General features: G+C 65.9%; 54 protein-coding genes and 1 pseudogene (2 of these 55 running past the window's edge). 29 read left to right on the forward strand and 26 right to left on the reverse strand.

Annotated features, from left to right (window positions below):
• The 9 genes from NS6_RS11035 to NS6_RS11075 form a co-directional block, all read right to left on the reverse strand.
• Nucleotides 1–879, reverse strand: partial view of an NADPH:quinone oxidoreductase family protein gene (locus tag NS6_RS11035; protein WP_068040240.1) — the 5' portion only. It extends 96 nt beyond the left edge of the window; the window shows 879 of its 975 coding nt (coding positions 1–879); it begins with the start codon at nt 877–879; its stop codon lies beyond the left edge, outside the window.
• Nucleotides 876–1,283, reverse strand: a complete 408-nt coding sequence (locus tag NS6_RS11040; protein ID WP_068040242.1) for a MaoC/PaaZ C-terminal domain-containing protein — start codon at nt 1,281–1,283, stop codon at nt 876–878. Before NS6_RS11040 ends, NS6_RS11035 begins: the two co-directional genes overlap by 4 nt.
• The gene (locus tag NS6_RS11045) at nt 1,280–1,729 is read right to left on the reverse strand and encodes an FAS1-like dehydratase domain-containing protein (RefSeq protein ID WP_068040244.1); all 450 of its coding nucleotides are present in this window, start codon (nt 1,727–1,729) and stop codon (nt 1,280–1,282) included. The genes NS6_RS11040 and NS6_RS11045 overlap by 4 nt, the downstream gene beginning before the upstream one ends.
• A gap of 37 nt (nt 1,730–1,766) precedes the next feature.
• On the reverse strand, nt 1,767–2,552 hold the full coding sequence (locus tag NS6_RS11050) for an SDR family oxidoreductase (protein ID WP_068040245.1): 786 nt from the start codon (nt 2,550–2,552) through the stop codon (nt 1,767–1,769).
• Nucleotides 2,545–3,420, reverse strand: coding sequence for an SDR family oxidoreductase (locus NS6_RS11055; protein WP_068040247.1), 876 nt, complete (start codon nt 3,418–3,420; stop codon nt 2,545–2,547). Before NS6_RS11055 ends, NS6_RS11050 begins: the two co-directional genes overlap by 8 nt.
• Nucleotides 3,421–3,464: 44 nt before the next feature.
• A complete protein-coding gene (locus NS6_RS11060; RefSeq protein WP_068040249.1) occupies nt 3,465–4,538 on the reverse strand; it encodes an NAD(P)H-dependent flavin oxidoreductase in 1,074 nt (357 codons plus the stop codon).
• Complete coding sequence (locus tag NS6_RS11065) at nt 4,535–5,293, reverse strand: CoA-transferase subunit beta (RefSeq protein ID WP_068040251.1); 759 nt, start codon at nt 5,291–5,293, stop codon at nt 4,535–4,537. The genes NS6_RS11060 and NS6_RS11065 overlap by 4 nt, the downstream gene beginning before the upstream one ends.
• Entirely contained in the window at nt 5,290–6,153 is an 864-nt protein-coding gene (locus NS6_RS11070; protein WP_068040253.1) for a CoA transferase subunit A, read from the reverse strand. The genes NS6_RS11065 and NS6_RS11070 overlap by 4 nt, the downstream gene beginning before the upstream one ends.
• 85 nt (nt 6,154–6,238) lie before the next feature.
• A complete protein-coding gene (locus NS6_RS11075; RefSeq protein ID WP_245669248.1) occupies nt 6,239–7,057 on the reverse strand; it encodes a sugar phosphate isomerase/epimerase family protein in 819 nt (272 codons plus the stop codon).
• Nucleotides 7,058–7,224: 167 nt separating this feature from the next.
• Here NS6_RS11075 and NS6_RS11080 point away from each other — a divergent pair, with 167 nt between their 5' ends.
• Both NS6_RS11080 and NS6_RS11085 read left to right on the forward strand, forming a co-directional pair.
• Nucleotides 7,225–7,809 carry a TetR/AcrR family transcriptional regulator gene (locus NS6_RS11080; RefSeq protein ID WP_068040255.1) on the forward strand — a complete coding sequence of 195 codons (585 nt, stop codon included), beginning with the start codon at nt 7,225–7,227 and terminating at the stop codon, nt 7,807–7,809.
• Nucleotides 7,810–7,879: 70 nt separating this feature from the next.
• A complete protein-coding gene (locus NS6_RS11085; RefSeq protein ID WP_084470931.1) occupies nt 7,880–8,383 on the forward strand; it encodes a nuclear transport factor 2 family protein in 504 nt (167 codons plus the stop codon).
• Between the two features lie 42 nt (nt 8,384–8,425).
• Here the strand turns inward: NS6_RS11085 and NS6_RS11090 are convergent, their stop codons facing one another.
• On the reverse strand, nt 8,426–9,388 hold the full coding sequence (locus NS6_RS11090) for a formylglycine-generating enzyme family protein (protein WP_068040256.1): 963 nt from the start codon (nt 9,386–9,388) through the stop codon (nt 8,426–8,428).
• A gap of 244 nt (nt 9,389–9,632) precedes the next feature.
• On the opposite strand from NS6_RS11090, the gene NS6_RS11095 reads away from it, so the two are divergent.
• The 3 genes from NS6_RS11095 (at nt 9,633) to NS6_RS11105 (ending at nt 13,510) form a co-directional block, all read left to right on the forward strand.
• Nucleotides 9,633–10,802 carry an acyl-CoA dehydrogenase family protein gene (locus NS6_RS11095; protein ID WP_068040258.1) on the forward strand — a complete coding sequence of 390 codons (1,170 nt, stop codon included), beginning with the start codon at nt 9,633–9,635 and terminating at the stop codon, nt 10,800–10,802.
• A 156-nt stretch (nt 10,803–10,958) separates the two neighbouring features.
• A complete protein-coding gene (locus tag NS6_RS11100) occupies nt 10,959–11,768 on the forward strand; it encodes an IclR family transcriptional regulator (RefSeq protein ID WP_168443413.1) in 810 nt (269 codons plus the stop codon).
• Between the two features lie 242 nt (nt 11,769–12,010).
• Nucleotides 12,011–13,510: an MFS transporter gene (locus NS6_RS11105; RefSeq protein ID WP_068040262.1), complete on the forward strand. Its 1,500-nt coding sequence runs from the start codon at nt 12,011–12,013 to the stop codon at nt 13,508–13,510.
• 44 nt (nt 13,511–13,554) lie between these two features.
• On the opposite strand, the gene NS6_RS35430 is transcribed toward NS6_RS11105, so the two are convergent.
• Nucleotides 13,555–14,166 (reverse strand): TetR/AcrR family transcriptional regulator, encoded by a 612-nt coding sequence (locus tag NS6_RS35430; RefSeq protein WP_068040264.1) that lies wholly within the window; start codon nt 14,164–14,166, stop codon nt 13,555–13,557.
• 113 nt (nt 14,167–14,279) lie between these two features.
• On the opposite strand from NS6_RS35430, the gene NS6_RS11115 reads away from it, so the two are divergent.
• From NS6_RS11115 to NS6_RS11130, 4 genes are all read left to right on the forward strand, one after another.
• Nucleotides 14,280–15,095, forward strand: a complete 816-nt coding sequence (locus NS6_RS11115; protein WP_068040265.1) for a TauD/TfdA dioxygenase family protein — start codon at nt 14,280–14,282, stop codon at nt 15,093–15,095.
• 111 nt (nt 15,096–15,206) lie between these two features.
• The gene (locus NS6_RS11120) at nt 15,207–17,441 is read left to right on the forward strand and encodes an arylsulfatase (RefSeq protein ID WP_084470934.1); all 2,235 of its coding nucleotides are present in this window, start codon (nt 15,207–15,209) and stop codon (nt 17,439–17,441) included.
• 49 nt (nt 17,442–17,490) lie between these two features.
• Nucleotides 17,491–17,856 (forward strand): YidH family protein, encoded by a 366-nt coding sequence (locus NS6_RS11125; protein ID WP_068040270.1) that lies wholly within the window; start codon nt 17,491–17,493, stop codon nt 17,854–17,856.
• The gene (locus tag NS6_RS11130) at nt 17,853–18,182 is read left to right on the forward strand and encodes a DUF202 domain-containing protein (RefSeq protein ID WP_068040272.1); all 330 of its coding nucleotides are present in this window, start codon (nt 17,853–17,855) and stop codon (nt 18,180–18,182) included. The genes NS6_RS11125 and NS6_RS11130 overlap by 4 nt, the downstream gene beginning before the upstream one ends.
• Nucleotides 18,183–18,248: 66 nt before the next feature.
• On the opposite strand, the gene NS6_RS11135 is transcribed toward NS6_RS11130, so the two are convergent.
• Entirely contained in the window at nt 18,249–20,501 is a 2,253-nt protein-coding gene (locus NS6_RS11135; RefSeq protein WP_068040275.1) for an arylsulfatase, read from the reverse strand.
• Between the two features lie 491 nt (nt 20,502–20,992).
• Here NS6_RS11135 and NS6_RS36215 point away from each other — a divergent pair, with 491 nt between their 5' ends.
• From NS6_RS36215 to NS6_RS11155, 4 genes are all read left to right on the forward strand, one after another.
• A complete protein-coding gene (locus NS6_RS36215) occupies nt 20,993–21,127 on the forward strand; it encodes a hypothetical protein (RefSeq protein ID WP_281211408.1) in 135 nt (44 codons plus the stop codon).
• Complete coding sequence (locus NS6_RS11145) at nt 21,124–21,552, forward strand: GlcG/HbpS family heme-binding protein (protein WP_068040279.1); 429 nt, start codon at nt 21,124–21,126, stop codon at nt 21,550–21,552. Before NS6_RS36215 ends, NS6_RS11145 begins: the two co-directional genes overlap by 4 nt.
• 64 nt (nt 21,553–21,616) lie before the next feature.
• Nucleotides 21,617–23,368, forward strand: a complete 1,752-nt coding sequence (locus NS6_RS11150; RefSeq protein WP_084470936.1) for a thiamine pyrophosphate-requiring protein — start codon at nt 21,617–21,619, stop codon at nt 23,366–23,368.
• A gap of 23 nt (nt 23,369–23,391) precedes the next feature.
• Nucleotides 23,392–24,981: an ABC transporter substrate-binding protein gene (locus tag NS6_RS11155; protein ID WP_068040282.1), complete on the forward strand. Its 1,590-nt coding sequence runs from the start codon at nt 23,392–23,394 to the stop codon at nt 24,979–24,981.
• Between the two features lie 341 nt (nt 24,982–25,322).
• Here NS6_RS11155 and NS6_RS11160 read toward each other — a convergent pair whose 3' ends face one another.
• From NS6_RS11160 to NS6_RS11170, 3 genes are all read right to left on the reverse strand, one after another.
• Entirely contained in the window at nt 25,323–26,546 is a 1,224-nt protein-coding gene (locus tag NS6_RS11160) for a DegT/DnrJ/EryC1/StrS family aminotransferase (RefSeq protein ID WP_068040284.1), read from the reverse strand.
• Between the two features lie 34 nt (nt 26,547–26,580).
• Nucleotides 26,581–27,381 (reverse strand): mycofactocin-coupled SDR family oxidoreductase, encoded by an 801-nt coding sequence (locus tag NS6_RS11165; protein WP_068040286.1) that lies wholly within the window; start codon nt 27,379–27,381, stop codon nt 26,581–26,583.
• Nucleotides 27,382–27,501: 120 nt separating this feature from the next.
• The gene (locus tag NS6_RS11170; RefSeq protein WP_245669250.1) at nt 27,502–28,008 is read right to left on the reverse strand and encodes a VOC family protein; all 507 of its coding nucleotides are present in this window, start codon (nt 28,006–28,008) and stop codon (nt 27,502–27,504) included.
• A 110-nt stretch (nt 28,009–28,118) separates the two neighbouring features.
• Here NS6_RS11170 and NS6_RS11175 point away from each other — a divergent pair, with 110 nt between their 5' ends.
• Nucleotides 28,119–28,757 (forward strand): TetR/AcrR family transcriptional regulator, encoded by a 639-nt coding sequence (locus tag NS6_RS11175; protein WP_068040289.1) that lies wholly within the window; start codon nt 28,119–28,121, stop codon nt 28,755–28,757.
• A 47-nt stretch (nt 28,758–28,804) separates the two neighbouring features.
• Here the strand turns inward: NS6_RS11175 and NS6_RS11180 are convergent, their stop codons facing one another.
• The 5 genes from NS6_RS11180 to NS6_RS11200 are packed head-to-tail and all read right to left on the reverse strand — an operon-like array spanning nt 28,805 to nt 33,322.
• A complete protein-coding gene (locus NS6_RS11180; protein ID WP_068040290.1) occupies nt 28,805–29,407 on the reverse strand; it encodes a nuclear transport factor 2 family protein in 603 nt (200 codons plus the stop codon).
• The gene (locus NS6_RS11185) at nt 29,404–30,900 is read right to left on the reverse strand and encodes an FAD-dependent oxidoreductase (RefSeq protein ID WP_068040292.1); all 1,497 of its coding nucleotides are present in this window, start codon (nt 30,898–30,900) and stop codon (nt 29,404–29,406) included. Before NS6_RS11185 ends, NS6_RS11180 begins: the two co-directional genes overlap by 4 nt.
• Nucleotides 30,897–31,274: an EthD domain-containing protein gene (locus NS6_RS11190; RefSeq protein WP_068040294.1), complete on the reverse strand. Its 378-nt coding sequence runs from the start codon at nt 31,272–31,274 to the stop codon at nt 30,897–30,899. Before NS6_RS11190 ends, NS6_RS11185 begins: the two co-directional genes overlap by 4 nt.
• Before the next feature lie 6 nt (nt 31,275–31,280).
• Nucleotides 31,281–32,582 (reverse strand): alkyl sulfatase dimerization domain-containing protein, encoded by a 1,302-nt coding sequence (locus tag NS6_RS11195; protein WP_157112691.1) that lies wholly within the window; start codon nt 32,580–32,582, stop codon nt 31,281–31,283.
• 5 nt (nt 32,583–32,587) lie between these two features.
• The gene (locus NS6_RS11200; protein ID WP_068040295.1) at nt 32,588–33,322 is read right to left on the reverse strand and encodes an SDR family NAD(P)-dependent oxidoreductase; all 735 of its coding nucleotides are present in this window, start codon (nt 33,320–33,322) and stop codon (nt 32,588–32,590) included.
• A 105-nt stretch (nt 33,323–33,427) separates the two neighbouring features.
• Between NS6_RS11200 and NS6_RS11205 the strand changes: the two genes are divergently transcribed.
• From NS6_RS11205 to NS6_RS11220, 4 genes are all read left to right on the forward strand, one after another.
• The gene (locus tag NS6_RS11205; RefSeq protein WP_168443412.1) at nt 33,428–34,054 is read left to right on the forward strand and encodes a TetR/AcrR family transcriptional regulator; all 627 of its coding nucleotides are present in this window, start codon (nt 33,428–33,430) and stop codon (nt 34,052–34,054) included.
• Entirely contained in the window at nt 34,041–34,445 is a 405-nt protein-coding gene (locus tag NS6_RS11210) for a nuclear transport factor 2 family protein (protein ID WP_068040299.1), read from the forward strand. The genes NS6_RS11205 and NS6_RS11210 overlap by 14 nt, the downstream gene beginning before the upstream one ends.
• The gene (locus tag NS6_RS11215) at nt 34,442–35,692 is read left to right on the forward strand and encodes a sulfotransferase family protein (protein WP_068040301.1); all 1,251 of its coding nucleotides are present in this window, start codon (nt 34,442–34,444) and stop codon (nt 35,690–35,692) included. The genes NS6_RS11210 and NS6_RS11215 overlap by 4 nt, the downstream gene beginning before the upstream one ends.
• 110 nt (nt 35,693–35,802) lie before the next feature.
• Nucleotides 35,803–37,368 (forward strand): ABC transporter substrate-binding protein, encoded by a 1,566-nt coding sequence (locus tag NS6_RS11220; RefSeq protein WP_068040303.1) that lies wholly within the window; start codon nt 35,803–35,805, stop codon nt 37,366–37,368.
• Here NS6_RS11220 and NS6_RS11225 read toward each other — a convergent pair.
• Genes NS6_RS11225 through NS6_RS11235 form a run of 3 tightly spaced genes read right to left on the reverse strand, consistent with a single transcriptional unit; the run spans nt 37,352 to nt 40,087 of the window.
• The gene (locus NS6_RS11225; protein WP_068040305.1) at nt 37,352–38,239 is read right to left on the reverse strand and encodes a sugar phosphate isomerase/epimerase family protein; all 888 of its coding nucleotides are present in this window, start codon (nt 38,237–38,239) and stop codon (nt 37,352–37,354) included. The genes NS6_RS11220 and NS6_RS11225 overlap by 17 nt on opposite strands.
• Before the next feature lie 4 nt (nt 38,240–38,243).
• Nucleotides 38,244–38,993: an SDR family NAD(P)-dependent oxidoreductase gene (locus NS6_RS11230; protein WP_210746801.1), complete on the reverse strand. Its 750-nt coding sequence runs from the start codon at nt 38,991–38,993 to the stop codon at nt 38,244–38,246.
• Nucleotides 38,990–40,087: an LLM class flavin-dependent oxidoreductase gene (locus NS6_RS11235; protein ID WP_068040309.1), complete on the reverse strand. Its 1,098-nt coding sequence runs from the start codon at nt 40,085–40,087 to the stop codon at nt 38,990–38,992. The genes NS6_RS11230 and NS6_RS11235 overlap by 4 nt, the downstream gene beginning before the upstream one ends.
• A gap of 201 nt (nt 40,088–40,288) precedes the next feature.
• Here NS6_RS11235 and NS6_RS11240 point away from each other — a divergent pair, with 201 nt between their 5' ends.
• Nucleotides 40,289–40,696: a nuclear transport factor 2 family protein gene (locus tag NS6_RS11240; protein ID WP_084470941.1), complete on the forward strand. Its 408-nt coding sequence runs from the start codon at nt 40,289–40,291 to the stop codon at nt 40,694–40,696.
• Nucleotides 40,697–40,713: 17 nt separating this feature from the next.
• On the opposite strand, the gene NS6_RS11245 is transcribed toward NS6_RS11240, so the two are convergent.
• Nucleotides 40,714–41,682, reverse strand: a complete 969-nt coding sequence (locus NS6_RS11245) for an alpha/beta fold hydrolase (RefSeq protein ID WP_068040312.1) — start codon at nt 41,680–41,682, stop codon at nt 40,714–40,716.
• Nucleotides 41,683–41,862: 180 nt separating this feature from the next.
• Between NS6_RS11245 and NS6_RS11250 the strand changes: the two genes are divergently transcribed.
• From NS6_RS11250 to NS6_RS11285, 8 genes are all read left to right on the forward strand, one after another.
• A complete protein-coding gene (locus NS6_RS11250; RefSeq protein WP_068040314.1) occupies nt 41,863–44,217 on the forward strand; it encodes an arylsulfatase in 2,355 nt (784 codons plus the stop codon).
• Entirely contained in the window at nt 44,214–45,770 is a 1,557-nt protein-coding gene (locus tag NS6_RS11255) for an FAD-binding protein (RefSeq protein WP_068040315.1), read from the forward strand. The genes NS6_RS11250 and NS6_RS11255 overlap by 4 nt, the downstream gene beginning before the upstream one ends.
• Before the next feature lie 62 nt (nt 45,771–45,832).
• The gene (locus NS6_RS11260) at nt 45,833–48,175 is read left to right on the forward strand and encodes an arylsulfatase (RefSeq protein WP_068040317.1); all 2,343 of its coding nucleotides are present in this window, start codon (nt 45,833–45,835) and stop codon (nt 48,173–48,175) included.
• 167 nt (nt 48,176–48,342) lie between these two features.
• Nucleotides 48,343–49,878, forward strand: a complete 1,536-nt coding sequence (locus NS6_RS11265) for an ABC transporter substrate-binding protein (protein WP_168443411.1) — start codon at nt 48,343–48,345, stop codon at nt 49,876–49,878.
• 237 nt (nt 49,879–50,115) lie between these two features.
• Nucleotides 50,116–51,366: a sulfotransferase family protein gene (locus NS6_RS11270; protein ID WP_068040321.1), complete on the forward strand. Its 1,251-nt coding sequence runs from the start codon at nt 50,116–50,118 to the stop codon at nt 51,364–51,366.
• Nucleotides 51,363–52,163 carry an SDR family oxidoreductase gene (locus tag NS6_RS11275; RefSeq protein ID WP_068040323.1) on the forward strand — a complete coding sequence of 267 codons (801 nt, stop codon included), beginning with the start codon at nt 51,363–51,365 and terminating at the stop codon, nt 52,161–52,163. Before NS6_RS11270 ends, NS6_RS11275 begins: the two co-directional genes overlap by 4 nt.
• A 35-nt stretch (nt 52,164–52,198) precedes the next feature.
• Nucleotides 52,199–53,365 (forward strand): sulfotransferase family protein, encoded by a 1,167-nt coding sequence (locus tag NS6_RS11280; RefSeq protein WP_068040325.1) that lies wholly within the window; start codon nt 52,199–52,201, stop codon nt 53,363–53,365.
• A 21-nt stretch (nt 53,366–53,386) separates the two neighbouring features.
• Nucleotides 53,387–53,917, forward strand: coding sequence for a nuclear transport factor 2 family protein (locus NS6_RS11285; RefSeq protein ID WP_068040327.1), 531 nt, complete (start codon nt 53,387–53,389; stop codon nt 53,915–53,917).
• Between the two features lie 15 nt (nt 53,918–53,932).
• Here the strand turns inward: NS6_RS11285 and NS6_RS11290 are convergent, their stop codons facing one another.
• On the reverse strand, nt 53,933–54,640 hold the full coding sequence (locus tag NS6_RS11290; protein ID WP_084470943.1) for an EthD domain-containing protein: 708 nt from the start codon (nt 54,638–54,640) through the stop codon (nt 53,933–53,935).
• 38 nt (nt 54,641–54,678) lie between these two features.
• Nucleotides 54,679–55,443, reverse strand: a complete 765-nt coding sequence (locus NS6_RS11295) for an SDR family NAD(P)-dependent oxidoreductase (protein WP_068040328.1) — start codon at nt 55,441–55,443, stop codon at nt 54,679–54,681.
• A 223-nt stretch (nt 55,444–55,666) separates the two neighbouring features.
• Here NS6_RS11295 and cysD point away from each other — a divergent pair, with 223 nt between their 5' ends.
• Nucleotides 55,667–56,581 carry a sulfate adenylyltransferase subunit CysD gene (gene cysD, locus NS6_RS11300; RefSeq protein WP_068040330.1) on the forward strand — a complete coding sequence of 305 codons (915 nt, stop codon included), beginning with the start codon at nt 55,667–55,669 and terminating at the stop codon, nt 56,579–56,581.
• Nucleotides 56,581–57,220: pseudogene (locus NS6_RS11305) on the forward strand (sulfate adenylyltransferase subunit 1); its annotated part runs 638 nt beyond the window's last position; the annotation flags it as partial. The gene cysD and the pseudogene NS6_RS11305, both read left to right, overlap by 1 nt.

Genomic DNA, 57,220 nt, shown 5'->3' on the forward strand with positions numbered 1-57,220 from the left:
GTGCGGGCGTAGTCGACCCTGGTCGTACCAGTCGAAAAGGCGCCGCATGTTCTCCGCGTTGCGATCCGGGTTGCGTTTGGCCCACGCGCCCCACAGCACGCCGTGCAGGGCGCCGCTGCTCACGAGCAGTCGGTTCATTCCCACTTTCGGGATGTCGCCCGATGCGTACCCGACGGTGAGATATTGCCCGCCCCACGCCAATGCCCGGATGGCGGTCTGCGCGTGTTCACCGCCGACCGGGTCGTACACCACGTCGACACCGCCCGGGGCCAGCGCCGCGAGCCGGCTCTTCAGATCGTCGGCCGTGTAGTCGATCAGCTCATCGGCGCCGTGATCTCGGCACACCTCGAGCTTGCCCGGACTCGATGCTGCCGCGATCACCCTCGCGCCCAGTGCCTTTCCGATCTCGACGGCAGTGAGTCCGACTCCGCCCGACGCGCCGAGTACGAGCAGGGTCGACCCCGGAGCAAGGTCCGCCTTGTCGACCAGGCCGTGGTAGGACGTTCCATAGGTGACCACGAAGCCGGCGGCGTCGACATAAGACATGGAGTCCGGGATCGGGAACACCATCGTCGCGGGCACCGCCACCCGCTCTGCATAGCCGCCCATGCCGCAGAATACGAGCACCCGCGAACCGATATCGATTCCGATGAGGTTCGCACCGCCCGCCCGGACCACTCCGGCCGCCTCCGACCCCGGAACGAACGGCAGCGCCGGTTTCGTCTGGTAGTTGCCGGATACGATCAGGCCGTCGGGAAAGTTGACGCCCGCGGCGTGGACTTCGACGAGAATCTCGTCGGGTCCCGGCACCGGATCGTCGATATCGCTGTAGCGCAACACATCCGGAGCGCCGAGGGTCGTGCACAGCTGGGCCTTCACACCGTGTTCCCATCCGTCACGAACGTGGCCCACGCCTTGACGGCCAGGCCACCGGTCTGCCGGGCGCAATCGAGTTCGAGGTCGACTCTGCCGGCACCGTCCTGCTCGTACTCCCGCAGGATCTGCGCTGTGCAGGTGAGCACATCGCCGGGCCACACCTGTTCGAGGAACCGTGCCCGGAAGGAGCGCACATTCTCGGCGCCGAGCCAGCCGGTGGCGTAGGTGGCGAGTAGTCCGGCCTGGAACATCCCCACCGAGAACGGCGTCGGATATCCGGCGGCCTCCGCGAATACCTGGTCGTGGTGGATGGGATTCATATCGCCCGAGGCGCCCTGGTACCGGACGAAATCCGTCCGGGTCACCGGACCGACGGTCCAGGGTGCGGGGACTGCCGGCGTGCTCATGATGCCTCCGTTGCGGGACGTGCGGTTTCGACGCCGGTCAAGGTGGCACGGGCCACCAGGGTGCCCGATTCGTCGACGAAATCGGTGACCATGACCGCGAACGTCATCTCGCCGCCGCGCCGGCCTTGTTTGGTATAGATATCGGAGATCCGGGACGTACAACGCAGCCGCGTCCCGGCCCTCGGCGGCGGACCGAAGAATTCGTACTGCTGTTCGGCGTGCAGTCCACGCTTGCCGTCCAGCTCCACTGCCGTCCAAGGGTTTCCGTCTTCCGGCTGCCAGAACAGCGTCGTGGTGAGAAACGTCGGCGGGGATACCGGATCCTCACGGTCGAGATAGTCGGGATCGGTCGAGCAGGTGGCGACCGCGAACTCGCGGATCTTGCCCCGCTCCACGTCGAGGTCGAAGGGCACGCCTTCGGTGCCGACGGCATCTGTATTGGCCATTTCTCTCCTCGGGGGGGTACGGCTGCGCGAATACGGATCAGGCGTGCTGGCTGCTGACCGATACGACCTCACCGGTCATGTACGACGAATACTCACTGGCCAGGAACACCATGACGTTGGCGATCTCCCACGGCTGCGCCGCGCGGCCGAAAGCTTCACGGGCGCTGAGCTGTCCGAGTAGTTCGTCACTGGTCACCTTGGCGAGATGGGCGTGCATCGCGATGCTGGGCGATACCGCGTTGACGCGGATGCCGTGTTCGGCCACGTCCAGTGCCGAGCATCGTGTCAGTGCCATCACTCCGGCCTTCGCGGCGGCATAGTGGGCCTGCCCGGCCTGCGCCCGCCACCCGACCACCGATGCGTTGTTGATGATGACGCCGCTGCGGCGCGGAACCATATGCCGCAGCACCGATCTGGTGGCGCGGAACGTACTGGTGAGGGTGACATCCAGGACCGAGCTCCACTCGCCGTCGGTCATCTCCAGCACGCTTGCCGTGCCACCGAGACCGGCGTTGTTGACCAGCACGTCGATGGCACCGTATTCGGCTACCGTGCTGTCCATCAGGGTGTCGATCTGCTGCTGGTCGGTGACGTCGCAGACGACAGCGAGCGGACGGGTTCCGAACTCGGCTTCGAGCCGATCCGCGGCCTCCGCGAGGCGGCGCTCGTGCCGGTCGCTGATCGTCAGCCGGGCACCTTCGGCGGCGAACCGCTGTGCTGCCGCGAATCCGATCCCGGTTCCCGCCGCGGCCGTGACGACTACGGATCGACCGTCGACCAGACCGTGCGCGGGTCCAGGGGGCGAGGTGGCCGGCTCAGGCAAGGCTACTCATCTCCTGCACCAGTTCATCGACGGTCCAGCGGGCGCCCTTGTCGATGACCTTCCCGTACTGCCAGCCCAGGAACTGGCGGATCTCGCCACCCTTGGCATAGAAGACGGAGCCGTTGGCGGTGCACTGCTCGGTGAGCAGATAGGCGACGACGGGGGAGACGTTGCCGGGGTGGTAGACGTCGAACGCGTCCGGGTCGGCAGGTTTCGCGACCATATCCTTGATACCCGCTACGTTCTCGGTCATGCGGGTGCGAGCAACGGGGGTGATGGCATTGACCCGAATCCCGTAGCGCTCGAGTTCCTGTGCCAGGATCACCGTCAACGACGCAATTCCGGCCTTGGCGGCGCCGTAGTTGCTCTGGCCCACCGCGCCGAGCAGGCCCGATGTGCTGGAGACGTTCACGATCGACGCCTCGACTTCGTCACCGGCTTTGGAGCGGTCGCGCCAATAGGCCCCGAATACGCGACACGGCGCGAACGTTGCGCGGAGCTGGCCTCGGATGACATCGTCCCACTCGTCCTCGCTCATATTGACGAACATGCGGTCCCGCAGGATGCCGGCGTTGTTCACCAATCCGTGCACGGCGCCGAATTTCTCGACCGCCGCGTCGAGCAGTTCCTCCGCGCCCGCGACGGTGGTCACGTCGGCGCTGCGGGCGATGGCGGTTCCGCCCGCAGCGGTGATCTCGTCGGCTACCTCGGCGGCCCGCGACGGGTCCGATCCCTTGCCGTCGGGGCCGGTGCCGGAGTCGTTGACGACGACCTTGGCTCCCTCTGCGGCGGCAAGCAGGGCGTGCTCACGGCCGATGCCGCGACCCGAGCCGGTCACCACGATCACGCGATCCTTCAATTGGTTCATGGTTCGTCTCCTCGTGCGAAGTGGAATTGCGCGGTGTACTGGCCTTACTCGGCAGTGCCGAGTCGGGTGAGTACCTTCTCTGCCTCACGCATGATGCGGTCGATCAGCTCCGCGCAGCTGGGGATGTCCTCGATCAGCCCGACCACCTGACCGGTGGCCATCACGCCGATATCTGCGTTGCCGTCGAGCAGGGCAGAGCGGTACAGCATCGGCGCGTTGGCGGCCATCACGACCTGACGCCAGCCGAGCTCGTGGCTCTTCTTCATTTCCAGGCCCTCGCGGATCATTTCTCTCCAGGGAGTGCCGGAGAGACGCTGGAACGCCACAGCATTGCGTACAGCGCGCATCATCCGCTGTGGGCCGCGAGTGGATTCGAGCCGGTCGATGGTGCCGGCGCGGAGTACCCGCTGCGGAACACCGTCGATCTCCAGGGTGACGACGGTGTCGTTTACCGACTTCGACAGGTACACGTCCTTGACTGCCTGTGCGACGGGCGAATCGCTGGTCAGCATGAACCGCGTGCCCATGGCGATACCCTCGGCACCGTAGGCGAGCGCCGAGACCAGTCCGCGGCCGTCGAAGTAGCCGCCGGCCGCGATAACCGGGATGTCGACGGCGTCGACGACCTGCGGCAGCAGCAGGCTCGTGGGGACGGCGCCGGTGTGGCCGCCCCCCTCACCGCCCTGCACTACGACAGCGTCGACACCCCATTCGGCCACCTTCTCCGCGTGCCGGCGCGCACCGATCGACGGCACCACGACCAGTCCCGCGTCTTTGAGCTTGGTGATCAGATCCCGTTTGGGCGCCAGCGCGAACGAGGCCACCTTCACGCCGGAGCGGATCAGCAGGTCGAGGCGTTGGCCGATATCTTCCTGGTTGGCCCGTAGGTTCACCCCGAACGGCGCGTCCGTCCGGTCCTTGACGTAGTTGATCGCCTGCTCGAGGTCGTCGTAGCCGAGCATGCCACCGGCGATGATGCCCAGACCTCCGGCCTCGGCGGTCGCCGCCGTCAGCTTCGCATCGGAAACGTAACCCATACCCGTCTGTACGATCGGGTACCGCACCCCGAACAGCTCGCAGAGTCGGGTCCGCAGGACCGGGTGGTCCGCGGGGGTCATGCCTGAACCTCTTTGTCCCGCAGGTTATGCGGGTCGATCACGGTACGGATGAGCTCGAGCTCCGCCGGTGTGGGCACACGCGTCTGCGGAACCTCGGACGGGATCACCAGCTCGAACCCGGTGGCCGTGACGACGTCGTCGACGGTGACCCCGGGATGGACCGATACCAGTCGTAGTCGGCCGGTATCGGTCGTGAAGTCGAGCACCGCGAGATCGGTGACGACCTTGCGCAGTTCGTGGTATCGAGTGGCCGACGGGCCCGCCTTGCGGGCGTTGTCGTAGCCGACGCCGGAGACCATGTCGACCTTCGGGACGAACACCCGCGTGCTGTGCTTGGGCACCCAATAGCTCGTGGGGTGGTACACGGTGTTGCCCGGTGCGCCGCGGACACCCAGCAGCTGCACCTTCGGCCGGGCATGGTCCCCGATCGCCGAGATATTGCAGTTGCCGTGGGTGTCGAGCTGTGTCGGGATCATCATGATGTGGCGTTTGCCGTTCCAGACCAGGTCGAAGATCTGGTTGAACGGCAGCCATGCCTCGGCATCGCCGCTTGTGGGGCCGCCCAGCGCCCACGTACCCCGGACCGCGGTGGCCTCGCCGTCCGAGACGACCAGGTCCGGCGAGAACGTGTGCCGGGCCAGGCGCACGCCGACGGCCGGGATCGTGCCGAAGGCACTGGCGATGACCTCGCCGCTGTCGCGGTACGCTTCCGCGCACGCGACGGCGCAGACCTCTGCCCTGGTAACGGTACTCACGCAAGCACTCCTTCGCGCTCGGTCAGTGCTGCACGCTGGTAATCGGCTTCGGAACCGGACAGATAGCGATCGACGAACTGTTTCCATTGCCGCGGATCCTTTGCGGCCGCTACGTATTCGCGCTGGAAGGCCTCGTCCCGGTCGTAGTCGGGAACGCAGGAGGTGAAGTGCGCCCCGCGTGGCGCCCCGACCACACCGCTGACGAGCAGACGCGGGATACGCACAGTGGTCACGGGTGCCCGTGCCGTCAGTTCGGCCGTGGGGACGATCCGTTCGCAGGAGACGAATGCCTGTTCGGCTGCCATGCAGAAGAGATCGTCGAAATAGAGGTCCGGCCCGAGGTACTGGGCATTGCCTTGCGCATCCGCGCGATTCATATGCACCAGCGCGGCGTCCAGGTGGATCGCCGGCATGGCAACCAGAGTTTCCGCACCGTACGGATCGGTGACCGTGCGAAGTCCGGGGTTGACCGTCATGACGTCCGAGCCGAGACCGGCCCGGGTCGGCAGGTACGGCAGGCGGATACCGGCCGCGTACAGTCCCCACTGGAGCATGCCCTCGTCGTATTCTTCGACCTCGATGTTTCCGGATTGCCGTGCTGCCCGGAAATGCGGGTCGAGGGGGATCGAGTCCAGCGAGACGAACCCGAAGACCACCTTTTTCACCTTGCCCGCCGCGCACAGCAGGCCCACGTCGGGCCCGCCGTACGAGACGACGGTCAGGTCCTTCAGATCCGATTTCAGGATCGCGCGGATCAGGGACATCGGTTTGCGGCGCGAGCCCCAGCCGCCGATACCGATCGTCATCCCGGATCCGAGCCGGCCGATAACGTCCGACTCCGACATGGTCTTGTCCGACATGTCGTTTCACTCCTTTCGTTGCATTGAGCCCCAGCGCCGCAGAATCACGGCCGGTGTGTATCAAATATTTGCTACATGCCGCCTGCTACGGCACGTGCGTACGCATCCATTCCCAGCCTCGTTCGAGTGCCCGCTCCGGGCCCTCGTCGTCGATTGCGGGACCGAGCAGTTCCAGGTCGATCACCCCGCGGTACCCGAGCTCACGCACTTCGCGGACCATTCGTTCGAGTGGCATCTCGCCGTCGCCAGGTACCCAGCGGTTCGGCACCGATGTTGCCGACGTGCGATGGTCGCCGATCTGGACGATTCGAACGGCCTCCAGGTTGTCGGTGATGGTCTGCATCAGGCCGCGTTCCTGCCATGCCGAGTAGAGATCGACCATCAGCCCCACGCCCAGTCTGTGGGCGAGTTCGGCGATGTCGGCGACGCTGTGGGTAAAGCTGATTCCGGAACGGATCGACATCGTGTTCTCCAGCGCCAGCGCGACACCTTTGTCCCGGGCGTGCGCGACCAGCGGTGCGAAACGGGTGACCGCGCGCTGCGCTGCGTCCTCCCAGGTCAGTGCGCCCGAACCGCCGGAAGTGAAGGACACCGCCGTGGCGCCGACCTCGACGGCGCCGTCGATTGCGCGGCGGAGCGTGGTGAGCGCCGCGTCCCATCCGGAGTCGTCGTCCTGACTTGCGCGGACGCCGCTCATGATGAATTCGGCAGACATTCCGCTCGCGGTGATCGCCGCGAGCGGAATGTCCCACCCCTGACTTTCCAGCGTGGCGGCCGGCACGCCGAACCGGTGTGCGCCGATTCGCCGCAGCATGGCCAGCGAATCGGCGATCGGCCAGCCGGCCGTGGGGGCGAGGCACACGCTCAGTGGGTTGCCGGCCCGATCGACATCTTGCTGATGCACGAATCCTCCTGGCGTATCGAGGTTGCCGGTATCCACACGGCGTCATGCGACCGTAGCAAACGTTTGATTGGCGCGCCAGCAAGTAGCAAACGTTTGATCAACGCGGTAGGGTCCAGCGTGTCCGCGCAGCCGCGGAAGCATTACGCAGTTCGTTCCAGGAGGGATGCATGGAGTGGTCCGACCGCCACACCCTGATCGTCGAGCAGGCAGCAGAACTGTTCGCCACCAAAGGCATCGCCGGCACCAAGGTTCGTGATATCGCCGATGCCGTCGGGGTGTTGTCGGGAAGCCTGTACCACTACTTCCCGTCCAAGGACGCGATTGCCGAGGTCATCGTCACCCGCTACCTCGATGACCTCACCAGCGAGTACGAGTCGCTGCTCGGGACTCCGACAGATCCGCGCAAGCAGCTGACCGGGCTGGTGGAGGCATCGTTCCGAGTCAGCCGGGCCCACCCCCATGCGTCCGAGATCTACCAGAACAACACCACATACCTTCGCAAACTCGCGGCGTACCGAAAGATCCGCGCGGCCGCCCGCACCACCAAGAATGCGTGGATCTCGGTGATCGAGGGCGGGATCGCGGCAGGCGAGTTCCGCTCGGACCTTCCCGCCGAAGTCCTCTACGGCCTGATCCGCGATGCGGTATGGCTCTCGCTGCGCTGGTTCACCCCGACACCCGAATTCGGCATCGACCAGCTCGCCGCCGCCGTCGTCACCGTGTTCCTGGAAGGTATCGAGTCCCGGCGCTGACTCATAGGTCTCGCTGTTCGAGAAGACGGCGGCCGGTGGCTGTGCTCGGACGGATAGTAGACGGCAGGATATGCCACTGCGAGAGGAACCCGCCACCATGCCGACAGCAGAACCCGCCACCACGTTCCGCTCGACCGTGCTGCGCGATCTGGAACAGGTCGCCGATCACCACACGATCGTCGACGGCCTCTATGCGTTCCAAACCATGCTGGACGGAAAGAAGTGGAACGAGATTCGAACGGCGATGCAGGAGGGCGTCCACGCCTACGGCGCCCGCGGAATCGACGATGCAGTGGCTGTGATGCGTGCTCACCTGGATGTGTGCGGCCCGACCCAACATCTCATGGGCAATGTACAGGTGCGACTCGAAGGTGATTTCGCCACCACCAGGTCCTCCTTTCGGGCCTTTCATACCGGTGCCGGCGCGTACACGGGAAGCGTTTACGAATGCCTCGGGTATTACGACGATTCGTGGATTCGTGCCGGTGAGCGCTGGAAACTGGTTCGTCGCGTGATCAGTGTGCGCGCCGAATCCGGTGATCGAGCGGTTATCGGGATCTCTGCCGAGCCCTGAAGCAAGGCGCACAGGGAAACCCCGGGCACCGGGGCGAGGTAGTCAACGCCGTGATTCCGAGCCGGTCCGGACCACGCAACGAAAACCGATATGACATGTCGAGGTCTCTTCGGACTCTCCCTGCCTCGCGGCGGGACGATAGCGCAGACAGTAGTTCGGCGCACACAGGTGTGAGCCGCCCTTGATCACTCGCCTGGGATAGGGCTCCGCGGGCGATACCGCTTGCGGAGTCGTGATCCGCGGGTTGCTCGGCACACAACACGACGGCCTCGAATACGCGTCCGTCGCGTCGAGCTCGGCCGCAAAGTAATCCGCCGTCCACTCCCATACATTGCCGGCCATATCCGACAGGCCGTAACCGTTCGGTGTGAAGCTGCCGATGGGGGATGTGCCCGCGTAGCCGTCCTCGAGGAGGTTCTCCCAGGGGAAACGGCCCTGCCAGACGTTGGCGAGGGGCTTGCGTCCCGGTGAATGTTCATCGCCCCAGACGTATGCCTTGCCGTCCAGTCCGCCACGTGCCGCGAACTCCCACTCGGCCTCGGTCGCCAATTCCTTGCCGGCCCACTGCGCGTACGCCAGCGCATCGAAATACGACACGTGCGTCACCGGATGACGCTGCCGGTCCCCGGCATTGCTGTCGGGTCCGTCCGGACGGCGCCAATACGCACCGGGAACGAAGGACCACCACCGGCGGTAGTCGTCCAGCGGCACCGGTCGGTCCGGCGGTGTGAACACGAGTGAACCGGCCACCAGCAGGTCCGGATCCGCGCCGGGATAGTCCTGCGCCGTAGGCATGGTCTCCGCGGTGGTCACGTACCCGGTGGCCTTCACGAACCTGCGGAACTCGGCGACGGTGACGGGATGGCTGTCCATCCAGAAACCGTCCACCGACACCGTGCGGACCGGCCGCTCCTCGGGGTAGAAGTCTTCCGACCCCATGCGGAAACGGCCACCGGGGATCCAGACCATATTTTTGAAGGGCGCAGTTTCTGCGGAAGATGTCATGATCTTTCGTCTGCTCCGGCGATGGGTTCGGGGGACATGCGGCTGAGCTCGATCATGCGGCTGCCTCTGTTCCATTCGTTCGTGCCCGAAGGTAGTGGGCGGGACGCCCGGACCACCCGAGTATTCCCGACCAACGAGATGAGGAGGGTTCACGAGTTCTCGGAGCAGTGTCCTGGATGGGGTGAGCTGGGTCACGTAGCCTGCTGGCGTGGCGATCGAGTCGCAGAGCGGAGGAATTGCACCCGTGGTCACGGATGTACTCGATAACGTTCGGGCGTTGCAACCCGAGTTGTCGGCGGCGGCGGCGGATACCGAAAACGGTCGCCGCATCGCCGATGCGGCGATGGATTCTCTCATCGGTTCCGGCCTCTTCCGGATGATGCTTCCGTCCCGATTCGCCGGACTGGAATCGACACCGCTGGAATTGTTCACCGCGATTCGCGCGATCTCGTCCGCGTGTGCCTCCACGGGATGGGTCGCCTCGACCCTGGGAGTGAGCGCATGGCAGGTCGGGTTGTTCGACGAGCAGGCACAGGACGAGGTGTGGGGGAACGATCCCGACACCCTCGTCGCCTCCGCATACCAGCCGGCGGGCCGGCTTCGGCCCGAAGGGGACCACTATCGGCTCTCGGGATCGTGGCGGTACGTGTCCGGGAGTGAGCATTGTGCCTGGCTGTTCATGGGGGCACTGGTTCTGGACGCCGCGGGCAATCCGGCCGAGCATGCACTGGCGCTCGTGCGCAGTTCGGATGTTTCGATGTCGTTCGGCCCGGACTGTGTCGGTCTGCGTGCGGCGGCGAATACCGACGTCACAGCAAACGACGTCGTGGTACCGGCGCACCGCTTGTACGGCGCGAAACAGCGTGCCCTCCGGGAGAGCCGCAAGCATCAGCGTGCCCTCCGGCCGCTCTATCGATACCCGGTGAGTGCCCTGTACACCACGTCGTTGACGGTCCCGCTGATCGGCGCGGCCGAGGGTGCGTACGCCTGCGCCCTCGACCTGCTGGCGGGGGCGCCCACGAAACGGCAGGCCGGAGCGCGCGCTCTCGACAAAGAGTCGGTGCAGGGCGCGATAGCCCTCGCCGCGTACGAGATCGACAGTGCTGTTCTGCAGGTGGAGCGTGACTTCACCGAGATACACGCGTTGCTCGCCGTCGCGAAGGACCTGCCGCCGGCGCTTCAGGCGCGCACGCGACGCGATCAGGTGCTCGGGACCCGGCTTGCGGTGAATGCCATCGACCGATTGGTACAGGCAGGTGGACGAACGTGCTTATCACTCGACAGTCCCATTCAGCGATTCTGGCGAGATATTCACACCGGGGCATCCCACCGGGTGAACGAGTTCGAGGACACGCTCGCGATGGTCGGGCGTGCGAGTCTCGGCCTCAGCTCGGACGAGACGATGTTCGTTTAGTGATGACTACTATGTCCGCACGGGGTTCTCGTGCAGCGAGAAGCTGCATGCCCATGGATATCGAAGGAATGACCGCTGTTGGGAATGCCGGGGACTGCGAATACAGCCGGAGAACCTGCCTCCGTCGGTGAACATCGAGCGTCCATGCTCACGCGGATGACGGATATCATCAGGATTTTCGACGGCCCCCACGCCCGTGTCCAGAGCGGGGCGATCGCGGCTGCCGCTCGTCTGCCCAGATCGACGACGCATCGCATCCTCGACGAGCTGATCCAGCTCGGTTGGCTCGTGCGAACCGGCCAGGGCTATGGTCTCGGGCCGACGATTCTCGGCATTCCCGGGCCGGGGGATCAGCTCGTCCTCCGCGCGGCGGCGGCACCCCTGCTACAGGTGCTCCACGAAGAAACCGGGATCGTCGCACACCTTGCGGTGGCGGACGGGCCGGACATCGTCATCGTCGACAAAGTCGGGGGCCGGTCCGGAAACACGCTTCCCACCCAGGTCGGCAGCCGGATTCCCATCCATACGACCGGCATGGGCAAGGCGATCCTGGCCCGATATCCCGCCGAAGCCATCGACCAACTGCTTCCTGCCGTCCTGGACAAGCGCACCACCGGCACCATCTCGACGCGGTTGGGCCTGCACCGCGAGCTGCATCGGATCCGCCGGCGGGACGGGCTCGCCTTCGGGAACGAGGAGGCGAGCGCAGGGGTGTGCTGCGCCGCGGCGTCATTCGGATGTCCGGATGGCAGCGGTGCGGCGATCGCTGTTTCGGGGCGCGCCGCGCTGCATCATCTCGAGCGTGTCGGCCCGCTCGTGCACGAGGCGGCTCGACGCATAAGTGCTCGACTGTCCTCTGAGGGACCTCCGGAATCGGGGGTGGGAGCGGACGGCTTCCCCTCATCTGCCGCCGATACGATGATGATCAAACTGCTGAACACCATCAACGGTGACGACTGGATCTGACGCCCGGGTGGCGTTCTCCCGGCCCGCACTACCGTATCGGGCCTATCTCGTTGAATGAGACACTCGGCCATATGTAACGACCAGGGCTGGGACAGTGACGCGCACCACATCAAGAAGTGGCCGGCTGGTCCATGGTTCACGGAGGAGTTCTCCACTCCCGGCGAGGTCTTCGGACCGATTTCCTCGCGGCACCTCCACAGATCAGGGATCGCCTCACCGCCCACAGAACGGAACCATGTGCCATGGTCGATTCCCTGCATTTTCCCGGGCCGGAAAAACCTGCGGACTCCGAATCGAGATCGAAGGGACAGTCGATTCTCATCGTCGCGCTGGTCGCGCTGATGACCGAGATCGTCGCCTTCGAATTCACGCTCGTCGCACCCGGGTTGCCCGAGATGGCAGCAGCCTTCAAAACGCAGCAGATCGCTCTGGTGATGACCACTCCACTGCTGGTCGCCGGCTGTTTCGTTCCTATTCTGGGCAAGCTTGCCGACGTGCACGGCAAGAAAAAAGTACTGCTCTGCAATAGTGCCGCCTTTCTGGCCGGCACGATGCTGTGCGCGATCGCACCGGTGTTCCCGCTGTTCCTGCTCGGCCGTGCCCTCCAGGGGTTCGGGCTGGTGGCCCCGGTCATCTGCTACGGGCTGGTCCGCGACCTGATCCCGTCCAAGTGGGTTCCCCTCGGCATCGGCGGTATCGGTGTCGGCATCGGGGCCTCGTCCCTGATCGGCCCCCTCCTCGGTGGGTGGCTCATCGACACGCACGGATTCCGGAGCAACTTCTGGGTTCTGTTCGTGTATTCGGCGGTAGTCGTCGCCGCTGTCGTCGCCTGTGTTCCGGAGACCACGGTGCGAATTGCTCATCGGATCGACTATCCGGGTGCTGCGCTTCTCGGATTCGGCGCCACCTCGTTGATCGTCGGGGCGGTCCGTCCGGACCTGCGCGTCTTCGGGTTCACGCTCGGAATCGTCCTGCTGATCGCCTTCGTTCTCGTCGAGCGGCGCATCGCACAGCCGCTGATCTCGATGAAACTCCTCGCCCGCCCCGGGGTGTGGATGACTCTGCTCGTTGCGGGCGCCTACGGAGTCTTGAACGGTACGAGCGCGGCCCTGCTGCCGCAGTTGCTCCGACTCCCGTCGATCCCCGGCAATGACGAATCCGGGCTCGGGATGACCGCCACCCAGTATTCGCTGTACTACGGGATGCCGGCCGGGCTGGTGGCTGCGTTCTGCGGAATCTTCGGCGGCTGGGCGGCTCGCAGGTTCGCGCCCCGGAGTGTGGGGTTGTTCGGTATGGCTGCCGCGGTGTGCGCGTCCTTGCTGATCGGTCTCGGCTTCGTCGGATCCTTCGGCATGGTCATCGTCTACGGTCTCGTGTTCGGCGTCGCCAACGGCTTGTACTACGTGAGTTCGACCAACCTGCTCATCGAGGCCGTGCCGGCGAACACCCAGGCCGTCAGCAGTTCGATGAAGTTCACCTCCGAACAGGTCGTCAGTGCGCTCGCAAGTGCCTACCTCGGTGTTCTCGTCGGTAGCTACATCCTGATGGTCAATCCGAAGACCGGGCAGCCGATTCCGTCCGAGCAAGGCTTCGAGTACGCCTACCTGATCTGCGGCGGCTTCGCCGCGCTCGCGTTCGTCGTCATGCTGATGATGCGCCACGGGCGTACGCCGGCCAGTGGTGGTGTCGCTTCCGGTCAGGGGGACGACACGTCGAGTCGTTCGGTACTGACGGCGCATTGACATCGTCGGTGATCGGGCACGGCATCATCGCGATGCGGCCACGGTCAGGGCGCCACAGTGGTCGGCGTGCGCACCAGCACGCCGACCGCCTCGGTCAAGCCGGCGACGGTCAGTTCGGCACCGGGACGGTCGGTGCCGCCGGTCTCCAGCCGGTACTCGAGGTCGGCCAGGGTCCGGATCGTCAGGACCTGGATCATCCGCAGGCGTTCTTCCCGCATGCCCGGATCCATGCCGGCCATCAGTTCCGACATCTGGCGCACAACGTCGCGTGAGCCGCTTCCGTGCCGGTCGTCGAAGGGTTCGAATTCGCGGCCGCGGCCCAGGTATCGGTCGAGGAAGCGGGCATAGTACGACGCTCCGCCGGCGGATATGACCGATCGGGCGAGCGGGAGGACGTAGGCGGCTGCCAGCGCGTCGACGTCCCGGTGGTCCAACTCGGCGAGCATTCGGTGCCGCTCGGCATTGAGCGGGACAAGCCGGAGATCGTAGAGTGCCTGGATCAGCGTGCTCTTGTCGCCGAAGTGATATTGCACGGCCGAGTTGTTCTTCTGCTGGGCGTGCTCGCCGATCTGGCGGAGCGAAACGTATTCGACGCCGCGCTCGGCGAACAGCCGTTCGGCGGCAAGCAAGATCTTGCGGCGGGCCTCGTCACTCACCCGGGCAATTGTGCCCGATGGCGAGGGGCCGGCCCCCCTGGCGGGTGTTGACGATTCGCCTAGTGCCCCATAGCGTGGTGATTAAGACAATGTGTCTTATCGAGGAGACTTCAATGACCCGGACGACTTTGACGGTGACACGTTCGACTCATGCACTCGGTGCGGAAGTGAGTGGGATCGACCTTTCCCGCCCGCTGGCACCAGAACTGGTGAAGGAAGTTCAGGACCTGTTCCACGACCACCAAGTTCTGTTCTTTCGCGACCAGCACATCGACGACGTGGCCCAGCGGGATTTCGCCGCGCATTTCGGACCGCTGCAGCATTTCGCCTTCCTGCCTCCGGTGTCGGCGGAGCTTCCCGAGGTGCATGCGATCGATATCGACCTGTCGAAGCCCAAGACCGCGAACGCCGATATCTGGCATTCCGACGCAACGTTTCTGAAGCACCCACCGCTCGGCTCGCTGTTGCGCGCCGTTCTGCTCCCTGACGTAGGAGGGGACACGTTGTGGGCGTCGACGTACGCCGCCTATGAGGCGCTCTCGTCGCGGGTTCAGCGGTTGATCGACGGCATGACGGCGGTCCACGATTCGTCGAACTCCGTTTCGCATGCCGGCAAGGCAGCGAACGCCGACTATAAGCCGGCCACACATCCTGTGGTGCGGACGCACCCGGTGACCGGCCGCAAGGTGCTGTTCGTCAACAAGACCTTCACCACGCGACTCGAAGGTCTCACCGAACGTGAGAACGACACTCTGCTGCCGATGCTCACCGACCACGTGCGCTCGCCCGATTTCCAGGTGCGCTTCCACTGGCAGCCGGGCTCGATCGCATTGTGGGACAACAGGTGCACCCAGCACTACGCGGTGGCCGACTACTCGGGCCGGCGCCGGATGCACCGTGTGGTCATCGACGGTGATGCGCCGGAATGACCGCGGGCGGCGCCCCGCCTCCCGGACCGCGTGTCTCGGTACGCGGGAAGACCGTGCGGCAGGCGCCGTCTCCTTCGCTAACGTCGCCGCACCACGGCCAGAGGAGGTTCGATGACTCGTTTCGGAACGACGGCGCCGAAGGGTGCACCGAATGTACTGCTCGTTCTCATAGACGATATGGGCTTCGGTGCCTCCTCGGCTTTCGGCGGGCCGGTCGATATGCCGACCGCCCAACGGCTGGCGGAGGGGGGACTACGGTTCAACAGGTTCCACACGACAGCACTGTGCTCACCGACCCGGGCGTCCCTGCTGACCGGCCGGAACCCGCACGCGGTGGGGTTCGGTACGGTCACGAATTTCGTCAGCTCCGATCCGGGATACAACTGCATCCGGCCCGACAGCGCAGCAACGATCGCGACAGTGCTGAAGGAGAACGGTTACAGCACAGCAGCATTCGGGAAATGGCATCAGACCCCCGGGATGGAGACCGGCCCGGCCGGGCCCTTCGACCGGTGGCCGACGGGCGAGGGATTCGAGCGCTTCTACGGATTCGTCGGTGGCTCGACGGACCAGTACTACCCGGCGTTGTACGACGGTGTGACTCCCGTCGAATGCCCGGCGACCCCCGAGGACGGCTACCACCTGTCGGAAGACCTTGCGGACAAGCTGATCGACTGGGTTGCCCACCAGCAGGCAGCCGCTCCGGGTAAGCCGTTCTTCGGCTACCTCGCGCTCGGCGCCACTCACTCACCGCTCCAGGTGCCGAAGCCGTGGCGGGACAAGTACGCCGGGCAGTTCGCGCACGGGTGGAACCGGCAGCGTGACCTCACGCTGCGGCGGCAGAAGCAGATGGGCGTAGTTCCGGACTCCGCCGAGATGACGTCGTGGCCCGCCATCGTGCCCGAATGGGACGCGATCGGCGACGACGACCGGCAGGCGGCGCAGCTGCTGATGGAACTCTATGCGGGCTTCGCCGAACATACCGATGCGCAGGTCGGCCGCGTGGTCGACGCTCTGTCCGACAGGGGCCTGCTGGACAACACCCTGGTCTGCTACATCCTCGGCGACAACGGCGCATCGGCGGAGGGCGGACTCCGGGGCACAGCCAACGAGGGCATCCTCTTCAACGGCCTGGCGGATGACGCTGCGCGGATCCTCGAGCGTGCCGAAGAACTGGGATCCCCGACAACGGCGCCGCAGTATCCGTTCGGGTGGGCCCTGGCGATGGACACCCCCTACCAGTGGGTGAAACAGATGGCATCGCACTACGGCGGCACGCGCAATCCGCTGATCATCCACTGGCCGAACGGTATCGACGTTCGTGGTGAGGTGCGGTCCCAGTGGCATTTCGTCTCCGATATCGCACCGACCATCCTCGAAAGCGCCGGAATAACACCGCCGGAGTTCGTGAACGGGGTCGAACAGCAGCCGGTGGACGGGGTATCGATGCGTTACACCTTCGGCGATGTGTCCGCACCGGACCGTCGGACGACCCAGTACTTCGAGGTGTTCGGAAACCGGGCGATCTATCACGAGGGATGGATCGCGTGTACCCCGCATCGCATCCCGATGCAGGCCCCGTCGGCGGACAAGCCCTTCGAGGACGACGTGTGGGAACTGTACGACACAACCGCGGACTGGACCGAGAATCACGACCTCGCGAAATCGCATCCCGGCACACTCGCCGAACTGCAGCGGGTGTTCCTTCGCGAAGCGGAGCGCAACCAGGTTCTGCTGGACAACAACAGGATGCAGCGTATGCGGGAGGGCGTGCCGACGCGCGATATCGCCCCCGTGGTGACCTATCCGGGAACGATGCCTGCGCTGTTGCCCGATGCCGCGGTGAAGGTGTTGAACCGCTCCCATGCCGTCTCCGTGCGGCTGACCCTCGATGCCGAGGGTTGCACCGGCTCCCTCGTCGCGCAGGGCGCCCGGGCCGACGGTGGCTGGTCCCTCTATCTCCGGGAAGGCCGGGTGGCATACTGCCACAACGTTGCCGACCTGCACGTGTGGCATATCCGCAGCGATGTGCTGTTGACGACGGGTGCGCACGTGGTGCGCATGGAATCGGACTACGACGGCGGCGGACTCGGTAAGGGCGCCGCCATCCGCCTGTTCGTGGACGACGAGCAGGTAGGCGGCGGGCGGATAGGGAACTCGACCGCCCATTACCTCGGTGGGACGGGGCTCTTCACGGTGGGATATTGCCACGGCCTCCCGATCACCGGCGATTACGCGCCGGCCGACCGCATCGCGGGCACCGTGCACTCGGTTCGTGTGGAACTCGGCGACGGTTCGTCCCCCGCTTCGATGGACGTGGGCCGGGCCGCGCTGGCGAGCCAGTGAATGCCGTCGGTTGCGGCCGCCGGCACCCGGATGCCGGAAGATTCTGCTCATGACGTTGCGTGACTGGCGCCCGAAACAATTCAAGGTCGGCGAGGATCCGGATCCCCGGTTCACCCTGGCCAACGAGCGGACGTTCCTCGCGTGGGCCCGCACGGCCCTCGGCCTGGTCGCCGCGGCGGTCGGTCTCGAGGCGTTCGGAACGGATGTGGTCGGGCCCGTGGTCCGGACTGTGCTTGTGCTCGGATTGCTGGTCGGTGCCGCTGTTGTGGGCATTTTCGCCTTCACCCGCTGGCTCTCGGTCGAGGGCGCCCTGCGTACGGGGCGGAGCCTGCCGGTTCCCGCGATCAGTTGGCTGCTCGTCGGGCTGGTCGTCGGCGCCGCGCTGGTTCTCGGTGTTGTCGTGGTAGTGCGATGAGTGTGTCGCAGCATTGCCCGGACCCCGGATTGCAGCCGGAGCGGACAACGCTGGCGTGGGTACGTACCGCAGCGAGTCTCGCGGGAGTCGCGCTGTTGTTCCTTCGGCACGGCCTCGAGTCGAACGCGGCGCATGCCGTGGTGGGTCTGGCCGGGCTCGGATTCGCAGTTGTCGTCATTGCGCGCTCGGCCCGGCGACACGACCGCGCCGTTGCCTCGTTCTCGGCTGGGCGCACCGTTCCGCTCCTGAGGCACGGTGCGGCGCTGACCGGACTGACGGTCGCCATGGCGCTCACTACGGGCATTACCGTCATATGGGGCGGGTGAACCCTCCGCACCACCTCCGGCACGGAGAGTTCACCTGCCCGGTTCATCGTGTGGCAGGCAGGTAATTCAGCTGAATTCCAGTGTTACGGAGTTCAATGTATCGGGAAATGCGAACGGGACTCGATAGTCCTCGGATACCGGTGAACCGGTATCCTGCCCGACGTTCAGGCCCTCGATGTAGTTGACGCGCCACGGAGCTGTGTGGTCGATGTTCCCGTTTCCCACGGGTATTCCATCGCACAGCAGGGTGACCGTCGCACCGCTACCACGATCGGCGTCGTGCAGCTCGAGTCCGGCCGAGATGATGTGTTTGCCCGCAGCGACAGCCGAATCCGAGACGACGACGTAACGTTCCCGGCCCAGCAGATTGTAGTGGTAGACGATCCGGCCGTCGAGAAAGTAGAGGGCGTGTCCGCCGAACCGCCCGCCCTGGGACAGCAGAATACCGTTCGTGCGGCCGGAATCGACCACTACATCCGCGGTAATCGTGAACGATCTGTTGGTGATGTCGGGGGCGGCGCCGGGCGGCACCCGTGTGGTTCCCGGATAGTAGGTGAATATCGTGCGCCCCTCGGTGGGATTGGGCTTGGGCGGCCCCGGACGCGATGCCTTGCCGGAAATGATCGGGAGAACGTGATTGTCTTCGGCTTCGGCCCAGAACAGGTCGACGAGCGAACGCAGCCGGTCCGGATGCATTGCTGCCAGATCACGGGACTGGCTGTAGTCCTCGGCTACGTGATACAGCTCCCACTGCCGGTCGTCGATGGATGGTATGTCGGCCGAATACTCCCAGGGCATCTCCGTCGGTGTGGTCGCGGCAACCCAACCGTCGTGGTAGATCGCGAGATTGCCCATGAGTTCGAAGTATTGGGTCGTCCGGGTCGACGGTTGCTCGGGGCCGTCGAACGTGTAGGTCATGGGCACACCGTCCATCGGCACCTGTGGCACACCCCGAACGACGGCGGGCGCATCGATTCCGATGACATCGAGAATGGTCGGCACGATATCGATCACGTGATGGAACTGAGTGCGCACGCCGCCGGCATCGGCGATCCGGGCGGGCAGCGAGAGGGCCATTCCGTTGCGAGTGCCGCCGAAATGGGATGCCACCATTTTGAACCACTGGAAGGGTGAGTCGGTGGCGTGCGCCCAACCCGCCGGAAAGTGGTTGTAGTGCAATGGACCACCGAGCTCGTCCAGATGCTCGAGCAGGGTCTCGATACTGTCTTCCATCCGGTTGACGTAGGTCATCTCATTGAGCAGGCCGTTGGCGCCGCCCTCCGGGCTTGCCCCGTTATCGCCCTGGATGTAGATCACGAGCGTGTTGTCCAGTTCACCGATCCGCTCCAGCTCGTCCAGGACGCGGCCGATCTGAGCGTCGGCGTAGGCGAGCGAGGCGGCATACACTTCCATCATGCGCGTCGCCACGGTCTTGTGATCGGCGGACAGCGAGTCCCAGGCCGGGATCTGAGCGGGCCGCTCGGTGAGCCGGGTGCCTGCGGGCACCACGCCGAGATCCTTCTGGCGTGACAGTGTTTCCTCTCGTACGGCGTCCCACCCGCGGTCGAAACGGCCGGAGAACCGGGAGATCCACTCCGGCGGGGCATGGTGCGGTGCATGGCAGGCAGCGGTGGCGTACTGGAGGAAGAACGGTGTGGCGGGCGCTACCGATTTCAGCCGACGGATCCAGGCGATCGCCTTGTCCGCGAGATCCTTCTCGATGTGATAGGACGGGTCGTCGGTGGGCGGTTCGACGGTAGTGGTGTTCAGGTGCAGCGCAGGTGCCCAATTGTTGGTACTGCCCCCGAGGAAGCCGTAGAAGTGCTCGAAACCCATATTCGTGGGCCAATGGTCGAACGGGCCTGCCGGACCGGTCTCGTACACGGGAACGTTGTGGTACTTGCCGAAATGCGCGGTGCTGTAGCCGTTCGAGCGGAGGATCTCGGCGATCGTAGCGGCGCTGTCGGGTATCACACTGGTGTATCCGTCATAGGCGAGTGCCATCTCGGTCACCCGCCCGGCACCGACGCGGTGGTGATTGCGACCGGTCATCAGAGCAGCGCGGGTGGGCGAGCACATGGCAGTGGTGTGGAATTGTGTGTAGCGCAGTCCACGGTCGGCAAGGGCATCGAGGGTCGGCGTGGGGACCGGACCACCGAAAGTGCTACTGGCCCCGTAGCCCACGTCGTCGGTCATGATCACCACGACATTGGGTGCCTCCGCGGGCGCGGCCGGTAACGCCGGCCACTCCGGTGCATCGCTGTTGCCGGGCTCGCGGCGGGTCACCCCGGTTCGCGCCGACGATGATGATGCGGTCATAGCGTTGTCCTCCTGGAGTCGGGTCGGGCCAGGCAGCGAGCCCGATCTCCTGCCGTCGATTCGTGATCGGCCCCGAGGCAAACCACACCGTCGAGGTTCACCCGGACAATCAAGCATTTCGTGCGTCGCATGCGACTCGGCGACTCATTCAGTGAGAACGGCTGAGGTCGGTTCTCCCGCCGGTATCGCGTACGGGGCCGCGCGCGAGTGCAAGGGGTGCCTGCGGCGACTCGGCACCGATCACATCGTCTGATCGAATCCCGCCGGTTGCCGGTCGGCGGATACCGATCGTGTCGCGGCAGATCTCGGTACCGTCCGTTTCGTCGGGTGCTTGCTCGGCGTCGACACCCGGCGCGCTCACCGGCCGAGAATATTTCGAGGCCGAGCGTAGTGCCGACCGAGTAACCCTTCTGTGTCCCAGCGCACGAGAACTCCCCGGTGTAGCTGTTCGCCTGCTCAGTACTCTGCGCGGGCTGAAGAGAGGAATAGCCATGCCGCAGAAGAGTATCGAGACCCTGGATGCGCCGGGGGCACAACCGGAGAACGACCTGCCGGATACGCGACAGATGATCGAGGAGATTCACGGTATCGCCGGCGCCGGCCTGCTGCTCAGGAACAGTGCATGAGTATCGGCCTGGACGCTGCGCGCACCATCATTGCCGGTGTCCGTGAAGCCGGCGCGAACCAGGGTCTCCAGCCGCTGACCGTGGTCGTCCTCGACGCCGGCGGCCATGTGCTCGCGGTCGAGCGCGAGGACGGATCGTCCAACAAGCGGTTCGAGATCGCATTCGGCAAGGCACACGGCGCGCTCTCGTTGGGCCGCGGTTCACGTGCCTTGATGGCGCGCGCCGAGCAGCAGCCCTTCTTCATCGCCTCGGTCACTGCCGCGATCGGAGGAGCGCTCGTGCCCGTTCCCGGTGGCGTGCTCATCCGTGGTACCGACGGCGCGGTGCTCGGCGCGGTCGGGGTGACCGGTGACACGTCGGACAACGACGAGATCGCTGCGGTCGCCGGGATCGAGCAGGCGGGGCTGGCCGCACAGGTGGATTGAGGGCCGCGTGTTCCCGCTCACCGAGATGGTCCCGGGACCGGCCGGGAGTCTCGCTACTTTCCCTATGACGGCGGTCCGCCGAGCGGATCGACGTCGGCGATATCCACGGGCGAGCACGCGCACCGAATCCGGAGAGCAGGGATCAATGAAACTGGGTACTGCGATCGCCGAGATCCTCGCCGCCGAAGGCATCGAGATCGTCAGTGGTTACCCGCTGAACTACCTCTTCGAATACGCGGCAGATGCCGATATCCGGCCGGTGATCACTCGTGCGGAACGCACCGGCGGACATATCGCCGATGCGATCTCGAGAGTGACCAGCGGCAAACAGATCGGTGTGTATGCCACCCAGCACGGTCCGGGCATCGAGAACGGTATGGGTGCTGTGGCGCAAGCCTTCGGTGAATCGGTTCCACTGCTGGTGCTGCCCATGGGCTACCGGCGGGACGAGGCCCATATCGCGCCGAACTTCAACTCCACGATCTCACTGCGCTCGATCGCCAAGTCGGTCGAGCCCCTCAACGACGCCAACCAGGTCGCCGCGGTATTCCGCCGCGCATTCAGCCGTCTGCGCAACGGGCGTGGTGGCCCGGTAGTGGTGGAGATCCCGCGGGATATGTGGTTCGCCGACGTCACTGTGCCGCTGGACTACCGGCCGGTGATCAGCACCCGGTCCGGACCCGACCCCGCCGACGTACGCCGGGCCGCGGAGATGCTGGTGGCAGCACAGCGGCCGGTGATCTACGCAGGACAGGGCGTGCACTACGCCGAGGCTTGGCCGCAACTGAAGCGGCTCGCCGAGAAGCTGGCCATCCCGGTCACCACGAGTCTGCAGGGCAAGAGCGCGTTCCCCGAGGACCACCCGCTCTCGCTGGGCTCGTGCGGTCGCGCGATTCCGCGTACCGTGCACCACTTCCTGGCTGAGTCCGACCTGATCTTCGGCGTCGGTTGCAGCTTCACGCCGTCCGACTTCGCCACCGCGATGCCAGAAGGCAAGACCGTGATCCATGCAACGGTGGACCCCGGGCACCTCGATACGGTCGTGCAAGCAGACGTCGGACTGGTCGGCGACGCGGCGCTGACACTCGATGCCCTCCTGACCGTGCTGGACGAGCTCGTCGACACCGACCGCGACCGGACCGCGGTGGCGGCCGAGATCGAGCAGGTGCATGACGACTGGCTCGCCGAGTGGCTGCCGCTGCTGACCTCGGACGAGAACCCTATCTCGGCGTACCGGGTGATCTGGGAGCTGATCGCGGCAACCGATGCCGCGAACACGATCATCACCCACGACGCCGGCTCGCCGCGTGATCAGCTCTCGCCGTTCTGGAAGTGCACGGAGCCGCTGACCTACCTCGGTTGGGGCAAGACCACCCAGCTCGGCTACGGCCTCGGACTGGTGATGGGAGCCAAGCTGATCCATCCCGAGAAACTGTGCGTCAATCTCTGGGGGGATGCGGCGATCGGGTTCACCGGGATCGAGTTGGAAACCTGTGTGCGCGAGCAGATCCCGGTGCTCTCGATCCTGTTCAACAACTCGTACATGGCGATGGAGACCAACGCCATGGGCCTTTCCCAGTCCAAATACCACACGATGGAAATCTCCGGCGACTACACGGCGATGGCGCAGGCGCTCGGTCTGTATGCGGAGAAGGTGACCGATCCCGCCGATATCGCCGGCGCGATCCGCCGGGGGATCGCGCAGACCGAGGCCGGACGGCCGGTGCTGCTCGAGTTCATCACCTCGCGGGAGCTGCGCATCTCCACCCACGGTGGTGACACCTACATGTCCCCGGTTCCGGACAACTTCCGGTGACCGAAATACGAAGGAGTAGCCCCTTGTCACGTCAACTCGGCCGGCGGAAGGGCACGGGCCGGCGCACGGCTCTCGGCGCGCTCCTTGCTGTCGGCGCCCTCGTGCTCAGTGCCTGCGGATCCGGCCCGAACTCCGGCGGCAACGGCGCGCCCGACCCGAACGCTACGCTACGGCTCACCTATGCAGGGGTCACAACCCTCGACCCGGCGCAGACCCCGGGCTCGACCGCGGTGCTGTCCAATACCTGGCCCGTCTACGACCGGCTGCTCCAGATCTCCGAGGACGGGCAGTATCTCCCGATGCTGGCCACGAAATGGACCTTCTCCGAGGACGGCAAAACCTTGCGGCTGGACCTGCGCCCCGGCGTCGAGTTCTCCGACGGCACACCATTTACCGCCGCGACGGTCGTGGCGAACATCGAGCGGTACCGGAAGGCTCCGGTGAGCAAGGAACTGACCGCGACGATCAACAGTGTCACGGTGGTCGACGAGCACACCGTCGACCTGCAATTGGCCGCCGCCAGTCGTGCGGTGATGGGCGCGCTGTCCGCGGCGGCACCCGGCATCATGATCAGTGAGAAGGCGCTCGACAACCCTGATTTGGCGACTCACCCGGTCGGCACCGGCGCCTGGGAGATCGACAGCTTCCGGCCCAACGAGCGGGTGACCTACAAACTGCGGACCGACAAAGACGGAATCTGGGATCCGAATACCGGCAAGATCGCCAGAGTCGACATCGCGGTGCGGGCGACGGATGCCGCCTATTCCGCGATTCGTAGCGGCCAGGTCGACGTAGTGCTGTCCAACGGCGATGTCAGTGCACTGCAGTCGGGTATCGACCAGGGCACCCTCGCGATGCGACCGTTGAAGAACGCCTCGACGACCGCCGCCCTCCACCTCAACCACACGGTCGAGCCGTTCGACGACCTCCGGGTACGGCAGGCAGTCAACTACGCGATCGACCGCAGATCATTGGTCGAAGCACTGGTGCCGACCACTACCGCACGGGTGCAGCCGTTTGCGTCGGTGATCAACGGCTTCGACGAGTCCTTGGAGTCGACCTACCCCTACGATCCGGCGAAGGCCCAGCAGTTGCTGGCCGCCGCAGGCCATCCGGACGGGGTGGATGCCGGCACCTTCTACGTTGCCAACTGGGAGCCGTTCCCGCAGGCAGCTCAGATCGTCCAAGCCGACCTGGCGAAAGCCGGGATCAGGATCCAGTTGGAGTTGATGGATATCCGGCAGCTCTCCGCCGGCGGCTATTCCAAGAGCAATCGGCCGGGTGCGCTCATGTGGATGTCCTACCCCGGGCTCGAGCCGGGCGTGGACCTGAACTGGTTCCTGACGAACCCGACGACGATGCCAGGTGGGGTGCCGGCCGATATCGCCGCCAAGATTGCCGCGATCGACGATTCGACCGCGACGGACCAGCAGCGGGCCTCCCGCGCGAAAGAGGTCGTCGAGTGGGCCACCGACAATGCGATGTATGCGCCGATCTGGCAGGGCGTCCCCGGCTGGGTGATGACCAACAAGGTGCACGGCGTCGAAGCCGGTAAGGCATTCCTCGCGCCACTGGGCGGGCAGGACTTCCGCTACGCCTGGATGAGCAAGTAGGTCGCGCGCCCTTATCCGGCCGGATCGAACCGGAGGTAGCCTGCCTCGGTGCCGACAAAACCGTCGTCGAGGTCACCTGCCCAGCTGCGGAGGCGGCGGTGAGGGCGAGTTCGTCGACGCCGTCACCGCCGCCCGCGGGTCCGTACACATCGGCGGTATCGAACTACCACACACCCGCGTCGAGCGTGGCGCCGACGGTGCGCCGGCCTCGCTCGACGTCGTAGCCGGGCACCTGTGTCGGAGTCATCGCGCCGAAGCCGATCGCAGAAACGAATAGATCACCGATTCTGCGCTGTGGTATCGCCGCCGGCTTCCTTCGCCCGCGGATGCCCGACGGGCCCTCACGACTGGGGTTGTGCGTACCGGGAGGCGAATGCGTGGATGCTCGCGACGACGTGGTCGATTTCTTCGTCGGACATGCCGTGGCTCATCCCCAAGCTCATACTGCGCTCGAATACCTCGTCCGCGTGCGGCAGGCCGCCGACGGGGACACGGTGTTCGACCCCGCGCATCATCGGGTGACGGGTGACGTTGCCGCTCCACACCGTGCGGGTATCGATTTCGGCGTTCTCGAGCGATTCCTGCAGGTCCGAGCGAGTGAATCCGGCATCCTCGCGGACGGTGACCGGATAGCACAGCCACGCGGTGTGGAAACCCTCGAGCTGCCGGGGAAGGCGGAACAGAGTCGGGTACGCCCCGAATGCACCGTTGAACGCGTCCAGGATCTGCGCGCGGCGCTTGTAGTTGGCCTCGAGTTTGCCGAGTTGGACCAGGCCGAACGCCGCCCCGAGTTCGGACGGCTCGAAGTTCCAGGGCAGCACATCGAAGATGAAATCGTTGTCGTAGGGCACCCCGTCGAGGTCTTCCCGGAACACCCGGCCGGTGCGTGCCTTCTCGGAGCCGAACAAGTGCGGCTCCGACCGGCGGCCCCAGCGCCGCAGCATCAGCCCCTTGTCGCGAACCGCCTCGTCATCGACGCACACCATGCCTCCGTTGCCGGCACAGGTGATGATGTGGGACATCGCGAAGCTGGTGACCGTGATGTCGGAACGGCTACCGGTTTTGGTGCCGCGCAGGGTCGTCCCGATGCAATCGCAGGAATCTTCGATCACGAACAGATTGTGCCGGTCGGCGACCTCGCGAACCGCATCCCAGTCCGGGGCGTTACCGGCGAGGTTCGGTAGCAGGATCGCCCGGGTCTTGTCGGTGACGAGTTCTTCGATCTTCGAGGCGTCCGCGTTGAAGGTGTCGCGCTCGACGTCGACGAACACCGGTACCCAGCCACCTCGCACGATCGGCCCGATATCGGTGGAGAACGTCAGGGGAGAGGTGATCACCTCGGCGCCCTTGGGCAGGTCGAGCAGTTCCAGCGCAAGGTACAGCGCCGAAGATCCGGAGTTGCACATCAGGCCGAGTTTCTTGCCGTACAGGCCGGCGACCTGCCGTTCCATCTCGGCGACGTTCTTGCCGATCTTCATCGCATAGGGGCCGCCGCGCAGTACCTCCAGGCACGCGTTGATCTCGGCCTCGTCGTGAACGCTACGTGCGTAGGTAACCCTTGTCATCAGAACTCCTTCGATGGTCGGATATCGCTGTGGCTCAGCGGATGGTCGAGCCGGCGTCCACCGGCATCGCGATGCCGGTGATGTACCGGGCTTCGTCGGAGGCAAGGAACAGCAATGCCCGGGTCACATCGATCGCGTCGATGCGTTCCACCGGCAGCGTGTTCTTGAAAATCGGTGCCAGATCGGGGCGTTGTTCCAGTAGCGCCGGCAGGATCTCGGAATGTCCCTGTGCGGTATCGACGCCCGTGGGGTTGATCATGTTGACCCGGATGGCCCGGTCCGCCAGTTCGAGCGCCAGCGTTCGGGTAACTCCGGTCAATGCGTGCTTGGACGCGACGTACGGCAGGTAGAAGGGCAGTCCGACGGTGCTCGCCGTCGAGCCCGTGATCACGATTGCGCCCCCGCCGGTGGCCGCCAGGTGCGGAATCGCCGCGGCGCAGGTGTTCCACACTCCGGTCAGGTTGGTGTCGAGCGTGTGCTGCCACACCTGCTCGGTGACGTCCTCGTGCGGCTGGACCGTGCAGATCGACGCATTCGCCGCGACGATATCCAGGCGGCCGAGACGTTCGACTCCTCGATCCACCACCTGAAGTACGTCTTCGCGGCTACGCACGTCGACCCGCGATGTGTAGACACGCCGACCGTGCGCCTCGACGAGACGGGCGGTTTCTGCAAGGCCGTCGGAGGTTCCCATCGCGTACGGGACGAAATCCAACTGGCGGCACAGATCCACCGCGATCACATCGGCGCCTTCGGCGGCGAGCTGCACCGCATGGCTGCGCCCCTGTCCCTGGGACGCGCCCGTGACCAGAGCGACTTTGCCCTCGAATCTCACTGGAATCCTCCCGTATCTCTGCCTGGAAAATATGTCTCGATGAATTGAGAAAATACATCTTGAACGTTCATTACATGTCTACGCCGATGGTGGTTCGTGCCCGGGTGAACCGCCAGGGATTCAAGGCTTCGGCCGTTCGGGCTGTGCAGCATTCGCGCGGGCAGCGAGGGCGTTGCGGGTAGTGGTGTCCAGCAGTTCGATCGTGATTCCGAACGGGCCGTGATGGTAGGCGGTACCGCTGGGACACGAGCCGTCGCGCAGCCCGCCGACCCACAGTGGCGCGCCCCGGCGTTCGAGTTCGCGCGATGCTTCGGCGAGGTCGTCGACGACGAACCCGAGATGGTGCACCCCGTGGGAACGGTGCCAGACATCGGATCCGGGCACTGTACGCAGCAGTTCCAGGTGGGGAGGACCCTCGACGGATATGCCCAGACGCTGGACAGTCGACTGCTCCACGCCGTCGACGCGGCACGTGTACGTGGACTCGTCCAACAGGGTAATGGGAATGCCGAAGACTTCTTCGGCTCGGCGGGCAGCGCTGTCCGGGTCGTCGACGACGATACCCAGGTGATGCAGCCGGCCGAGTTTCATGATGCCGTCGAACGCTGGGGTAGCACATGGAATCACCTGTGTAATGATCGTTCAATACATCGGCGGATGTCAATGGAATGATGCGTTTACGGTTCGTTCGGGATTTGGATTGACAATGGTGAATATCCTCGTATACGGTCCCCGAAATGACGGTTCGACAAGGTGCGCCTACAACGTTCGCGTCAGGGTCTGCATCGGACGGGCGCAGGGATGCGATCCTGGCTGCCGCAGCGTCCCTGTTCGCCACCGAGGGCATCGCGGGTTCTTCGATGCGGGAAATAGGAGAAGCCGTCGGGATCAATCCGGGCGCCATCTACCACCATTTCCGGTCGAAGCGGGCGTTGGTGAGTGAACTGATCACCGGTCACTTGGCAGAGTTGGTCGAGGCTTACCGTGCGCGGGATCTCGAGAACTTGGACCCGCAGTCCCGTCTGCGTGCGATTGTCGAAGTGTCACTGCAGGTCGGAGCGGCGCACCCGGACGCGACCAAGGTCTACCAGAGTCAGTTCTCCCTCTACCGCGATGATCGGGATTTCGTCGCGGCGCGCGAGCTCTCGGATACGGCCCAGGGGATCTGGCTCGACGCGATCGAGGCGGGAAAGAGCGCCGGAGTGTTCCGTAAGGACGTCCCTACCAAGGTGTTCCACCGGTTCATCCGGGATGCCGTCTGGCTGAGCGTGTACTGGCATCGTCCCGAAGACCCCTACACCATTGACCACCTCGCGAATGACTGCCTCGCCGTCTTCTTCGACGGGATGGTGGTTGCCGCCGGCCGGGTGGGGTGAGCAGGCCGGATGATTCGGCAATCGACACCGGACTCCGGCCGGCCGCTTCACCGGCGACCGGGCCCGCGGCCGCCCACGGGCTGCTCACCACCCCGGTCCGCCAGAAAACGGGCGCGGATCGCCTCGGCGACATCGAGGGTCACGAAGGGAGGCGGTGCCGCACTGGGCAGATCGAATTCGAGGGCGGAGAGCCGGGCATTCTCGGCTGGGTCCGGTTGCCCCGCGGCAGCAATGAGCCGATCCGAGCGTGCGAACGTGCTGACGTGGCGATGTTTGATGAGCCACTGTTCGCGCTCGCGGGTGAAAAGGTCCAGATACCAGCCGCTGGACCGGGCTTCGATGATGCCGGTCGCTTCGGGCGTCGCAATATCGACATGGACGACCGCGATATGCGGTGTTTCGACGAAGGCTCGATCGCCGTCGAACCGGATGGCGCTCTCGGAGAGCACATGATGAGACCGGAAGGTCTGGCGGACCCGCCAGGTGGCGAATTCGTGGGCATTTCCGTTGAAGATGCGATGAACTTCGTAGGCATCCGGGTGGTAGCAGCCCCGGATCAACTCGACGTCCAGCCGATCGACCCCTCGTACGTAACGGGCCAGGACATCACGGATCTCACAACGTGCTGGGCAATCGGTGGAGAGGGTCATCGAGAAGCTCCCGTAGTCGAAGCTGTTGCAGCGTGCCGGCCGGCGATACGTCCGAAGGCGAGTGCATCGCCGATGTGCATGCCACCGTCCTTGCACCAGCTGTAGGTCGAGCTGACGCTGCCCGCGGCGTACAGACTGCCGAGGGTCGCACCGAACGGATCGAGCACCCGGCAGTGCTCGTCGCGCCGCGGTCCACCGTTGCTCCAGGCGACCATCGGTGCCGAGGTGAAGGCGTAGTACGGCCCGTCCCCGAGGGCGTCCAACGTATCCGCGCGCCGCCCGAACTGCTCGTCCTCGCCTGCCGCGCATGCCGCGTTGTAGCGCGCGACGCTGCGGATCAAGTTCGCCGGGTCGACGTCGAGCTCGGCGGCGAGTTCTTCGAGCGTGCCGGCCTTGCGGAGCCAGCCCTTCTCGACCTCGGCGCTGTTGTCGGGACTCCACTGGTAACCCTCGATCAGCACGTTCCAGCCGACGGCGAGCATATCGCCGTTCGGCGAGATCGGGCCGGACAGCCGGGTCGCCTCGTCGAACACGGCATGGAGGCGCCGTACCGGCACATGCTCGTAGCTACCGTGGATCAGGGCGTTCCCGTGTCCGGTGCGCGGCAGCTCGTCGACGCATCGCTTACCGTCGGAGTCGATATAGATGAAGCCCTTACGGTAGGAGAACCGGGCGTAGAAGCCACTCTCGTAGCCGGGCACCGCGAATCCCTCGATGCTCATCATGTTGTCCATATGCCACAGGTCGGCGCCGGCCTTCTGGGCCATCCGATGCCCGTCACCGGTGTTGTACGGCGAACCCCAGGTCAGGGTCTGTGGGAAGCGCAGATAGTCGCGCACCATATCGGCGTTCGCCTCGAACCCGCCGGTGGCCAGGATGACACCGCGACGGGCGCGCACACGGAGGGTAGCGCCGTCGACGGCTTCGGCCTCGACTCCGAGTACCGTGCCGGAAAAGTCCTGGACGAGTGAACGGGCCGGGGTGGAATACCGGACCTCGATGCGGCGGGACGCGAGCGTGGAGTGCAGGGCGTGGAGCAGCCGGGCGCTTCCGAGCTTCCCGTCGACGGCGATCTGGCCACCGTAGACATCGCTGCCGTCGAGCTCGGGGAACTCGGCCGGCATCCCGGGACCCGTGCCGCCGATCGCGCCGCCGACCGCAGCGGTGGTGGCTCCGAGCGTTTTCTCCACCCATTCGGTGTTGCGTGCGGTTTCGTGCGCCCATGCCTGCACCACCGGTTGCGGGAGTGGGAATCCGCCCGCGAGGCTGTTCAGGTAGACCGCGGCGCGCTCGGGGGCGAGGTTGTCGAACCATGCCCCACCGGATACGCGAGTGTTGCCTCCCGCGAACTCCGGCGCAAGCTTCTCGAGAACGAGGACCTGTGCCCCCGCATCGTGCGCTTCGATCGCCGCCGCGCACCCGGCCGCCCCCATACCGAGGACGACGACGTCGGCCTCGAGGTCCCAATCCGCCGGCAAGCCGGATCCGCTCATGACGACCCACTTCCTCGGGACACCCGGACCCCGGCGTCGCTGACCAGCAGAATCCGGTTCGCCTCGCGGTTCATGAAGGCACCTTCGTCGGTGGCGATGGCCACACGCAGCGAGGGATCGCGTTCGGCCATCGCGAACATCTCCTGCATGGCTGCGTCGTCCGGGAAGACGATCTCGGTGACCACGGCAATACCGGCGGTGTCCGCCCCGGAATCCCCTCCGATATCCGGGTCGATGTAGTTGCGGGTGTAGCTCGCGAACAGGTGACCGAAATGCGAGGCGGCGAATGGTGCGTGGTGGTTCTCGTAGTAGTCGCGGAACTCGGTGGTGGACAGTCCGTCCTTACGGTGGAACAGTCCGATCAGTTTGGCCATGGCCGATCAGTCCTCCTGTGCCACGATGGCTTCGGTCAGGCTGCGGAGTCGGTGTTCGAGCCAGCCGGAGAGCCAGAAGTTCGCTTCGACGGCCGGGTCCTCGAGCAGTCTGCGGTGCGAGTCGAATAGCCGCCGATTCGCCCCGGGATGATCGGGTGTGTGGGCGAGAACGGCCTCGGCAAGTGCGATGGCCTCGGCGTGCCTGCCCGCTTCGGCCCGTGTACGGGAAAGCGCGAGAACACTGTCCACGCCGCCGGCCTCGACGAGGTCGGCGAGCACCTGGTGCGGGCCGATCGCCAGGAGTTCGGAGGTCCGCTCGTGGTGGAACCAGCCCAGGTAGGTCTCCCAGATCGTTCGCACGCCCCATGCGACTCGTCCGTATCCCTGGCCGACGCGCAACTCCGGCGGCAGTGTGATCTCACGAACCAGGGTGTCCAGGCCGGCGCCGGTGTTGATCCCGTGCAAGGTCTGGTCGCGGACATAACTGACGGCGTCGTACATCCGTTGCAGGCAGGCGTCGATCAGGCCGGCTCCGCTGATCGGGTCGCCGCGGCCGGTGACGAGCATCTCGGGTCGCAGCTCGCGGAGCCGGCGGATCGTGGCGAGGTAGGGCTCGACCTGGCGGTACTCGTGACCGCGGATCGTGTTCAGGTTGGGGAAATGGCAGAACAACGGGCCGAGCAGGTTGCTGATCAGCGCGATCCGGTGCTGGGGGAGCCAGACCATCGCGCCGTCGGTGGTCTCGCCGGTGCCGTGCCACAGTTCGATATCCAGCCCGCCGAGGGTGAAGGACATCCTGTCGTCGAAGGTCAGGTCGGGTACCGGGGTATCTTGCTGGATGGTCAGATCGGGTCGTTCGGCGGCGAACCGCTCGATTTGCGCCGTCGCGGTCAGGTCGAACCAGGCCGCGTTCCACTGACGCATCCGCCCTCGGATCCGGGCATCCTGGCCCTGGGTGAACTGGTTGCGCTCCTGGGCGATGTAGACGGTTCCGGCCTCCCGGAAGGTGGCCACCCCGCCGACGTGGTCGGTATGGCCCTGAGTCGTGATGACGTACGGTGTCGGGCCCGGACAGACCTTGTCGAAGAGGTAGCGGTGGTGCACCGACTCGTAGCCGATGCCGGTGTTGACGATGATCCGCCCGGCATCGGTGAGCAGCATGTAGGCGTAGGACGAGCCGCTGGACCGGTAGAGGAAGTCGGTCAGCGCCACGGCTTCGTCGTCGTAGACGAACTCGAGCAGTACCTTCCCCGGGCGTTCGTCGATCAATCTGTCTACCTGGTCGGCCATTTCGGTGTAACCGGTCATCACTGTCACCCCTGGATCAGGTAGCCGCCGTCGACGGCGATGGTCTGTCCGGTCAGGAAACGGGCGGCGTCACTGGCGAGGAACAACACCACCGGTGCGATGTCCTCGGGTGTGCCGACCCGGCGCATCGGCGTACGGGCGATGGTGGGACCGACGGCCGCGTCGTCGGCGACCATCCCTGCGGTCATGTTCGTCTCGGTCAGGCCGGGCGCTACCGCGTTGACCCGGATCGAGTCGCGCGCCCAGGCGAGTGCGAGGGACATGGTGAGCTGGACAACGCCGGCCTTGGCGGCCCCGTAGGCGGGAACGACCTCCACTGCCTGGTAGCTGGTCATCGAGGCCATGTTCACCACAGACCCGCCGCCGTCGTCGGCGAGTAGCTTGCGGCAGGCGCTCGCGAGCCGGAACGCCGATGACAGGTTGATCCGCACGGTTCGGTCGAAGATCTCCGGGTCCCACTCGTTGTTGCGGGCGAGGTTCTGCCCGGCGTTGTTGACCAGCACGTCGAGGCGGTCCAGGCCGAGGGCCAGGGCCTCGATCTGTCCGGAATCGGCCATCTCGCACTGCACGTAGCGGAAGTCGGTCAGGTCGGTGTCGTAATCCTGTGCCGCGGCGCGGCGGCCGGTGACGGTGACCTCGGCGCCGGCCTCGCGAAAGCTGCGTGCCGTGGCCAGGCCGATCCCGCTGGAGCCGCCGGTGACCAGTACGTGCCGACCGTGAAAATCGAAGGAGAAGTTCATATTACGTCTCGTTCTCTGCTCGGATGCGATGAACGTAACACGGCGGTTTTGAACTTTGTTCAAAACCGCTGAACTTTGTTCAAAGACCGGGTTACCCTGTGCCCTGTGACAAGACAGCAGGCTGAGGTGGGCAGCGAGGACCGGCTCCGGCTCATCCTCGACACCGCAACCGAACTGCTCGCGGAGGGCGGCTATGCCGCGCTCTCGATCCGCGGACTCGCAGCCCGGGCGGGGATCAGCCAGGGACTGCTCTACTACTACTTCGCCGATAAGCACGCCGTGTTCGCTGCCCTCATGCGGGACCACCAGGCCGCGCTCGTCGACCTCCTCGACAACCATCCACGGACAGCGGGGGTGCGCGCGCTGCTCCACGCGATCGTCCCGCCGACCCGACTGCAGTGGCTGCGGGTGGGGCGCGTCGTCGGAGTGTGGCGGGCCGAGCGTCCCGGCATCTCGGCGAAGGCCCAGGAGCGGCAGGTCGCTGCGGCCCGCGCGCAGTTCGAGGCACTCGAGCGGGCACTGCGGGAATGCGCGGCAGCACAGGGCCGCAGACTGCGCCCGGAACCGGAGATCGTGCCGTTCGTCTGGTCCTCGCTGATGGGGATCGCCGATCTGCATGCCCAGGGGTGGGTCACGAGCATCGACGAAGACCGCCTCACCGATATCGCGATCACCGCGGTCGTGGACCACATTCTCGAACCAGAGCAAGGAGCAGCCGATGCCCACTCGTGAACAGATCTGCCGCCTGTGCGACGACTACATCGCCGCCCTCAACAAACGTGACCCTGATGCGGTGATCGCCTACTTCGCGCAGAACGCCGTCCAAGAGGAACCTGTCGGCACGCCCCCCAACGTCGGGCGGGAGGCGATCCGTGCCTTCTTCGACGCCCATCGTGAGGCTCCGATCACTGTGACTCGTTTCGGCCCGGTCGATGTCGTCGGCAACCGCGCCGCCTTCCAGGCCCATATCGCGATGGACACCCCGGACGGGCCGTTCGCGATGACCACGACCGATGTGCTGACCATCGACGACGACTGCCTGATCAGTGAGATCCTCGCCTTTCCGGACCGTCGCGCCGATCCGCAGGATGCGCCGGGCGCACGGCTGGTGACGGACCGGTGAAACTGCGCATCGAGGACCTGCGCGAGCCGGTGCTCACCGACGTACAACGGACGGCTTTGGCGTACGCAGAACAGCATCCGGCCGACCTCACCACCGAAGCGGTGCTGACGCGAGCTCGGGAAATCACCGGGCTCGACGACTTCGGCGCCGCCGGCTTCCGTGAGCGGATGCAGGTCTGGCTCGACGAGATCCGGACCGACCCGAACCGGACTGCCCTCGCCGGCACGGTGATGTTCGACCTCTGCGTCAAACATGCCGCCAACCGGTTGCGGATCGAGGCACTGCTGGCCCGCCATCCGGAGATCCACGACCAGGAGATCGTCGCGCCGCTGTTCGTCACCGGGCTGCCGCGCAGCGGCACCACGCATCTGGTCAACCTGCTCGCCGCCGACACCGGATTCCGGTCGTTGCCGCTGTGGGAGGCCGATCAGCCCGTCCCCGACAAGGGCGAGGCGCCCGGCCGGGACGGGGTCGATCCGCGGTTCGTCCGCTGTGCCCGTGCCTGGGACCGAATGCGCGCGGGCAACCCCTACCTGGCGGCCTGGCACACCATGGCGCCCGACTCGATCCACGAGGATATCGAGTTGTGGGCCAACGACTTTGCCGGTTACAACCCCGAGTGGATCTTCCAGATGATGCCTGTGTGGCAGGCGCACTACCTGGCCCACGACCAGACCCCACACTACGAATACCTCCGCACAGTGCTGAAGATCTTGCAGTGGTACCGCCCGGGCGAGCGCTGGCTGCTCAAGTGCCCGCAGCATCTGGAAAACCTGCGGCCACTGACCACCGTGTTCCCGGACGCGACGGTGGTGATGACCCAGCGTGACCCCGTCGGGGTGGTGCAGTCGGCAGCGACCTTGCGTGCCTACGGTGCCCGGACGATGTATCACCGCTTCGACGTCGAGGAGATCCTCGACTACTGGGCCGCCTTGGTCGAACGGCTGCTCCGCTCAGCGCAGCGTGACCGGCGGCTGGTTCCCGAGGGGCGAGTGCTCGACGTGCCGTTCCACGACTACATGGCCGATACGATGGGCACCGCCGAGCAGGTCTACGAGCATGCCGGAATGGAGCTGACGGCGGTGGCACGCGCGCAGATCGCGGCGTATGTCGAGGCGCACCCGCGTGATGAGCACGGGGCGATGAGCTATGACCTGCGTGCCGACTTCGGGATCAGTCCCGAGGCGCTGCGCCGGCGCTACACCTTCCACCTCGACCGTCATCCGATGCCGGTCGAGGTGCGCTGAATACGGCGGCTGCTGGGATATGTGATCCCGCTCACTGAGAAATTTGGTACCGAGCAGTCGTTTCCTCATAGTCTCCGGAGAGCAACAGGGGATGGACGAGAGGGATCGATATGCGCTTGTGGCGGAGCGGAATCAGACAAGCGACAGCGCTGGTTGCCGCAGTGGTGGCGGCGACGGCGCTGGCCGCGTGTGGCGGCGGCGGCCCGAACGCCGGAGGTGGCACACCGGATCCGAACGCCACGCTGCGGATCATGTACGGCATGTCCCAGTCGCTGAACCCGGCGGACGCTCCTGAACCCGGTCAGATGACCTTTTCCACCTGGCCGGTCTACGACCGGCTGATCCGGGTCGCACCGGACGCGACCTATCAGCCGATGCTGGCCACGAAATGGACGTTCACCCCCGACGGCAAGACGCTGAACCTGACCCTGCGCGAAGGAGTCACCTTCAGCGACGGCACGCCGTTCGATGCGGCAGCGGTCGCGGCGAATATCGAGTACTACCGATCCGCGGACAAGTCGACGGTGCAGACCAATGTCGCGATGATCTCCGGGGTCGAGACGGTCGGAGATCACGAAGTCGCGATCGAGCTGAAGAAACCGACCACCGAAATCCTCTCGGCGCTCTCGAACACCCTCGGCGGGATCATGATGTCCCCGAAGGCAATCGAGTCCGGTGACCTGGCCTCGCATCCGGTCGGGACCGGCGCCTATGTGATCGAATCGTTCAGGCCCGGCGAGCAAGCGGTCTACAAGCGGCGTACGGACCAGGGCGGGATCTGGGATCCGAAGAGCGGCAAGGTCGCCGAGGTGGTGATCTCCCGGATCGCCGGCCCGGACGCAAAGGTCAACGCGCTCAAGAGCGGCCAGATCGACCTGACCACCTGGGAAGGCGATCCTTCCACCTACGCCCCCGGCCAGGTGCAGACCTCGGTGCTCCCGAGCCTGAACATGGTCGGGATGTATTTCAACACGAAGGTGAAGCCGCTCGACAACCTTCAGGTCCGCCAGGCGATCAACTACGCCATCGACCGGGACGGGATCGTCGCGGCCTTCGCCCAGGCCAACAAACCTCAGGTCCAGCCGTGGCCGGCCAGGCTACCGGGGTTCGACGAGGCGCGTGAGGACACCTATCCCTACGATCCGGAGAAGGCCAAGCAACTGCTGGCCGATGCGGGCTATCCCGGCGGCGTCACGATCCCTGGCGAGTTCCTCATCTCCAAGGCGGCAAAAATCGACAAGGCCGGCGAGACCGTACAGGCGAACTTGGCCGCCGTCGGGATCACGATCAACCTACGGTCGATGGATATCCTCGCCCAGGTCACCGAGTGGCCGAAGGGCGCGAACCCCGGGCAGTTCCAGTTTCAGTCGATTGTCTCGATCGACCCGTATGCCTGGCTGCAGCGGCTCTTCGTGCTTCCGCTCTGGAATCCGAGCGGCGTTGCACCGGAGTTGGTGGGCCTGATCAACGGCATCGACGATCCGACGATCTCCGAGGCGGACCGGGCGGCGAAGATCGGCAAAGCGGTCGACTATGCCACCGACAGCGCGCTCTCCGCGCCGTTGTGGGGCGGAGTCGGTGGCCTGGCCGCCGGCCACAAAGTGCAGGGGCTGGACGATATCGGCTCGACCAATGGGGGCGTGGCCGACCTGCGCTACATCAGCATGACCGAATAGCCGACTCGGCCAGCACCATGCGGGTCGCGATCGCCGCCCGGGATGCGGCCTCGGCCGCGGGCAGCAGTGCCAGCTCGTCCGACATCACCTCGACGCCGACGGGAGCGTTGATGCCGCCCTGCCGGAGCCGGCGCAGGACTGCCGCGACTCGGGCGGCTCCCTTGCCGGGAAGCAGCCGGTCGTGCAAAGTCTCGTCGATCAGATCGTCACCGGCGGTGGCCGGGGCATCGTTGACCTGGATTCCCACGATCAGATCGATCAGGCCGGGGTCCAGATCCTCGGGGCCCTGCCCCGAGCGCAGCAGGTGCCAGGTGTCCAGGCACAGCCCGCCATTGGCGCGTCCGGCGAGTCGGACGATCGAGGCTGCGGCAGCCAGATCGGGAATGCCGGACCAGGGCAGGAACTCCAGCTGGACCAGCATGCCCAGCGGCTCGGCCCGATCACACAGAGCCGCGAAACCCGCCGCCATCATCTCGACCGGCCCCGCTTCGTAGTCCATCTCCATGACGTTGAGGGTGCGGGCACCGAGTTTCTCGGCAGCCCACCACAGAGCCTCGTGCGCTGCACGGGGGTCCGCCGACCCCGGTCGACCGGTTGCCTGATGATGGGGGGCGAAATGCCGGGCGGCCCAATGGGTGAGGCCGTCCAGTTCGCCGATCTCCATATCGTGCTCATCGAGCAGCGTGCGCAGATCTGCGACTGTCACGCCGTCCGCCCGTGCCCGCAGACAGTCGCCGCCGCGCAGGCCGATGCCGCGGTATCCGGCCGATGCGGCGGCCTCGACGCGGGCACGGATATCGGTCCCGGGCACGGTACCGGCGCACAGTACGAGGTCTTCGGGGCCCAGGCCGGATCGGCAGACGAAATTCATCCGGTCACATCGCGCTGCGTGCCCCGCCGTCGACCCGCATCTCGGCGCCGTTGAGGTAGGCGCCGTCGGCAGACGCGGCGAAGGCGATCGCCGCGGCGAGGTCCTCCGGCGCGCCCGGCTCGTGCCAGAGCGTGGCGAGCCGGGAGTACCAAGTGGGATCCAAGGCGCCGATCGTGCCGTCCATCATCGGGGTCCGGACGCCGCCCGGTGAGATCGGGACCACCCGGATCCGGCGTTCGCCCAGCTCAGCGGCCAGACTGAGGGAGTAGGAGAGAAGCGCAGCCTTGGAGCTTGCGTAGCCGGACATCCCGGGATGGGCTTGCGTGGCGGCGGTGGAACACACGTTGACGATCACGCCGGACCCGTCGGGAAGGTGCGGAATCACTTCGCGGCACAGCAGCATCGGCCCGATGGTGTTGACCATGAAGACGCCGGTGAGCTGCTCGACGGTGACAGCATCGGCCGGTGTCCGGTCGGTCATCCCCGCGATGTTTGCGAGGATGTCGATGGACCCCATCGTGGTACGTGCCGCTTCGACGGCGGCGACAAGTGAGCTTTCGTGTGTGAGATCTGCGGTGAACGGCGTGAAGCGGTCCGAGCCGACGATCAATCGAGCGGTCTCCGCAAGGCCCGCAACGTCGCGGCCGAGACCGAACACCCGGGCCCCCTCGGCGGCCAGCCGCACCGCGGTTGCGCGACCGATTCCGGACGCGGCTCCCGTCACCAGGACGTTCTTGTTCTGGAAGCGGTTCACGACGAGCCCACCGATCCGCGGAGGTTTTCGAGCGTGCGATCGAAGACCGCCGGCTCATCGGCGCCCGGCGGCCGAACACCTTGGGCTCGGACAGTGGAGTGCTGCGCCGCGAGTGCTGGAATCACCACATCGGTGAGCAGATGCACGCTCTTCCATGCCTCCTCGATCGGCATCCCGCCGACGAGTGGGTGCAGGGTTACCGAAGCGTTCCCTCCGTGCGTGGCGAGTTCGGCGATCAGCTGATCGGGCGTGAGCACCCGGTAGCGGCCCGACGCCCTGACCTCCTCGATACCGGCTACACCGGGAATATGCATGACCGATCTCATATCACCGGCAGCCCAGGCTCCGTACTCCACCGCTTCCCACATCAGGTGCTTGCCGAGCTCGGCCCAGGCGCGGTCGGGATCCTCGTGCAGGACCACCATGCCGGGGCGGTGTGCGGCGACCATGTGCACCTGTGGCCTGATGCCCTCTTCGCGGCAGAGGTCCTCGTAGAAGGCTTTCAACTCCGGCAGATAATCGGGGATCTGGAGCGGGAGCCGGGTCCGGACGGCTCGTCGCGCGGTCGCCTTCGCAGAGCCGCCGATCATGATGGACGGATGCGGCCGGGTGAGTGGTCGCGGCGTGATCGCCACTGTGGCGCCGTGGTATTCGAAAGGCTCACCGGTCCAGGCTTTCAGCAAGGTATCCAGTAGCTGGTCCATCAGCCTGCCGCGCTGGTGGTAATCCTTGCCCATCGCCGCGTACTCGACCGGGCGGTATCCCAGGCCGAGGGTGACGGTCATCCGCCCACCACTGACCTGGTCGACGACCGCGAGATCCTCGGCCAGCCGGACCGGATCCCACAGCGGACCGAGCGCTGCCGAAACGCCGACGCGTATACGCTCTGTGCCGGCCAGGATCATGCCACCGGTGAGGATCGGGTTGCTGCTCCACCCGAAGCCGCTCGCATGATGCTCGTCCAGGCTGATCAGATCGACGCCCCTGGTGTCCGCGAAACGGGCCATCTCGAGGGCGGCGCGGAACACATGCGACTGCTGCACAGGGTCGGGATCGGGTAGCGCGAAGGTGAAGCGCAGGCCGGTGCGGGGCATGGGAACCTCCAGTCTCGGGTGCGCCCATGGTTGCCCGGGGCGCTGCCGCGCCCGATAGTGGTCTCGGTGGATGGGACACCGAGGGGCACAGGTTGTTCGGGTCCCTAGGTTCGAGGGGACCGCAGGAGGCAGCTTCCGACCGGATGCCGCACTGTCGGCCCCCTGGTGAGCACCTCCGTTCCGTACCGCAGAGAGGGAGCCATGAGCATCAGCCGAGAGACCGTAGTTTCGGTATGTGACGCCTACATCGCTGCGATGTCGGCCGGTGATCCGGAGCGGACGGTCGAGCTGTTCGCGCCGAATGCCTCGCACGAGGAGCCGATCGACACTGCGGCGCGCCACGGTCGCGAGGAGATCTTCGGCTTCCTCGACCAGTACAAGGAGATGGGTTTCACCCTGACCCGGCTCGGCCCGGTCACCGTGGTCGGCAACCGCGGCGCGTTCCAGGCCCGTGTCGATATCCCGACACCCGACGGGATCCGTTCGATGACGGCCACCGACCTGATCACCGTTGATGACGACGGCCTGATCTCCGCCATCGTTGTCCTTCCCGATGCCGCCGCCGACCCGAACCGGCCCCCGGCCGACCGGGTTTCATCAGAGCAATGAGCCGGCTCTCGCGGTCCTCATCGAGTGAGGAACTCCAGGAGTAGCTCATTGACGGTGCCGGCCGCCTCCATCTGGATGAAGTGGCCGGCAGCGGGAATGACATGCGTGCCGACAAGCCCGGGGACGGAGGCGCGCATGGCCTCCATCGAGGCCGGGCCGACGATCTGCCGGACCGGGTCGCGATCTCCGGTGACGAAGCACACCGGAACAGTGATCGGCTCATCGGGGCGCTCCTGCTTCTCCGCCCATACGTGGTCGGCGGCGCGGTACCAGTTCAGCCCACCGGTGAAGCCGGCACGGGTGAACTCCCTGACATAGTGCGCGAACTCGTCGGCGGAGAGCCACGGCCAGGGCAGCTCGGGCGCCTGGGGGAGCACATCGAGATAGCCGTTTCCACGGCTCGGGTGGGTGAAGATATCGGTGTAGCGGTAGCCCCCGCTCAGCGCCCAGAACACGCGTTGCAGGAACCCGGACGGGTCGGCGTCGAGTTCTTCGTCCGCCACACCCTGCTCCTGGAAGTAGTGCATGTGGAAGAAGTGCCGCGCCGCAACCGAGGTGTACACCCGGCTCGGCCGGACCGGCGAGGTCTCGGCCCGTGGGACGCTGAGCTGGAACAGCCCGCGCACCCGCCCCGGAGCCCACTGTGGCAGATCCCAGACCAGGACCGCACCGAAGTCGTGGCCGACGAAAACCGCGTCATCGATCCCGAGGGCATCCAACAGCCCCACCATGTCGGCGACTGTATGGGTGCGGGAGTACGCCGCCGGATCCCTCGGGCGGTCGGTGCCGCCGTACCCACGCATATCGACTGCGATCGCCCGGAAGCCGGCTCCTGCGAGCGCCGGTAGCTGATGCCGCCAGCTGTAGCCGAGGCCGGGGAAGCCGTGGCACAGCACCACGGCCGGGCCGGTGCCCTGCTCGATATAACGCATCCGGATCGCGCCGACATCGATTACGGCGCTGCGCTCGGGGGCAGTGGCAGTCATCGGGCCTCCTGAAGTCCGTGACGAGCATGTGCCCGCGGCCGGCCCCGCTGCTGCCCGGTCCCAGTGGGCAGGATTCACCCGCACGAGTTCACCGGGCGCTCGGCCCCACGTCGACGGCCGGCGGTCCTGATCAGTGGGATCCGCACGCCGCGGCCGGCTCGGACCGCGAGTATTGGGCGCATGACGCCGGACTCTCGCGGAATCCCTGACGACGTGCCGGAGGCGACGCGTGCCTACCTCGGGTTCGAGGGGCGTATCGGCCGCACGATCGCCGGTTCCGAGCCGTGGTGGCCGCCCCGCCCCCGGGCGGCAGCGAAGGCCCCGAATGTGGTGGTGGTGCTGGTCGACGATATGGGCTACTCCGATATCGGCTGTTTCGGATCCGAGATTGAGACACCGCACCTGGACCGCCTCGCTGCGGAAGGGGTTCGGTACACGAATTTCCACGTCAACTCGATGTGTTCGCCGACCCGGGCCGCGCTGTTGACCGGGCGGAACTCGCACGCGGCGGGGGTCAGCTATGTGGCCCACGCCGACCCCGGATTCCCGGGCCAGGCGATGGAGCTCGCCGACGATGTCAGCACTGTCGCGGAAGTGCTGCGGGACAACGGTTATTCGACACTGATGGTCGGCAAATGGCACCTGTGCAAGGACAGCGACGTCACCGATACCGGTTCACGTGGATCGTGGCCGCTACAGCGTGGCTTCGACAGGTTCTACGGGATCATGGACGGGATGACGGACATGTTCCACCCGCATGCCCTCTACCGTGACAACAGCCGGATCACACCGCAGGACCACCCCGAGGACTACTACTTCACCGACGATCTGACCGACGAGGCGATCGCGATGATCAGGTCGGTCAAGGCCTCTGATCCGGCGAAACCGGCCTTCCTCTACTTCGCCCACGGTGCGGTCCACGCACCGCTCAACGCTCGCGCGGCGGATATAGAACGGCACCGCGGCGCCTACGAATCGGGTTGGGATCGTATCCGCGAACAGCGATTCGCGCGTCAGCAGGAACTCGGTGTCGTGTCTGCCGGGACACGGCTCCCTCCCCGCAACAGCGAGGCCGGAGATGATGTCCCGGCGTGGGATGACCTGCCCCACGAGCGCCGGGAGGTCTTCGCGCGCTATATGGAGGTCTACGCCGCCATGGTGCAGTCGGTGGACGATTCATTCGGCCGGCTGCGGGCCGCGCTCGAGGAGATCGGCGAGTGGGACAATACCTTTCTGCTCTTCACTTCTGACAACGGTGCCTCGCGGGACGGCGAAACCCAGGGCAGTACCCAGTATTTCGATGTGCTGCGCCACTATCACGGCGGCGGCGCGGGCCTGGACGAGGAGTTCGAGCGCGACCGCGCGCGCATCGATGAGATCGGCGGTCCGCGTACGCTACCGCACTACCCCCGCGGCTGGGCCATGGCCTCGAACACGCCGTTCCGGCTCTACAAGACCAACACCCATGCCGGTGGACACGCGGTCCCGGCGATCGTGAGCTGGCCATGCAAGGTGGAGAGCGGAGGCGGCCTGCGCCGCCAGTATGTCCACGTCACCGACTTCCTCCCGACGGTCCTCGAGGTGACCGGCGCTGTCGCCGCCGACCACCGCCACGGGGTGCCGTTGAAACCCTTGGCGGGCAGCAGCTTCCTGGGTTCACTCACCGATCCCGCTGCACCCGAGACACACCGCGAGCAGTATTACGAGATGCAGGGCCACCGCGGCTACTACCGCGACGGCTGGGAGATCGTCACCCGGCACCGCCCGCTGACCCCGTTCGGCGACCACGAGTGGCAGCTGTACGACATGCGCCGCGACCCGACCGAAACCCACGACCTGGCTGCCGAACATCCCGATCTCGTCGCCGAACTCGCCGCCTGCTGGGAACGGGCCGCCTGGGCAAACCAGGTCTTCCCACTGAACGAGGGCTCCGGCCTGCTGCGCACTCAGCGGCCCGAGCGCGAGGACGCCTTCGCCCGGCCGGTGCGACTGGTGCCGGGCACGCCCACGCTGGAGCGCTACCGGTCGCTGATGCTGGTATATCGCCGATCGTTCGTCGTCACCGTGGACATCGACTTCCGCCCCGGCGACCGGGGCGTGCTCTTCGCACACGGCTGTCAGAGCGGTGGCTACTCGCTGTCGGTCGACCGGGATCGGCTGTGCTACTACCACAACCACTCCGGGCAGGTGGACGTGCTCGACCTGGGCGCGCTGCCCGCCGGGCGGCGCAGCATAGAACTCGACGTCTGTGCCCTGGAGGGCGGATTGCACGTCGATGTCCGGGCGTGCGTCGACGGCGCGGAACGCGGACGTGCCGAAGGATTGGTGATGCCGATGGGGCAGGCCATGTTCCAGGGCATCGATATCGGCATCGACCGGGGTTCCCCGGTGTCGTGGGAGCGGTACGACGCCGAGGGGACCTTCGCCTGGACCGGAAACCTCCACTCGGTGACCTGGACCCCGGGCGAGCACGCACCCGGCACCGGTCCGGAAACCCTGGCGAAACAACGAGAGATCGGGATGGCCTTCGAATGACCACAGCGCGAGATGGATACGACGACGAATGCGACGTGCTGGTGGTGGGAGCCGGCGGTGGTGGCCTGACCGGTGCGTACACGGCAGCGCGGGAGGGGCTCTCGGTGATCGTCGCCGAGGCCGGCGACCGCTTCGGCGGCACCACGGCCTACTCGGGCGGGGGCATGTGGTTCCCGTGCAACGCGGTCCTGGCGCGCGCCGGGAGCACGGATACTCTCGCGGACGCAAAGACGTACTACCACTCGGTCGTCGGCGATCGCACCCCGGTGGAACTCCAGGACGCATACCTCGAAACCGGTTCGAAACTGGTCGACTATCTGGAGAGCGACGACGACTTCGAGTTCATGGCCTACCCGTGGCCGGACTATTACGGATCGGCGCCGAAGGCGAGCGCCGGCGATCGGCACATCATGATGCTGCCGCTCGCACCCGAGCAGCTCGGTTCCCTGCGCGAGGTACTGCGTCCCACCCTTGCGGTCGAGCGTGCCGGCGAGCCGCTACCCGATTCGGTGATCGGCGGCCAAGCACTGATCGGCCGGCTGCTGTTGGCGCTGTCCCGGCAGGCCAGGGCCGACCTGCGGCTCGACACGATCTGTGACGAGCTGATCAAGGACGGTGACAGCGTGATCGGCGCGGTGGTCACCCAGGCCGGCGTTCGCCGCCGTATCCACGCCCGGCGCGGTGTGCTGATCGCCTCCGGTGGCTTCGAGCGCAACGAGAAAATGCGCGACGAGTACGGGGTTCCCGGCGCATGCCGCGACGCGATGGGTCCGGAGACCAACCAGGGTCTGGCGATCCGGGCCGGGATCGCGGCCGGCGGTGATGTGGACCTGATGTCGGAGGCGTGGTGGTCACCGGGACTGACCCACCCCGACGGCTCTTCGACGTTCTCGTTGTGGTTCACCGGCGGCATCTTCGTCGACGATGCCGGTGACCGGTTCGTCAACGAATCCGCTGCCTACGACCGTATCGGCCGGGAGGTGCTGGACCGGATCGCGGCCGGCAGTATGACGCTGCCGTACTGGATGATCTACGACGACCGCGCAGGCGAACGCCCGCCCGTGAATACCGCGAGCATCCCGATAGGAGAGACGAAGGACTATCAGGACGCCGGCCTGTGGATCAGCGCGGACACTCTCGAGGACCTCGCCGGCAAGATCGGTGTCCCGGCCGATCGGCTGGTCGCGACGGTCCGGCGGTTCAACGAATTCGTATCCGCCGATGAGGACGCCGACTTCCAGCGCGGCAGCGAGCCGTACGACCGTTCGTTCTCCGGCGGCGGCTCGCCCCTGGTCGCGATCGAGCAGGCTCCGTTCCATGCGGCCGCATTCGGGGTCTCCGACCTGGGCACCAAGGGCGGCCTGCGAACCGACGCCGCCGCGCGGGTGCTCGACGGCAACGCCACGGTGATCCGCGGTCTGTATGCGGCCGGGAACTCGATGGCCGCCGCGAGCGGTACCGCCTATCCGGGTGGCGGCAACCCGGTCGGGTCCTCGATGGTGTTCAGCCACCTCGCGGTCCTCGACATGGTTCATCGGCCGCCGGTGTCCTGACCGCGCAGCCGGACCGCCCCCAGAACGCACGGCCACTCATTTCCGACCGAGGAAAGCAATCGATGAATCGTAGAATTCTTCCCGTCCCCGAGCCGCCCGCCACGATTTCGCCGTCGGTCGACCGCGCTCACCAGAATCCGGGATACCCCGTGCGGCAGCGGGTCTCGCCACCGGAAGGCGCGCCGAACATCCTGGTTGTGCTGGTCGACGATATGGGCTTCGGTACATCCTCGGCTTATGGCGGCCCATGCCGGATGCCGACCGCCGACCGGCTGGCCGCCGGCGGACTGAGCTACAGCCGCTTCCATACGACAGCCATCTGCGCTCCGACCCGAGTCTCGTTGCTGACCGGGCGTAACCACCACAGTGCCGGGATGGGCACCGTCCCGGAAATGGCGACCTCCTCGCCCGGCTACGACTGCATCCGGCCCGACACCATGGCCACGCTGCCGCGCATCCTGTCCGGCAACGGCTACCTGACCGGTGCGTTCGGCAAGATGCACCAGACCCCGATGTGGGAGGTCGGCGAGACCGGGCCGTTCGACCGGTGGCCACTCAACGAGGGCTTCGACCGGTTCTACGGATTCCTCGGGGCCGAGACCAACCAGTTCACGCCTGCCCTGATAAACGGGTTCACCCCGATCGAGCCGCCCCGGACTCCGGAGCAGGGCTACCACCTGTCCGAGGATCTGGTCGACCAGGCCGCCACCTGGATCGAGAACATCAGCTCGCTCGAGCCGGACCGGCCCTGGTTCACCTACCTGAGCTTCGGTGCCTGCCATGACCCGCTGCACGTACCGGAGTCGTGGCGAGGGCGCTATCGCGGCGAGTTCGCGCACGGCTGGAACGCTCAGCGCGAGCGCACCCTGGCACGGCAGAAAGAACTCGGCCTGCTGCCCCAGAACGCCACCCTGCCGGATTTCGATCCGGATGTGCCGGACTGGGACAGCCTCAGCGCGGACGAGCGCCTCGTCTGCGAGCGGTTGATGGAGCTCTACGCGGAGTTCGCCGAACATATGGATGCCCAGATCGGCCGCCTGATCGACACCATCGAACGGCTCGGCCGGCTCGACAACACGGTGGTGTTCTACATCCTCGGTGACAACGGGGCGGCCGCCGAGGGGGGTCTGTACGGGTCGGCGAACCTGGTGCGCCCGCTCAACCGCCTTCCGGCCACGGTCGCCGACGTGCTCGCCCAGCTCGACGAGCTGGGCGGTCCGATGACCTATCCGCACTACCCGGTGGGCTGGGCGCTCGCGATGAACACCCCTTATCAGCAGTCGAAGAAGTACGCCTCACATTACGGCGGCACCCGCAACGGGATGATCGTGCACTGGCCCGCACGGATCACCGGCGGCGAAGTCCGGCACCAGTGGCACCACTGCGTCGATCTGACGCCCACGGTGCTCGAGGCTGCCGGGATACCGGCGCCCGACGTGGTGGACGGAATACCGCAGGCGCCGATGGAGGGCACCTCGTTCGGCTACACCTTCACCGAGGCCGAGGCGGCCGAGCGGCATACGACGCAGTACTTCGAGGTGCACGGGAGCCGCGGAATCTACGACCACGGCTGGGTTGCCTCGGCGCTGCACAATCAGATGCCCTGGGCCAGGCCCCGCCGTCCGGCCGTGCCGTTCGCCGAGGACCACTGGGAGTTGTACGACACTCGGGCGGACTGGACACAGGCGCGTGATGTGGCCGAGCAGTATCCGGAGAAGCTCGCGGAGCTCCAGGCGAAGTTCCTGGTGGAGGCCGCCCGCTACCGAGTGCTGCCACTCGATGACCGGATGCAGGAACGGTTCGACCCGACCGCCGCGCCACACCCCGATGTGATGGGCGACCGGCGTTCGATCACCCTGCGGCCGTCGATGCACGGTCTGCGCGAAGGCGTGGCACCCGATATGAAGAACACCTCCTACGACCTCACTGCCGAAGTGACCGTGCCCGAAGGGGGAGCCGAGGGGGTGCTGATCGCCCAGGGCGGGCGCTTCGGGGGCTGGTCGCTCTACATCAGCGGCGGCCGGCCGGTCTACTGCCACAACCTCGGCGGCGAGCGGACGTGGGTGCGCGGTGAACGCGCCGTGCCCACGGGTGACCATGTGGTCGGCCTGTCGCTGTCCTACGACGGCGGGGGTGTCGGAAAGGGAGCCGGCGTGACAATCACGATCGACGGCGAGCCCTGTGGATCGGGCCGTTTGGACAGCACGATCGGTTTCATGTTCTCCATGGACGAAACCATGGATATCGGTTGTGACCGTGGCACTCCGGTGACCGAGGAGTACGCCGCCCTGCCGGCCACCAACGCCTACCAGGGCGTGATCGGCCAGGTCCGGATAGACCTGGCCGAGCGCACCGACGGGCCCAGCGTCGAGGAACAGCGACGAGTCGTGATGGCCACGCATTGAGATCCACAGCCGGCCGGTCCGGTCTCGGTGTCCGGGATCACATCACAGGTCAGGTGGGTGGGCTTCTAGCTTCAGCCCATGTCGTCGGTCGTCCGAGCCGGCTCGTGGTCGAAAGGGCAGCAATGAACAGGAACAGAAACAGGAGAGGGAAGTGGCCGGCCCTCGCGGTGAGTGCAATCCTCGTTGTTGCCCTCGTCGCCGGATGTGGCAGCGCATCGGTCGGTCCCGGCGGATCCGGTGAGGTGGACCGGACGGCGAGCCTGCGAATCGCCTATCCGGTCACCCAGTCGCTCGACCCGGCCCAGGCCGCGGAGCCGGCCCAGCTACTGATTGCCACGTGGCCGGTCTACGACCGGTTGATCCAGGTCACCAGCGATGCGAAGTACGCGCCGATGCTGGCGACCGGATGGGAGTTCTCGCCGGATGGCAAGGCGCTCACGCTGACTCTGCGCCAGGGCGTGACGTTCAGCGACGGCACGCCCTTCGACGCCGCCGCGGTGAAGGCCAACCTCGAGCATTCGAAGGCAGCCGCGGGCAGTGCGCTGCAGGCGAATGTCGCCGGCATCACCACGGTCGAAGTGATCTCGCCGGACACGGTGAAGCTCGACCTCGCGCAGCCGAGCACCACGGTGTTGTCCACTCTCAGCAGCACACTCGGTGGACTGATGATTTCTCCGAAGGCGCTCGAGAGCCCGGACCTCGCCAGCCGTCCCGTCGGCACCGGTGCGTATGTGATCGACTCGTTCCAGCCGGGACAGCAGGTCACCTACAAGCGGCGTACGGACAACGGCGGTATCTGGGATGACAAGACCGGCAAGCCGGCCACTGTCTCGATCGATACCTTCGGCAACGCCGACGCGATGAGCAACGCGCTGCTGGGCAATCAGGCCGACCTGATCGTGTGGAGCAGCGACGTCGGTCGCTTCCGGTCGGCGATCGCTTCGGGCACGTTGGAGCACACGGTGATGGGCGGGGTGCTGAATATGGTCGGCATCAACCTCAACAAGACCCGCGAGCCGTACGACGACCCCCGGGTGCGTGAAGCGGTGAACTACGCCATCGACCGTGAGTCGCTGGTCGAGGCATTCATGCCGGACACTGTTGCGCGCGTGCAGCCCTGGCCGGAGGGTCTCCCCGGGTTCGATCAGGCCCGCGAGGACAGCTACACGTTCGACCCGGCCAAGGCCGAGCAGATCCTCGCGGACGCCGGCTACGCCGACGGTGTCGACGGCGGCGAGATCGCGGTCGCCAACGTCGGCAGTTTTCCCGACGTGTCACAGGCTGTCCAGGCGAACCTGGCAGCCGTCGGCATCAGAGTGGAGTTGCGCAACGTTGACGTCTACACGCTGGTAACCCAGTGGGCCCAGGGCCACTCGGAAGCCGAGATGATGTACATGAGCATGCCGTCCATCGACCCCTACTCGTGGACGCAGCGGCTGTTCGTCAACCCGGTCTGGACACCCGGCAACACCACTGAAGTGGCGAATATGGCGGCCGGGCTGGACAACTCGACGTTGAGCGAGGAGGCCAGGGCCGCAGGAATCGGCAAGATCGTCGACTACGCGACCCGGAATGCGCTCTACGCGCCGCTGTGGCAGGGCGTAGGTGGATTCGTATCGAACCCGAAGGTCGAGGGTCTCGATGATCTGGCATCGGTCAACGGCGGGGTCGCGGACTTCCGCAATGTCTACATGACCGAGTAGGCACAAGGTCCGCGGGACTTCATCGACCGGACGGCCGGGCGCGCTCGAAGCGCGCCCGGCCGCTCGGATATCGACACGTGACCATCAACGCAAATCGTCGGGGTAGACGACACCCGGCCCGCAGCCGGCGACGTCGCTCCACCGGAGCCGGCCCCGTCTCAGTGTCCGGGATCACATCGGTCTCCCCGCGGAGCGGATTCTACGTTGGCACCAACTGATCGAAGAGGAGGTGACAGCATGGTGGAATTGCGGTTCGACGACCTGCTGGATCCGAAGTTGACCCCCGCGCAGCAGCAGATGGTGGACTTCGCCGAAGCCCACCCCGCGGACTACAGCGTGGATGCGGTCTTGGCCGGAGCCCGTGCCCGGACCGGTCTGACCGAACCCGGACCGGACAACGGCTGGGCCGAGCGGCTGCAGGTGTGGATCGATGTGGCACACGAGCCGAATCGTAGGGAACTGGCGCGGGTTTCGATGCTTGCATTGTCGATCAAGTTCTTGGCGAACCGGATGCGGATCTACGACTTCGCCGCCCGGCATCCGCAAGTGCGGGAGATCGAGATCGAGGCGCCGGTGATGGTGATCGGCCTGCCGCGCAGTGGGACGTCGCACCTGGTCAACCTGCTGGCGGCGGACTCGCGCTTCCGCGCTGCGCCGCTGTGGGAACTGAACCAGATGGTGCCCCACCGCGGGGGCGGCCCGGGCCCCGACGGAATCGACCCGCGCTATCAGGCCACGGCCGCCGCCTTCGCGGCCGCCCAGGCAGCCAACCCCTACATCAAATCGTGGCATCCGATGGACCCGTGGCGGATCGAGGAGGACATCGAGATCCTCGCCGCCGACTTCTCCGGCTACTACCCCGAGCACCTCTTGCAGCACGCGGCGCAGTGGCGCGACTACTACCTGCAACACGACCAGACGCAGCACTACGAGTTCCAGAAGCTGTGCATGCAGGTGATGACCTGGTTCCGCCCGGGGGAGCGCTGGCTCACCAAGTACCCGGCCCATATCGAGAACATTCCGGCGCTCCTGAACGTATTTCCGGATGCCGTGCTGGTGGAGACGCACCGGGATCCGGTCGGGTCGGTCGTCTCGCAGGCCACGATGCATTCGTACATGGCCAGGACCTGGCAGCACGAGATCGACTACGCCCACCACCTCGACTACTGGCGCGACCTGAGCCTGCGGTTGCTCGAAAGCGGTCTCCGGGACCGGTATCTCATCGAGAGCCGGGTCGTCGACGTGCGTTACGACACGATGGTTGCCGACAACTGGAGCGCGGTGCGCGCCGTCTACGACACGGCCGGGATCGAGCTGACCGATCGTGCCCGCGACGAGATCCAGGGCTTCATCGACAACAATGTTCAGGGTAGGGACGGGCGCATCGTCTACGATCTGCGCGGCCATTTCGGCGTCGAGCCCGTGCAGGTACGAAAGCCGTTCGAGGACTATATGTCCCGTCACGACGTGCCCATCGAGGTCCGGTGAGTACCCGCCCGGGCGAGTCCCATCTGCTCGCCGGCAAGGTAGTACTGGTCTGTGGTGTCGGGCCCGATCTGGGCCGGTCGATGGCGGTGCGTTCCGCGCAGGCGGGCGCCGATGTGGTGCTCGTGGCCCGCACCGAGTCGCGGCTGCGTAGTGTCGCCGCCGAGGTGGAAGCGCTCGGCCGCAAGGCGCTGTCGGTGCCGACCGATCTGGCCGATGCGGCGTCCCGATCCGAGATGGTGCGGCGCAGTCTGGCCTACTTCGGCCGGGTGGACGGGCTGATCAACACCGCGTTCATCCAACCGCCACAGGAACGCCTGCTGGACACCGATCTCGATGCGATGCGCGGATGGACCGATATCAATGTCCTCGCCTCGGTCGGCCTCGTGCAATTGCTTGCCGACACCTTGACCGAGAACCGTGGCTCCGTCGTCCTGGTCAACTCGATGGTGCTGCGCAACCAGCTGCCGGGGTTCGGTGCCTACCGGATGGACAAGGCGGCGTTGCTCGCCGCGGCACGCAGCCTGTCGGTGGAGCTCGGGCCGAAGGGGGTCCGGGTGAACTCGGTCGCGCCGGGATACATCTGGGGCGACAAGGTTCGCCGGAGTTTCGAACGCCAGGCGGCGGCACGTGGGGTCGCCGCCGATGCGATCTACGAGCAGGTGGCTGCCGCGACGGATCTGAGGCGACTGCCGACACCCGATGAGATCGCCGATGCCGCGGTCTTTCTCACCTCGGACCTGGCCAGCGGGATCTCCGGCCAGTGTCTCGATGTGAACTGTGGCCATACCCACCACTGATACGGCACGGCGAGCGTTCGACGGAAGGGACAACCATGACGACGACCCTCGGCACTCTCGAGGAACTGCATCACGCCGCGTCTGCCGGCACCGGGCTCGACGATTTCGGGAATCCCGATTACCGCGAGGCGATGCAGGTTCTGATGGAAAGCTACATCCACGACGCCGGTCTCACCGAGGCGGGTGTGCAGCGCATACGGGCAATGCTCGGGACGGTACTGGAGACCCGGCTGCGCCTCCGGCAGGCGTACACCCGCTGGCCGAAGGCGGCGGATGTCGCGATTCGGCGCCCCCTGTTCGTCACCGGCCTGCCCCGCACCGGAACCACAGCCCTGCACCGGCTGCTGTGTCTCGACCCCGCGCACCAGGGACTGGAGCACTGGCTGACAGAGGCGCCCCAACCTCGTCCACCGAAATCGTCCTGGGCCGACAACCCGGACCATCAGCGCATGCAGCAGTTCCTGGACGCGCATCACGAGGCCAAGCCGGAGATGAAGGGCATCCATTTCATGTCCCCGGACATGGTGGAGGAGTGCTGGCGCGCGGAGCGGCTGTCGATGCGGTCGATCGCGTTCCAGAACACCGCGCATCTACCGACGTACTCGGACTGGCTCGCGGCTCGTGACATGGCCCCGGCGTACGGGGCCCACCGGGAGATGCTCCGGATGATCGGGCTCGACGACCTCGACCGTCGCTGGGTGTTGAAGAGTCCCAGTCACCTGTTCGGTCTCGACGCCCTGATGGCCACCTATCCCGATGCGCTGGTGATCCAGACGCACCGCCACCCGCGCACCATCGTGGCCTCGGTAAGCAGCCTGAACCACAGTGCCAGCGCGGGCACATCGACTGTCTTCACCGCCGATGTGGTCGGTCGCGACTGCCTGGACCTGTGGGCGCGCGGAGCCGAGACCTTTCGCGCGGCCCGGCAGAAGTATGACTCCGCCCAGTTCGCCGACGTGTACTACGAGGACTTCGTCGCCGATGCGCCGGGCGTGGTCGAGGCGATCTACCGGCAGTTCGGCCTGCCCTCGAGCCGCGAGGTGCACGCCGGGGTCGCCGCGAGCCACGAGCAGAGCAAGGCCGACGAGCGCCGGCCGGTACATCACTACTCCTTATCCGATTTCGGACTGACCGAGTCCGAAGTGGACGCGAAATTCGCAGGCTACGTGGACGAGTACTTCTCGGCCACCGCAGCGCACTGAGGAAGCTCACAAGGAGGAATCATGGTTGACCTGAACGATATCGAGCAGCTGCGCAACGACATCCGGATCCTGAAGGACATCGAAGCGATCAAGCGTGTCAAACACGCCTACTTCCGGTGCCTGGACACGGCGAACCTGACCGAGATGCGGGAGCTGCTGCACCCACGGTTGCGCTCGAAGATGGCCGGCGGGCATTATCTCCTCGAATTCGACAACCGGGACGACTACCTGGAGATGCTGGCCAACTCGTTCAACTCGGAATTCGTCGGCCAGCACACCGGGCACCACCCCGAGATCGACATCCTCAGCGAGACCGAGGCAACCGGGAAGTGGTATCTCGCCGATATCGCGATGAGCTTTCGGCAGCAGAGCACCACGGTGGGTACCGCCATCTACACCGACAGGTACCTGAAGACCGATGGTGTCTGGCAGATCAGCGAGACCGGATACTTCCGGATCTACGAAACCGTCACCGCGACACCGGAACCGCCGGAGCTGACCGTGCACTACCTGGCAGAGCACGGCCGCAGACTGCCCGCACAGCAGGCGTGAGCGCGCCGGCGACGCTCAGCCGAAGGGGGAGCCGATCACGAAACGGCTGGTGGGCATGACGCCGGTCGCGGCGCCGTCGAGGAAGGCCGAGACGCTCTGGGACATCAGGCCCTGCCGGCGGGCGAGTTCATCGGGGTCGCCACCGCTGCCGTAGAACGCGTGCTGGTCGGTGGCTGCCTCGAGGGGGAAGAGCTCCTCGACGATGCCGTCGACCGGAAACGTGTTCGGAGTGAGGCTGCGTACCACCGTGTTCTGGATGTAGCCGAATGTCGACTGAGTCCGGATCGCCACCGTGGTGTGGTGGTTGTGCCATCGGTCCAGCCACTGCGCCGGCGCCATCGCTTCCGGGCGCCGGATGAAGGCGATGTTGGACAGGCCAGGAGTCCGGGCGCCCGGTGCGGTCGCCGGTGGCGTCAGCGGGACGCTCTCCGTCACCAGCCAGCCGGCGATCTCACGGGCGACGGACTGTAGAGCTGTCTCGAGCGGGTGACGCACCTCGTCACGCCAGCTGTCGACCCAGAGACTGACGACGGCATCCGCGGCCTTTCCCCACGGGGCCCTGTTGAGCGTCGCGTTCGCGACGTCGGCATCGGTGACGTTGACCTGTATGCCGCGCGCTCCGGCTTTCCCGAGCGCCTGCGCGAGGTCACCTCTCAGCGCCGCGGACAGCCGTGCGGCACTGTTGTCCTCGTGCCGCCAGAGGACATAGATCAGCTTCTCCATGATTTCTCCTTGTGTGTGTACAGCTGATTGGGCGAACCTCAGAAGGACGCGCGCGCTCCGCCGTCGACACGGATCTCGGAGGCATTCCAATACTTCGCCTCTTCGGAGGCTGCGAAGGCGATGAATCCCGCCATATCGGCGGCGTTGCCCGACTCCTCCTGGCCCCAGAGATGGATCAAGCGCGAATACCAGTCGCCCTGGTAATCCTTCACCTGGTCCCAGATTTCCCACATCATTCTGGTTTGCACCCCGGAGGGCGAGATCGGTACGACGCGGATGCGGCGGGGGGCGAGTTCGACGGCCATGGTGAACGATGCCGAGACCAGGGCGGCCTTTGATCCGGCGTATGCCGCCATCGTCGGGACTGCCTGGGTGCCCGAGCTCGAACAGATGTTGATGATCGAGCTGTTGTCGGGGACGTACGGCAGCGCCTGATTGATCAGCCGCAGCGGGCCGAGGAAGTTCACCTGGTTGATCTCGCGGGCCACGTCGGGATCGAAGTCGTCGATCGGGGTCCGGAGGGTGACACCGGCGATATTGCAGATGATGTCGATCCGGCCGTCGAGATACACCGCGGCCGCCCGGACAGCGTCGACGATCGATGTGTCCTCGAGCATGTCCACGTGATGTGAACCGAAGCGGGCCGGGTCCGTGACGAGGTTCCCGGTCTCTTCGAGGTTGGCGATATTGCGGCCGAGCCCGAAAACGGTTGCTCCTTCGGTGATGAAGCGTGCTGCGGTGGCCTGGCCGATGCCGGCCGATGCACCCGTGATGAGAACGTTCTTGCCTTCGAACCGGTTCATATCGCTCCGTAGTGTTCGGCGCATGCGCGCCCGTGGTCGAGTCGTGACGTTATGTGGCCCCGGTCACCTTCCGTCCAGCTATCTCGATCACTGGGATGTAGTGGGTCCGGTCACGTGGACAGAACTAGCGTTCGGCAGCACGGCGGTTCTTCGGAGCCGTGGCATATGTGACCGGACATTTCGGCGGTGTATGTCGAACAGCAATTGTGAAGGGGCCAAACCGATGAGCACCGTTCAATCCGATTACCGGCTGAGTCAACTCGATCAGCTCGAGGCGGAATCGATCCATATCTTCCGCGAGGTCGCGGCCGAGTTCGAGAAGCCGGTGCTGATGTTCTCCGGGGGCAAGGACTCCATCGTGATGCTCCGGCTTGCCGAGAAGGCCTTCTTCCCCGCGAAGCTGCCCTTCCCGATTCTTCAGGTCGATACCGGATTCGACTTTCCCGAAGTGCTCTGCTCGAGGGACAACTGGGTCGATCGACTGGGCCTTCGCCTGATCGTGGCCGGCGTCGACGACGCCATCGAGAAGGGGGTGATTGTCGACGACGGTAAGACCAGCCGCAACCGCATGCAGATCGGGACGCTGTTGCACGCGCTGGAGACCGAGGGTTTCACCGCCGCATTCGGTGGCGGGCGCCGGGACGAGGAAAAGGCCCGCGCGAAGGAACGGGTCTACTCACACCGCGACGAGTTCGGTCAGTGGGACCCCAAGCTCCAGCGGCCCGAGCTGTGGAACCTCTACAACGGGCGGATCCATCCCGGTGAGCATATGCGGATCTTCCCGATCTCGAACTGGACCGAGTTGGATATTTGGCACTACATCGGCCGGGAGAATATCGAAATCCCCTCGATCTACTTCTCCCACCAGCGTGAGGTCATCGAGCGCGACGGGATGTTGCTCTCGGCCTCCGACGCTGTCCGGCCCCGCGCCGGCGAGAAGATCGAGACACGGACCGTCCGGTTCCGCACGGTCGGCGATATGACGCTCACCGGTTGCGTCGAATCAACGGCCGACACAGTCGAGAAAATCATCGACGAGATCGCCATCGCCCGGGTCACCGAGCGGGGTGCCACCCGGGGCGACGACCGGTTCTCCGAGGCAGCGATGGAAGACCGCAAGAAGGAAGGTTATTTCTGATGTCCCGGATGGTTGACGAGATCCCGAACGCCGAACGCTCGATGGACCTGCTGCGGTTCGCGACCGCGGGCTCTGTCGATGATGGCAAGTCGACCCTGATCGGGCGGCTGCTGCTGGACTCGAAGTCGATCTTCGAGGACCAGCTGGAGGCTGTTGCGGCCACCAGCCAGGACAAGGGCTACGACTACACCGACCTGGCGTTGCTCACCGACGGACTCCGCTCCGAGCGTGAGCAGGGCATCACCATCGACGTGGCCTACCGCTACTTCGCCACGCCGGCACGCAAGTTCATCATCGCCGACACCCCGGGGCATGTGCAGTACACCCGCAATATGGTCACCGGTGCCTCGACCGCCGACCTCGGCCTGGTGCTGGTCGATGCCCGTCAGGGCCTGACCGAGCAGTCGCGGCGCCATGCGGTGTTGCTGTCCCTGCTCCGCGTCCCGCACTTGGTGCTCGCTGTCAACAAAATGGACCTGGTCGACTACGACCAGGAGGTATTCGCCAGGATCCACAAGGAGTTCACCGCCTTCGCCACCAAACTGAACATCCCCGACCTCACGGTGATCCCGCTGTCTGCCCTCAAGGGTGACAATGTGGTCACCCGATCGGACAACATGGACTGGTACCAGGGACCAT

It is taken from the genome of Nocardia speluncae NBRC 108251 (genome assembly GCF_001613245.1).
Lineage (GTDB): Bacteria > Actinomycetota > Actinomycetes > Mycobacteriales > Mycobacteriaceae > Nocardia > Nocardia speluncae.

Excerpts from the sequence above, each read along its gene's own strand:
- NS6_RS11040 (WP_068040242.1), bottom strand. The coding sequence starts at position 1,283 with ATGAGCACGCCGGCAGTCCCCGCACCCTGGACCGTCGGTCCGGTGACC.
- NS6_RS11045 (WP_068040244.1), bottom strand. The coding sequence starts at position 1,729 with ATGGCCAATACAGATGCCGTCGGCACCGAAGGCGTGCCCTTCGACCTC.
- NS6_RS11055 (WP_068040247.1), bottom strand. The coding sequence starts at position 3,420 with ATGAACCAATTGAAGGATCGCGTGATCGTGGTGACCGGCTCGGGTCGC.
- NS6_RS11060 (WP_068040249.1), bottom strand. The coding sequence starts at position 4,538 with ATGACCCCCGCGGACCACCCGGTCCTGCGGACCCGACTCTGCGAGCTG.
- NS6_RS11070 (WP_068040253.1), bottom strand. The coding sequence starts at position 6,153 with ATGTCGGACAAGACCATGTCGGAGTCGGACGTTATCGGCCGGCTCGGA.
- NS6_RS11080 (WP_068040255.1), top strand. The coding sequence starts at position 7,225 with ATGGAGTGGTCCGACCGCCACACCCTGATCGTCGAGCAGGCAGCAGAA.
- NS6_RS11085 (WP_084470931.1), top strand. The coding sequence starts at position 7,880 with ATGCCACTGCGAGAGGAACCCGCCACCATGCCGACAGCAGAACCCGCC.
- NS6_RS11090 (WP_068040256.1), bottom strand. The coding sequence starts at position 9,388 with ATGACATCTTCCGCAGAAACTGCGCCCTTCAAAAATATGGTCTGGATC.
- NS6_RS11100 (WP_168443413.1), top strand. The coding sequence starts at position 10,959 with ATGACGGATATCATCAGGATTTTCGACGGCCCCCACGCCCGTGTCCAG.
- NS6_RS11105 (WP_068040262.1), top strand. The coding sequence starts at position 12,011 with ATGGTCGATTCCCTGCATTTTCCCGGGCCGGAAAAACCTGCGGACTCC.
- NS6_RS11115 (WP_068040265.1), top strand. The coding sequence starts at position 14,280 with ATGACCCGGACGACTTTGACGGTGACACGTTCGACTCATGCACTCGGT.
- NS6_RS11120 (WP_084470934.1), top strand. The coding sequence starts at position 15,207 with ATGACTCGTTTCGGAACGACGGCGCCGAAGGGTGCACCGAATGTACTG.
- NS6_RS11125 (WP_068040270.1), top strand. The coding sequence starts at position 17,491 with ATGACGTTGCGTGACTGGCGCCCGAAACAATTCAAGGTCGGCGAGGAT.
- NS6_RS11130 (WP_068040272.1), top strand. The coding sequence starts at position 17,853 with ATGAGTGTGTCGCAGCATTGCCCGGACCCCGGATTGCAGCCGGAGCGG.
- NS6_RS11135 (WP_068040275.1), bottom strand. The coding sequence starts at position 20,501 with ATGACCGCATCATCATCGTCGGCGCGAACCGGGGTGACCCGCCGCGAG.
- NS6_RS36215 (WP_281211408.1), top strand. The coding sequence starts at position 20,993 with ATGCCGCAGAAGAGTATCGAGACCCTGGATGCGCCGGGGGCACAACCG.
- NS6_RS11145 (WP_068040279.1), top strand. The coding sequence starts at position 21,124 with ATGAGTATCGGCCTGGACGCTGCGCGCACCATCATTGCCGGTGTCCGT.
- NS6_RS11150 (WP_084470936.1), top strand. The coding sequence starts at position 21,617 with ATGACGGCGGTCCGCCGAGCGGATCGACGTCGGCGATATCCACGGGCG.
- NS6_RS11160 (WP_068040284.1), bottom strand. The coding sequence starts at position 26,546 with ATGACAAGGGTTACCTACGCACGTAGCGTTCACGACGAGGCCGAGATC.
- NS6_RS11175 (WP_068040289.1), top strand. The coding sequence starts at position 28,119 with ATGACGGTTCGACAAGGTGCGCCTACAACGTTCGCGTCAGGGTCTGCA.
- NS6_RS11180 (WP_068040290.1), bottom strand. The coding sequence starts at position 29,407 with ATGACCCTCTCCACCGATTGCCCAGCACGTTGTGAGATCCGTGATGTC.
- NS6_RS11185 (WP_068040292.1), bottom strand. The coding sequence starts at position 30,900 with ATGAGCGGATCCGGCTTGCCGGCGGATTGGGACCTCGAGGCCGACGTC.
- NS6_RS11190 (WP_068040294.1), bottom strand. The coding sequence starts at position 31,274 with ATGGCCAAACTGATCGGACTGTTCCACCGTAAGGACGGACTGTCCACC.
- NS6_RS11195 (WP_157112691.1), bottom strand. The coding sequence starts at position 32,582 with ATGACCGGTTACACCGAAATGGCCGACCAGGTAGACAGATTGATCGAC.
- NS6_RS11200 (WP_068040295.1), bottom strand. The coding sequence starts at position 33,322 with ATGAACTTCTCCTTCGATTTTCACGGTCGGCACGTACTGGTCACCGGC.
- NS6_RS11210 (WP_068040299.1), top strand. The coding sequence starts at position 34,041 with ATGCCCACTCGTGAACAGATCTGCCGCCTGTGCGACGACTACATCGCC.
- NS6_RS11220 (WP_068040303.1), top strand. The coding sequence starts at position 35,803 with ATGCGCTTGTGGCGGAGCGGAATCAGACAAGCGACAGCGCTGGTTGCC.
- NS6_RS11225 (WP_068040305.1), bottom strand. The coding sequence starts at position 38,239 with ATGAATTTCGTCTGCCGATCCGGCCTGGGCCCCGAAGACCTCGTACTG.
- NS6_RS11235 (WP_068040309.1), bottom strand. The coding sequence starts at position 40,087 with ATGCCCCGCACCGGCCTGCGCTTCACCTTCGCGCTACCCGATCCCGAC.
- NS6_RS11240 (WP_084470941.1), top strand. The coding sequence starts at position 40,289 with ATGAGCATCAGCCGAGAGACCGTAGTTTCGGTATGTGACGCCTACATC.
- NS6_RS11245 (WP_068040312.1), bottom strand. The coding sequence starts at position 41,682 with ATGACTGCCACTGCCCCCGAGCGCAGCGCCGTAATCGATGTCGGCGCG.
- NS6_RS11250 (WP_068040314.1), top strand. The coding sequence starts at position 41,863 with ATGACGCCGGACTCTCGCGGAATCCCTGACGACGTGCCGGAGGCGACG.
- NS6_RS11255 (WP_068040315.1), top strand. The coding sequence starts at position 44,214 with ATGACCACAGCGCGAGATGGATACGACGACGAATGCGACGTGCTGGTG.
- NS6_RS11260 (WP_068040317.1), top strand. The coding sequence starts at position 45,833 with ATGAATCGTAGAATTCTTCCCGTCCCCGAGCCGCCCGCCACGATTTCG.
- NS6_RS11270 (WP_068040321.1), top strand. The coding sequence starts at position 50,116 with ATGGTGGAATTGCGGTTCGACGACCTGCTGGATCCGAAGTTGACCCCC.
- NS6_RS11280 (WP_068040325.1), top strand. The coding sequence starts at position 52,199 with ATGACGACGACCCTCGGCACTCTCGAGGAACTGCATCACGCCGCGTCT.
- NS6_RS11285 (WP_068040327.1), top strand. The coding sequence starts at position 53,387 with ATGGTTGACCTGAACGATATCGAGCAGCTGCGCAACGACATCCGGATC.
- NS6_RS11290 (WP_084470943.1), bottom strand. The coding sequence starts at position 54,640 with ATGGAGAAGCTGATCTATGTCCTCTGGCGGCACGAGGACAACAGTGCC.
- NS6_RS11295 (WP_068040328.1), bottom strand. The coding sequence starts at position 55,443 with ATGAACCGGTTCGAAGGCAAGAACGTTCTCATCACGGGTGCATCGGCC.
- cysD (WP_068040330.1), top strand. The coding sequence starts at position 55,667 with ATGAGCACCGTTCAATCCGATTACCGGCTGAGTCAACTCGATCAGCTC.